Origin of the sequence: Paraburkholderia lycopersici (assembly GCF_900096975.1) — a bacterium.
In the GTDB taxonomy this organism is placed as follows: Bacteria; Pseudomonadota; Gammaproteobacteria; order Burkholderiales; family Burkholderiaceae; genus Paraburkholderia; species Paraburkholderia lycopersici.
In genome coordinates this window covers 1-57,671 of sequence record NZ_FMYQ01000020.1, presented here as the reverse complement: position 1 = coordinate 57,671, position 57,671 = coordinate 1, and the positions used below count along the sequence as shown (strand labels likewise).

43 protein-coding genes (1 of these 43 running past the window's edge) are annotated in these 57,671 nt (G+C 66.0%); 26 read left to right on the top strand and 17 right to left on the bottom strand.

Annotation, left to right across the window (positions count from 1 at the left end):
- The 4 genes in view from BLU17_RS20555 to BLU17_RS20540 are tightly spaced (at most 31 nt apart) and all read left to right on the top strand, a layout consistent with a single transcriptional unit that may run on beyond the window.
- On the top strand, positions 1-896 hold the 3' portion of the coding sequence (locus BLU17_RS20555) for a glycosyltransferase (RefSeq protein ID WP_092000484.1). It extends 250 nt beyond the left edge of the window; the window shows 896 of its 1,146 coding nt (coding positions 251-1,146); its start codon lies beyond the left edge, outside the window; it ends in the stop codon at positions 894-896.
- A 1-nt stretch (position 897) separates the two neighbouring features.
- Positions 898-2,391 carry an O-antigen ligase family protein gene (locus BLU17_RS20550; RefSeq protein WP_092000483.1) on the top strand — a complete coding sequence of 498 codons (1,494 nt, stop codon included), beginning with the start codon at positions 898-900 and terminating at the stop codon, positions 2,389-2,391.
- Complete coding sequence (locus BLU17_RS20545; RefSeq protein WP_092000480.1) at positions 2,388-3,608, top strand: glycosyltransferase family 4 protein; 1,221 nt, start codon at positions 2,388-2,390, stop codon at positions 3,606-3,608. Before BLU17_RS20550 ends, BLU17_RS20545 begins: the two co-directional genes overlap by 4 nt.
- Before the next feature lie 31 nt (positions 3,609-3,639).
- Positions 3,640-4,797, top strand: coding sequence for a glycosyltransferase family 4 protein (locus BLU17_RS20540; RefSeq protein WP_092000478.1), 1,158 nt, complete (start codon positions 3,640-3,642; stop codon positions 4,795-4,797).
- Between the two features lie 97 nt (positions 4,798-4,894).
- Here the strand turns inward: BLU17_RS20540 and BLU17_RS20535 are convergent, their stop codons facing one another.
- Genes BLU17_RS20535 through BLU17_RS20525 form a run of 3 tightly spaced genes read right to left on the bottom strand, consistent with a single transcriptional unit; the run spans position 4,895 to position 8,016 of the window.
- Positions 4,895-5,851: a GDP-mannose 4,6-dehydratase gene (locus BLU17_RS20535; protein WP_092000475.1), complete on the bottom strand. Its 957-nt coding sequence runs from the start codon at positions 5,849-5,851 to the stop codon at positions 4,895-4,897.
- Positions 5,838-6,881 carry a GDP-mannose 4,6-dehydratase gene (gene gmd / locus BLU17_RS20530; protein ID WP_092000473.1) on the bottom strand — a complete coding sequence of 348 codons (1,044 nt, stop codon included), beginning with the start codon at positions 6,879-6,881 and terminating at the stop codon, positions 5,838-5,840. Before gmd ends, BLU17_RS20535 begins: the two co-directional genes overlap by 14 nt.
- A 37-nt stretch (positions 6,882-6,918) precedes the next feature.
- Entirely contained in the window at positions 6,919-8,016 is a 1,098-nt protein-coding gene (locus BLU17_RS20525) for an acyltransferase family protein (protein ID WP_092000470.1), read from the bottom strand.
- A gap of 405 nt (positions 8,017-8,421) precedes the next feature.
- On the opposite strand from BLU17_RS20525, the gene BLU17_RS20520 reads away from it, so the two are divergent.
- Genes BLU17_RS20520 through BLU17_RS20510 form a run of 3 tightly spaced genes read left to right on the top strand, consistent with a single transcriptional unit; the run spans position 8,422 to position 14,564 of the window.
- Entirely contained in the window at positions 8,422-10,593 is a 2,172-nt protein-coding gene (locus BLU17_RS20520) for an NHL repeat-containing protein (protein ID WP_092000677.1), read from the top strand.
- 30 nt (positions 10,594-10,623) lie between these two features.
- Positions 10,624-12,090 carry a flippase gene (locus tag BLU17_RS20515; RefSeq protein WP_092000467.1) on the top strand — a complete coding sequence of 489 codons (1,467 nt, stop codon included), beginning with the start codon at positions 10,624-10,626 and terminating at the stop codon, positions 12,088-12,090.
- Positions 12,087-14,564, top strand: coding sequence for a glycosyltransferase family 4 protein (locus BLU17_RS20510; protein WP_092000465.1), 2,478 nt, complete (start codon positions 12,087-12,089; stop codon positions 14,562-14,564). Before BLU17_RS20515 ends, BLU17_RS20510 begins: the two co-directional genes overlap by 4 nt.
- Before the next feature lie 57 nt (positions 14,565-14,621).
- On the opposite strand, the gene BLU17_RS20505 is transcribed toward BLU17_RS20510, so the two are convergent.
- The gene (locus BLU17_RS20505; RefSeq protein ID WP_092000462.1) at positions 14,622-15,794 is read right to left on the bottom strand and encodes an acyltransferase family protein; all 1,173 of its coding nucleotides are present in this window, start codon (positions 15,792-15,794) and stop codon (positions 14,622-14,624) included.
- Between the two features lie 199 nt (positions 15,795-15,993).
- On the opposite strand from BLU17_RS20505, the gene BLU17_RS33250 reads away from it, so the two are divergent.
- From BLU17_RS33250 to BLU17_RS20490, 4 genes are all read left to right on the top strand, one after another.
- Complete coding sequence (locus BLU17_RS33250) at positions 15,994-16,137, top strand: hypothetical protein (protein WP_176929154.1); 144 nt, start codon at positions 15,994-15,996, stop codon at positions 16,135-16,137.
- A 274-nt stretch (positions 16,138-16,411) separates the two neighbouring features.
- Positions 16,412-17,302: a UTP--glucose-1-phosphate uridylyltransferase GalU gene (galU, locus tag BLU17_RS20500; protein WP_092000675.1), complete on the top strand. Its 891-nt coding sequence runs from the start codon at positions 16,412-16,414 to the stop codon at positions 17,300-17,302.
- A 437-nt stretch (positions 17,303-17,739) separates the two neighbouring features.
- Positions 17,740-19,374, top strand: coding sequence for a S53 family peptidase (locus BLU17_RS20495; RefSeq protein WP_092000459.1), 1,635 nt, complete (start codon positions 17,740-17,742; stop codon positions 19,372-19,374).
- Positions 19,375-19,482: 108 nt separating this feature from the next.
- Positions 19,483-21,156 carry a S10 family peptidase gene (locus tag BLU17_RS20490; protein WP_092000456.1) on the top strand — a complete coding sequence of 558 codons (1,674 nt, stop codon included), beginning with the start codon at positions 19,483-19,485 and terminating at the stop codon, positions 21,154-21,156.
- Here BLU17_RS20490 and BLU17_RS20485 read toward each other — a convergent pair.
- Positions 21,150-21,704, bottom strand: a complete 555-nt coding sequence (locus tag BLU17_RS20485; RefSeq protein ID WP_092000453.1) for a nucleoside 2-deoxyribosyltransferase — start codon at positions 21,702-21,704, stop codon at positions 21,150-21,152. The genes BLU17_RS20490 and BLU17_RS20485 overlap by 7 nt on opposite strands.
- A 232-nt stretch (positions 21,705-21,936) precedes the next feature.
- Here BLU17_RS20485 and BLU17_RS20480 point away from each other — a divergent pair, with 232 nt between their 5' ends.
- From BLU17_RS20480 to recD, 8 genes are all read left to right on the top strand, one after another.
- Positions 21,937-22,845, top strand: a complete 909-nt coding sequence (locus tag BLU17_RS20480) for a glutamate/aspartate ABC transporter substrate-binding protein (RefSeq protein WP_092000450.1) — start codon at positions 21,937-21,939, stop codon at positions 22,843-22,845.
- A 154-nt stretch (positions 22,846-22,999) separates the two neighbouring features.
- Entirely contained in the window at positions 23,000-24,241 is a 1,242-nt protein-coding gene (locus tag BLU17_RS20475) for an NAD(P)/FAD-dependent oxidoreductase (RefSeq protein ID WP_092000447.1), read from the top strand.
- A 295-nt stretch (positions 24,242-24,536) separates the two neighbouring features.
- The gene (gene ugpA / locus BLU17_RS20470) at positions 24,537-25,418 is read left to right on the top strand and encodes a sn-glycerol-3-phosphate ABC transporter permease UgpA (RefSeq protein ID WP_092000444.1); all 882 of its coding nucleotides are present in this window, start codon (positions 24,537-24,539) and stop codon (positions 25,416-25,418) included.
- A gap of 12 nt (positions 25,419-25,430) precedes the next feature.
- Entirely contained in the window at positions 25,431-26,276 is an 846-nt protein-coding gene (gene ugpE / locus BLU17_RS20465; protein ID WP_092000441.1) for a sn-glycerol-3-phosphate ABC transporter permease UgpE, read from the top strand.
- 25 nt (positions 26,277-26,301) lie between these two features.
- Positions 26,302-27,393, top strand: coding sequence for a sn-glycerol-3-phosphate import ATP-binding protein UgpC (locus tag BLU17_RS20460; RefSeq protein WP_092000438.1), 1,092 nt, complete (start codon positions 26,302-26,304; stop codon positions 27,391-27,393).
- 233 nt (positions 27,394-27,626) lie between these two features.
- Positions 27,627-31,223: an exodeoxyribonuclease V subunit gamma gene (gene recC, locus BLU17_RS20455; protein ID WP_245746946.1), complete on the top strand. Its 3,597-nt coding sequence runs from the start codon at positions 27,627-27,629 to the stop codon at positions 31,221-31,223.
- A complete protein-coding gene (gene recB / locus BLU17_RS20450) occupies positions 31,220-35,044 on the top strand; it encodes an exodeoxyribonuclease V subunit beta (protein ID WP_092000436.1) in 3,825 nt (1,274 codons plus the stop codon). The genes recC and recB overlap by 4 nt, the downstream gene beginning before the upstream one ends.
- The gene (gene recD, locus BLU17_RS20445) at positions 35,041-37,257 is read left to right on the top strand and encodes an exodeoxyribonuclease V subunit alpha (protein WP_245746945.1); all 2,217 of its coding nucleotides are present in this window, start codon (positions 35,041-35,043) and stop codon (positions 37,255-37,257) included. Before recB ends, recD begins: the two co-directional genes overlap by 4 nt.
- A 67-nt stretch (positions 37,258-37,324) precedes the next feature.
- Here the strand turns inward: recD and BLU17_RS20440 are convergent, their stop codons facing one another.
- The 4 genes from BLU17_RS20440 to BLU17_RS20425 all read right to left on the bottom strand — a co-directional run bounded on the left by BLU17_RS20440 (position 37,325) and on the right by BLU17_RS20425 (position 40,148).
- Positions 37,325-37,750: an organic hydroperoxide resistance protein gene (locus BLU17_RS20440; RefSeq protein ID WP_092000433.1), complete on the bottom strand. Its 426-nt coding sequence runs from the start codon at positions 37,748-37,750 to the stop codon at positions 37,325-37,327.
- A 283-nt stretch (positions 37,751-38,033) separates the two neighbouring features.
- The gene (locus tag BLU17_RS20435; protein WP_092000430.1) at positions 38,034-38,600 is read right to left on the bottom strand and encodes a TetR/AcrR family transcriptional regulator; all 567 of its coding nucleotides are present in this window, start codon (positions 38,598-38,600) and stop codon (positions 38,034-38,036) included.
- Positions 38,601-38,702: 102 nt separating this feature from the next.
- Positions 38,703-39,338: a LysE family translocator gene (locus tag BLU17_RS20430; RefSeq protein ID WP_092000427.1), complete on the bottom strand. Its 636-nt coding sequence runs from the start codon at positions 39,336-39,338 to the stop codon at positions 38,703-38,705.
- Positions 39,339-39,425: 87 nt separating this feature from the next.
- Entirely contained in the window at positions 39,426-40,148 is a 723-nt protein-coding gene (locus BLU17_RS20425) for a CerR family C-terminal domain-containing protein (RefSeq protein WP_092000424.1), read from the bottom strand.
- 96 nt (positions 40,149-40,244) lie between these two features.
- Here BLU17_RS20425 and BLU17_RS20420 point away from each other — a divergent pair, with 96 nt between their 5' ends.
- The 3 genes from BLU17_RS20420 to BLU17_RS20410 are packed head-to-tail and all read left to right on the top strand — an operon-like array spanning position 40,245 to position 44,468.
- Positions 40,245-41,381, top strand: a complete 1,137-nt coding sequence (locus BLU17_RS20420) for an HlyD family secretion protein (protein ID WP_092000421.1) — start codon at positions 40,245-40,247, stop codon at positions 41,379-41,381.
- On the top strand, positions 41,374-42,954 hold the full coding sequence (locus BLU17_RS20415; RefSeq protein ID WP_245746944.1) for an MDR family MFS transporter: 1,581 nt from the start codon (positions 41,374-41,376) through the stop codon (positions 42,952-42,954). Before BLU17_RS20420 ends, BLU17_RS20415 begins: the two co-directional genes overlap by 8 nt.
- 14 nt (positions 42,955-42,968) lie before the next feature.
- Positions 42,969-44,468: an efflux transporter outer membrane subunit gene (locus BLU17_RS20410; RefSeq protein WP_092000667.1), complete on the top strand. Its 1,500-nt coding sequence runs from the start codon at positions 42,969-42,971 to the stop codon at positions 44,466-44,468.
- Here BLU17_RS20410 and BLU17_RS32530 read toward each other — a convergent pair.
- The 3 genes from BLU17_RS32530 to BLU17_RS20400 all read right to left on the bottom strand — a co-directional run bounded on the left by BLU17_RS32530 (position 44,465) and on the right by BLU17_RS20400 (position 46,301).
- A complete protein-coding gene (locus BLU17_RS32530) occupies positions 44,465-44,638 on the bottom strand; it encodes a hypothetical protein (protein ID WP_176929153.1) in 174 nt (57 codons plus the stop codon). The genes BLU17_RS20410 and BLU17_RS32530 overlap by 4 nt on opposite strands.
- A 62-nt stretch (positions 44,639-44,700) precedes the next feature.
- Positions 44,701-45,246 carry a cytochrome b gene (locus BLU17_RS20405; protein ID WP_092000415.1) on the bottom strand — a complete coding sequence of 182 codons (546 nt, stop codon included), beginning with the start codon at positions 45,244-45,246 and terminating at the stop codon, positions 44,701-44,703.
- On the bottom strand, positions 45,243-46,301 hold the full coding sequence (locus BLU17_RS20400) for a catalase family peroxidase (protein ID WP_092000412.1): 1,059 nt from the start codon (positions 46,299-46,301) through the stop codon (positions 45,243-45,245). The genes BLU17_RS20405 and BLU17_RS20400 overlap by 4 nt, the downstream gene beginning before the upstream one ends.
- A 231-nt stretch (positions 46,302-46,532) precedes the next feature.
- Between BLU17_RS20400 and BLU17_RS20395 the strand changes: the two genes are divergently transcribed.
- Entirely contained in the window at positions 46,533-46,931 is a 399-nt protein-coding gene (locus BLU17_RS20395) for a GFA family protein (protein WP_092000410.1), read from the top strand.
- Between the two features lie 25 nt (positions 46,932-46,956).
- Here the strand turns inward: BLU17_RS20395 and BLU17_RS20390 are convergent, their stop codons facing one another.
- From BLU17_RS20390 to BLU17_RS20380, 3 genes are all read right to left on the bottom strand, one after another.
- Positions 46,957-48,399, bottom strand: coding sequence for an NAD-dependent succinate-semialdehyde dehydrogenase (locus tag BLU17_RS20390; protein ID WP_092000407.1), 1,443 nt, complete (start codon positions 48,397-48,399; stop codon positions 46,957-46,959).
- Positions 48,400-48,596: 197 nt separating this feature from the next.
- Positions 48,597-50,735, bottom strand: a complete 2,139-nt coding sequence (locus tag BLU17_RS20385; protein WP_425434117.1) for a TonB-dependent siderophore receptor — start codon at positions 50,733-50,735, stop codon at positions 48,597-48,599.
- 459 nt (positions 50,736-51,194) lie between these two features.
- Positions 51,195-53,336, bottom strand: coding sequence for a phosphocholine-specific phospholipase C (locus BLU17_RS20380; RefSeq protein ID WP_092000401.1), 2,142 nt, complete (start codon positions 53,334-53,336; stop codon positions 51,195-51,197).
- Positions 53,337-53,483: 147 nt separating this feature from the next.
- Here BLU17_RS20380 and BLU17_RS20375 point away from each other — a divergent pair, with 147 nt between their 5' ends.
- Positions 53,484-53,750 carry a hypothetical protein gene (locus tag BLU17_RS20375; protein ID WP_092000398.1) on the top strand — a complete coding sequence of 89 codons (267 nt, stop codon included), beginning with the start codon at positions 53,484-53,486 and terminating at the stop codon, positions 53,748-53,750.
- A gap of 264 nt (positions 53,751-54,014) precedes the next feature.
- On the opposite strand, the gene BLU17_RS20370 is transcribed toward BLU17_RS20375, so the two are convergent.
- On the bottom strand, positions 54,015-54,365 hold the full coding sequence (locus BLU17_RS20370; RefSeq protein WP_092000395.1) for a DUF1330 domain-containing protein: 351 nt from the start codon (positions 54,363-54,365) through the stop codon (positions 54,015-54,017).
- 170 nt (positions 54,366-54,535) lie between these two features.
- Between BLU17_RS20370 and BLU17_RS20365 the strand changes: the two genes are divergently transcribed.
- Together BLU17_RS20365 and BLU17_RS20360 are read left to right on the top strand one after the other, a co-directional pair.
- A complete protein-coding gene (locus tag BLU17_RS20365; protein ID WP_092000392.1) occupies positions 54,536-54,754 on the top strand; it encodes a hypothetical protein in 219 nt (72 codons plus the stop codon).
- 185 nt (positions 54,755-54,939) lie between these two features.
- Entirely contained in the window at positions 54,940-56,316 is a 1,377-nt protein-coding gene (locus tag BLU17_RS20360; protein ID WP_092000664.1) for an LLM class flavin-dependent oxidoreductase, read from the top strand.
- A gap of 74 nt (positions 56,317-56,390) precedes the next feature.
- Here BLU17_RS20360 and BLU17_RS20355 read toward each other — a convergent pair whose 3' ends face one another.
- On the bottom strand, positions 56,391-57,455 hold the full coding sequence (locus tag BLU17_RS20355) for an alcohol dehydrogenase (RefSeq protein ID WP_092000661.1): 1,065 nt from the start codon (positions 57,453-57,455) through the stop codon (positions 56,391-56,393).
- Positions 57,456-57,671: the final 216 nt, after the last annotated feature.

The window sequence follows — 57,671 nt, the reverse complement described above, 5'->3', positions numbered from 1 at the left end:
TCTGGACGCATACCGAGCAGGAGCATCTCGCCGTGGCGCTGGTGCTGCTGATGAACGCGAAGAAGGGCGGCGCGCGTCCGCTGCTGCTCGCGCAAAGCGTGTGGCTGCTCGATCGCTGGCCGGGCTACGGTGCGCTGCGCCGTGCCGTCTATCGCCGGTTGCTCGGGCGCGCTGACCTGCTTACCACGCTCGCGAGCGAGAATGCCGCGCTTTGTCGCGACTATTTCGGGCGTGACGCGCGTCACGTGCTCTACGGTCTGAACACCAGCGACTTTCCGTTGCAGCCGCCTTCGCACTGGAAGCCGCACACGCCGGTACGCGTGGCCGCGATCGGCAACGACCGCGACCGCGACTGGACTACGCTCGTCGGCGCGCTCGGCAACGATTCGCGCTATCAGGTGCGCATTGCCACGCGGCGGCGCATGCCCGCTTCGGCGCGCGCGTCGAATGTGGAGATCGTCCGCGTTTCGGGCATCCAGCAACAGCATGCGCTCTATGACTGGGCCGATCTGATCGCGGTGCCGCTGCGTCCCAACACGCACGCTTCGGGCATCACGGTGATGCTCGAAGCGGCTGCGCTAGGCAAACCGATGATCGCGACGAAGGTAGGCGCGCTCGAAGACTACTTCGACGAAAAGGCTGTCTCCTATGTCGAGCCGTTCGACGCGCAGCAGTTGCGCGACGCGGCGAACAGGCTCGCGGCCGACCCGGCGCGCGCGCTCGAACAGGCGCGCGAGGCTTGCGAGCAGTTGCGCACACGCGATCTCACGACGCAGAATTTCGCGCGCCAGCACGCGCAGCTCACGCGCGAAATGCTGCACGAACGCGATGTGCTCAACGGCGGGGCACTGGCTGGCGACACTCGATCCGCTAGCGTGGCCGCGGGCGGGACGTGATATGCGCGCAACGACCGCTATTCACGTACCGGTGCCGCCGCCACCGGCGGGCGAGCGAAGCGGCGGCCGCAGCGGTTTGCGCCGCGCATTCGGCCGCGATACGCTGCCGCCGCTCGCCTTATGGCTGCTCACGGCGCTCCTGATCGGCGCGCACCAGGGCACCGTGCTCACGCTCGCGTTTCCCGTGCTCTCGATCGCGACAGGCCTGTGGCTCTACTTCGTGAACCCGGTACGCTACATCGGCTTCATGTGGTGGCTGTGGTTCCTGAGCCCCGAAGTGCGGCGGCTTGCCGACTATGGCAAGGGTGCGTTCACGCCCACGAGCCTTATTCAGGTCGCGCCGCTCGCCGTCACGATGATCAGCGGCATTTCGCTGATTCGCTATTACCCGATTCTCGCGCAACGGCGCGGCCTGCCGCTGCTGCTGGCACTCCTCGGTATCGGGTATGCGTTCGTGGTGGGCGTGGTGGGGAGCGGCCCGGCCGCAGCCGTCTACGATTTGGCGAACTGGATCTATCCGTTCCTGATCGGTTTTCACATCATGGTGCTTACGCGTCAGTATCCCGAGTGTCGCGAGACCATCGTCAACACCTTCATCTACGGCATGCTCGTAATGGGCGCATACGGTCTCGTGCAGTTCTTCATCATGCCGCCGTGGGACGCGATGTGGATGATCGGCTCGGACATGAACTCGCAGGGCGACCCCGTTCCGCTCGGCGTGCGCGTGTTCAGCACGATGAATTCTTCGGGCCCGTTCGCGTTCGCGATGATGGGCGCGATGGTGTTCGTGATGGCCGCGAAGCACCGCGTGCGCTGGGTCGCGGCGGCGTTCGGCTTCTTTTCGTTCGCGCTCTCGCTGGTGCGCTCCACGTGGGGCGGCTGGGCCATCGCCATGCTGATCCAGCTGATGAAGTCGAGCAACAAGGTGCGCATTCGCATCATCGTCAGCGCGGTCGTGCTCGCGGGCGTGTGCGTGCCGCTGCTCACTTTCGGTCCCGTCGCGGACCGCATGCAGCAGCGTCTGAACACGCTCGTCAATCTGGGCGATGACCAGAGCTACGAGGCGCGCAACCAGTTCTACGCAGACTTCGCGAAAACGGCCTTTACCGACGTGACCGGCGAGGGCCTCGGCGCAACCGGCGCTTCGACGAAGCTGTCTAGCAACAACGGCGAACTGGGCAAGTACGGCAGCTTCGACAGCGGTGTGATGAACATTCCGTTCGTGCTCGGCTGGCCCGGCACGCTGCTCTACATGTCGGGCGTGCTGTGGCTGCTCGCGCGCGCCGTGCGTGTGTCGCTGCGCATGCCCGAAGACCGCTACGTCTGCGCGTGCCTGAGCCTCGCCATGTCGATTTTCGCGATGCTCGTGTTCACCAACTCGCTCGTCGGCACGGGCGGCCTGCTGCTTTTTTCGAGTGTGTTTTCCATTCTCAGCGCGGGGCACTGGCGCAAGCTCGACCGCCGCCAGGCCCTTACCACGGAGGTCTCCGATTGAGAGTCGCAATCGTCACGCATGTCGTGCGCCACAACGACGGCCAGGGCCGCGTCAATCATGAAATCGCGCGCGCCGCGCTCGACGAAGGGTTCGAGGTGACGCTGGTCGCCTCGCATGTCGCGCCCGAGCTGCTCGCGCGCCCGAACGTAAAATGGGTGCGCGTGCAACCGTCGCGCGCGTGGCCCACGAATTTGCTGCGTCAGCAGGTATTCGCGCTGAAAAGCGCGCTGTGGCTGCGCCGCCACCGGCGCGACTACGACGTGCTCCATGTGAACGGTTTCATCACGTGGGCGCACGCCGACGTCAATACCGCCCACTTCGTGCACGGCGGCTGGGCGCGCAGCAAGTATTATCCGTTCGGACTCACGCGTGGCGTGTGGTCGGCTTATCAGTTCGTCTACACGCGCGCGAACGCGTTGCTCGAGCGCTGGGCGTACCGGCGCTCACGCGTGATCGCCGCCGTTTCCCGCAAGGTCGCCGACGAAATCCGCGCTTCGGGCGGCCATCCCGTGGAGCGCCTCGACGTGATCTACAACGGCGTGGACACGCGCGGCTTTTCCGCTGCGATCGCTGATCGTGCGAGGTTTTCGCTGCCCGCCGAAGCGTTTCTGCTGCTCTTCGTGGGCGATCTGCGCACGCCGCGCAAGAACCTTGGCACCGTACTGCACGCGCTCAAGCAGATGCCCGGCAACGTGCATCTGGCGGTTGCCGGCTATCTGCCGGGCAGCCCGTATCCCGATCTCGCGCGCGAGCTTGGCATCGAGTCACGCGTGCATTTTCTCGATCTTGTCCGCGAGATGCCGACGCTGATGCGCTCGGTCGATACCTACGTTTTTCCTTCGCGCTACGAAGCAATGAGCCTTTCGCTGCTCGAAGCGATGGCGGCGGGCTTGCCCGTGGTCACGGCGCGCACCGCGGGCGGCGCGGAAATCATCACGCCCGAGTGCGGCATCGTGCTCGAGGACCCCGACGATGTGCCGGCGCTCGCCAACGCCGTGAAGGCGCTCGCGGCCGATACGCCGCGCCGCCTCGCCATGGGCGAAGCCGCGGCGGAACTGGCCGGGCAGTTCGGCTGGGCCCGCATGGCGGCGCAATACATCGCGCTCTACCGGCAGCTCGCGGGCGACGAGAGTGCGGCGGTGCTCCGCGAAAAACCCGCGTTCGCCGCCGCGACGCTGCCGGGCGGGCAACCGCTGCGGCGCGCGGAAACCCCCTGATAACCGCATACGTGCAGAACAAGGACACGCGATGACGACACAATCCATCCATTCTCTCCAGATCGGCATGCACTGGTTTCCCGAGCGCGCAGGCGGCCTCGATCGCATGTACCACTCACTGGTTGGCGCGCTGCCCGGCGCGGGCGTGCGCGTGCGCGGCGTCGTGGCCGGTTCGCCGAAGGTAGCCGAAGACAGCGGCGGCGCGATTCACGGCTTCGGTTCCGCTTCGCGCTCGCTCCCATTTCGTCTGATGGACGCGCGCCGCGCGTTGCGCCGCGAGATCCGGCGCCATCGGCCCGACGTGATTTCCTCGCATTTCGCGCTTTACACGTTCCCCGGTCTCGACGTCACGCGTGGTATTCCGCAGGTCTCGCATTTCCAGGGACCGTGGGCCGACGAGAGCCTCGTGGAGGGCGCGGCCACGCTGAGCCAGCGCATCAAACATTCGCTGGAGCAATCGGTGTACGAGCGCTCGTCGCGCCTCATCGTGCTTTCGAAAGCGTTTGGCGACATTCTCACGCGGCGCTACGGCATCTCGCCGGAGCGCGTGCGCATTGTGCCCGGCTGCGTGGACACCGCGCATTTCGATCCGGCCTGCACGGCCGCGGAGGCGCGTCTGAAGCTCCAGCTGCCGCAAGGCCGTCCGATCATTCTGGCCGTTCGCCGTCTCGTGCGTCGCATGGGACTCGAGGACCTCATCGACGCGATCGGGACGGTGAAGCGACGCCACCCGGACGTGCTCCTGCTGATCGCGGGGCGCGGCCGTCTGGAGTCCGAACTTCAGCAGCGCATCGACGAAGCGGGCCTCGCCGACAACGTGAAGCTGCTCGGCTTCGTCCCCGACGCGCACCTGCCTTCGCTCTATCGGGCCGCTACGCTGAGCGCGGTTCCCACCGTCGCGCTGGAGGGCTTCGGCCTGATCACGGTGGAGTCGCTTTCGGCTGGCACGCCCGTGCTCGTCACGCCTGTGGGGGGCTTGCCGGAAGCGGTGGCCAGTCTGTCGCAGGATCTCGTGCTGCCGGCCACGGGCGCGAACGCGATCGCCGAAGGCATCGACGGCGCGCTCTCGGGTCGCATCAAGCTGCCGGACGAAAACGCATGCAAACGCTATGCGCGCGAGCATTTCGACAACGCCGTGATCGCGAAGCGCGTGGCGGGCGTCTATGCGGAAGCGATTGCGGCGCATTGAAGCGTCCGCATCGAAGCGTCGATTGAACAAAGTAAGACCGCCGCCCGGGAGAGCGGCGGTTTATTCGTAGAACGGAGGAACGTGGATATGCGTCGCGTCATTGCGTTTCGAGCAGACGCTCGCGGGCTTCCTCGTACATCCAGCGCAACGTGTCCTCGAGATGCTTGCGGGAGGTGTCGCCGACGATCGAGCGAAGCTTCGCGTTCGATCCGACCAGCTGACGCACCTCGTTGGCCCGCACGAAGCGCGGATCGACGTGCACGTCGATCTCGTAGCCTGCAATGCGCGCCAGCATGTCGAGCAGCGCGCCGAGCGTATGACCGCTGCCCGAGCAGACGTTGACCGTCGCGCCGCGCGGCGCGGCTTCGATGAGCCGCGCATAGGCATGCACGATGTCGCGCACATCGGAGAAGTCGCGGGCCACGTGGACGTTGCCGAGTGAAATGCGCTTTTCGCCGCGTGCATAGTGCTCGATGATCTTCGGGATCAGAAAATCGGGCGACTGGCCCACACCCGTATAGTTGAACGGGCGCGCGACGATGAGCGGCAATTGCGCTTCCCAGCGCTTCGCGACGTACTCCATCGCGAGCTTGCTCACCGCGTAGTCGTTGGCGGGCTGCGGCGCGACCTGTTCGTCGATGATGCCGTTCGTGGCGTTGCCGTAAATGTTGGCGCTGCTCGCCAGCAACACGGCGCGCGGCACGTGCCGTACGTGCGCGAGCGCTTCGAGCAGGTTGCGCGTACCGACCACGTTTACGACGTAGGTGCGTGCAACGTCGCTGTCGGCCACGTGGGCCACTGCGGCGAGATGCACGACCACGTCGGGCTGCACGGCTTCCACCGCGTGCGCGATGGCGCCGCGATCGAGCAGGTCCGCTTCGATCGCGGTGGCGCCGAACGGAAAGGCTTCCTCGCTCAGCGACTCGCCGGACCGCACGGTCCCCGATACGTGGTATCCGTCCGCCGCGAGGCGGGCGGCCATGTAGCGGCCCGTAAAGCCGCCAATGCCCGTGATGAGCGCGCGCGGACGGCTTGCGGGATCAGAATGTGTCATGGCGTTCGTTGCGCGCGAGGTCGGCAGTTACCATCATCTGGCAGAGCTGTTCGAGCGAAGTCTGCGGCTGCCAGCCGAGTTTTTTCCGGGCCTTGGCCGCGTCGCCAATGAGCAGATCGACTTCCGCGGGGCGATAGTAGCGCGGGCTCACGCGCACGAGCGTGCGGCCCGTGGCGACGCAAATGCCGGTTTCGCGTTCGCCCCGGCCCGACCATTCGAGCTGGAATCCGGCTGCGGTGAAGGCCATTTTCACGAAGTCGCGCACGGTTTCGGTGCGGCCCGTGGCAAGTACGTAGGTATCCGGATCATCGGCCTGCAGCATGCGCCACATGCCTTCGACATATTCGGAGGCATATCCCCAGTCGCGTTTCGCGTCTAGGTTGCCGAGTTCGAGCATGTTCTGCTTGCCGAGCTTGATTTTCGCGACCGTGTCGGTGATCTTGCGCGTGACGAACTCGCGTCCGCGCAGCGGTGACTCGTGGTTGAAGAGAATGCCGCTCGTCGCGAAGATGTCGTAAGACTCGCGATAGTTGACGGTGGACCAGTGCGCGAACAGCTTGGCGATGCCATAGGGGCTGCGCGGATAGAACGCGGTGTTCTCGCATTGAGGAATGGCCTGGACCTTGCCGAACATTTCGGAGGTCGAAGCTTGATAGAAGCGCGTTTTGGGATTCACCACGCGAATGGCTTCGAGCAGGTTCAGCGCGCCGATGCCGGTGACTTCGGCGGTGGTGACGGGCTGGTCGAACGACACGCCCACGAAGCTCTGCGCGGCCAGGTTGTAGATCTCGCCGGCTTCCGAGCGCTCGACGAGACGCATGGTCGAGCCCGCGTCGGTGAGATCGTGCTCGACGAGTTCGAGCGAGGGATGGTCGAGGATCGCCAGCTCGTTCATGCGCCAGAAGTTGACGGAGCTGGTGCGGCGATAGGTGCCGGTGACCTTGTAGCCTTTATCGAGCAGGAGGCGCGTGAGGTAGGCGCCGTCCTGGCCGGAAACACCGGTGATGATCGCATTGCGACGTTCGTTCATGTGATGTGCCTTTGAAGTATCGAACGGGATTCGGGAACTACGATTGCGGACTCGACTGGCTCACGCGCGCGGCCAGATGCGCCGGCCCGGTTATCGGGCGGCGGCGCGCGCCGCGCGTGAGGCGGCGCTCGAAAAGGAACCAGCTCGCGCTTGCATAGGCGAGCGTGAGGACGAGCGCAATCGCGGCGCTCGTAATACGGCCGTAGTGCAGAGGCCACACGGCGTACAGAATCGTGAGATGGATCAGATAGACCGTGTAGCTGATGGTGCCGACATAAACGAGCACCGGGTTGCTCAGCACGCGCCGCACGAAGCCTTTGGACTGCAGCGCATACACGACGATGGAGGTGCAGAGCACGAGCGAAACGCTGTAGAGCAGCGCATTGGAAAGCGGCGTATTCATGCCTCTAAAGTGCGGGTAGTGCAGATGCAGCCATGCCAGCACGCCAAGCGCCGCGAAGAACAGCACTGCGGCGGGCACCTTGAACGGCTCGAGCGCGTCGCGGTCGCGGCGCACGAGCACTGCGAGCAATGCGCCCGAGGCGAGCAGGTCCATGCGGAACGGCGTGAGGTAGTAGATCGGCCAGTACGAGTCGAACCACGGCGTCGCGACGGCGCGCAGCACGGGCACGAGGAAGATGAGCGCTGCGGCCACGACGGCCATTAGCCTCTGCGGCAGGAGCAGCACCACGAAGGGCCACACGATGTAGAACTGCTCCTCCACGGCGAGCGACCAGAGAATGTTGAGGCTGTCGTGCCCGCTTTGTCCGAGCGCGTCGCCGATATTGGTGGCGAAGAACGCATACCAGGGCCAGTAATGTGCCCAGCCAAAGCCGAACAACAGCGACGACACCGCGAGCAACAGCACGTAAGGCGGCAGGATGCGGCGCACCCGGCGCGCATAGAAGTAGCTGAAATACGACTGCCCGCGCGCCTTGCGCTCGAGCAGGATGCCGGTGATGAGAAAGCCGCTCAAAACGAAGAACAGGTCGACGCCCATCCACAGCGGCGCGTGCAATGCGTGCTGCGCGAATACGGCGAGCACGGCGAACGCGCGCAAACCGTCCAGCTGGACGATGCGGTGAGCATGATCGGCAGGGCTGCCAGGGTAGCTGACTGGGCGGCTAACGGTCATCGGTTCTCCGGTGGGTTCATGCATGCGCAGTCGCGTGCACGGTGCGATTCATTCTAGGAAGAATTAATTGCGCAAAAACCGGAAATATATCGACGCCGGTTTTTAAAAGTAAACGCGTGAATTTGCGCGATATGAAATGGGCGTTGTCGTGCGGAAATCGGGTCAATATTCCGTTGCATAAGGCTTCCCGTTTGCGTGTCCGTCTCGCCTGATTTATTTTTTAGTTGTGCGGAAATGGCTCGTAAATGACGAATTTTTTTGAATTATTTTCCGCTTTTTAGGGGTAATTTTTCACGCGGTTTGTGCGGCATGATCCTGGCAGATCGCCGTCTTCAGACCGGAGGAATTGCCTTGCCGTTATCGAATCCCGATCGCCGCTTGCGCAGGACGCTGGTGCTGGCCGCGATGTGCGCGTTCATCTGCACGTCGTCGGTCCAGACCATCGCCGCGCCGCAACTCAATGTGACGACCTCGTGGATCGGCAATACCTACGGTTACGGCCAGGGCACGTGGATGCAAATCAACGTCACGGCCATTGCGGTCACGCCCGAAGGCAAGGTGTTCACCAATGCGCCGTGGGATGAGAGTGGCGCCGAGATCAGCGCATACCAGGACGGCAAGGCGCTCGGCTTCGCGGGCGGCACGCATGGCTGGGGTGGCGCGGGCGGCAACGCAGTAGCCGTCAATCATCGCTACCTGTACGCGGCGGTGGGCGTGGGCAACGAGAAGGGACACCTGGTCGGCAACGGCATCTGGCCGGGAAAGGGCAGTCAGTGGTTCGGCGTCACGCGCAGGCCGCTCGACGAACCGAAGCGTGCCGCTGCGTTTCAGGCGTCGCCCGATCCGCTCAATCCGCATGCGCAGCTCGCAGGCGCGTTCCTGAAGATCAACGATGTGCCCATGGGCACGCAAGCGGACGTTGGGGGACTCGCGGCGACGGATTCGACGCTCTACGTGAGCAATACGCCGATGAACCGCATCGAGGTCTACGATGCGAACTCAATGCAGCGCAGGACGCAATGGGACGTGCAGGCGCCGGGCCGCATCGCGCTCGCGGGCGATGGCTCGCTGTGGGTGCTGACGGGCACGGACACGGGCAAAGGCAGCGCCCACGCGGCGCGCGTCGAGCACTATTCGGCGGACGGCAAGCAGCTCGACGACACGCTCACGCTGCCGGACGATTCGGTCGCGGTGGATGTGGCGGTCGATCCGCAGCAACGCGTGCTGATCGCCGACAACGGGCCACGCCAGCAGGTTCTTATCTATACGCGCAACGGCAAGACATGGGCGCAGAGCACTCCGCTCGGTGAAAGCGGCGGCATTTTCGCGGGCATTGCGGGGCGGCCGGGTCCGGCCCGTTTCAATGGCCTCACCGGCGTCGGAACCGACGCGCGCGGCAATATTTACGTTTCGACCAACGGGCTCGGCCCACAGCACGACGAGCGCGTCGGCGCGGGTCTCGGCGCGACGCTGGAAGCCTATACGCCCGCGGGCAAGCGCCTCTGGAACCTGGAAGGCCTGCTTTTCGTCGATGGCGCCTGGGTCGACCCGCAGCGGCCCAACAGCGTCTATACGGGCAACAAGCGTTTCGAGCTCGATCTGTCGAAGCCGCCGGGGCAGGACTGGAAATATGTCGGATTCCTTTCTAATCGTTTTCGCTATCCGGACGATCCGGTCTTCCACACCGACCAGTGGCCAGGGTTGCCTGCTGCGCGGGCATTGAACGGTCGTACGTTCCTGTTCCTCACCGACATGTACGCGGACCACCTGAAGATCTACCGCTTCGACGCACAGCGCGACGGCGAGACCGCGATTCCGTCCGGATTCATCGCGGGCCGTGGTCGCCCCGTGGAGCACGTGCCGAACGCGCCGCCCGGCGGCGACTGGATCTGGCGCGACACGAACGGCAACGGCGCTTTCGACTCCACCGAATTCACGCGCAATCCGGGCCGCGAGAAGCTGGGCGGAGGGTGGGGCTGGTGGATCGACACGCGCGGCGACATCTGGCGCGCGCGCGACGACAAGGGCATCTGGCGCTTTCGCTTCGGCGGCCTCGACGCGAAGGGCAATCCCGTTTACTCGTACGACAAGCTCGACAAATACGCGATACCGGCGCCGTTCACCGAAGTCCATCGCGCGATCTACGAGCCGCAGACCGACACGCTCTACGTGACGGGTTACACGGCCGATGCGCCGCATGATCCGGGCTTCTGGAAGGAAGCCGGGCGCGTGCTGGTGCGCTACGACAAGTGGTCGAGCGGCCATCCGGAGCAGCGCTACATGCTGCGCCTGCCGTGGGACCCGAAGGCCAGGCCGCCCGTCACGCCCGCGGGCCTCGCCGTGGAGGGACAGTACGTATTCGTGGTCGAGCCCGCGGGCAACGTGCATGTCTACGACAAGGACAGCGCGAAGGATATCGGCACCTTCGGCCCCGGACCCGAAGTGGGCCGCGCCTCGGGCTGGGTCGACGTGCCGTTCGGCATTACCGCGCATCGCCAGCCCGACGGCGAATACCTCGTGTTCGTAGAAGAAGACGCGCGCGGCAAGGTGCTCATGTACCGCTGGAAACCGGCCTGACCCTGCACGGGCCACGCAACTGGATACCCAATGGATAAAGGAATACTGCGCAACGTCGCGATCAATCTGTTCGGCCTCGTGCTTCCGACCTTCGTGTCGCTCGTCACGGTGCCTTCGTATATCCGCCTGCTCGGCGTCGAGCGCTATGGCGTGATCGCGCTCGTGTGGACCTTGATCGGCTACTTCAGCGTGCTCGATCTCGGTATGAGCATGGCCGCGCAAAACCAGATTTCGAAGGCATATGCCTCGAAGGACGCGGACGCCTGCGAGCGTGTGTTCTGGAGCGCGTTCTGGCTCAACTTCACGACGGGCGCCATTGGCGGATTGCTCATTTATTCGGGCGGCGCGCTCTATACCGCCTGGTTTACGCATGTGACGCCCGAACTGCGTCATGAGGTCTATCTCGCGCTGCCCTGGCTCGCCGTGGCGATTCCGGTGGCGAATGTCTCGTGGGTATTCGCGGGCGCGATCAACGGCGCGGAGCGTTTTGGCATCTACAACACGAACCAGACGCTCGGCACCTTTCTGTTTCAGCTTCTGCCGCTCGGCGCGGCGTGGGCGTATGCGCCGAATCTGCAGACGGTGCTGGCCGCCGCCGTGTTCGCGCGCCTCGCTGCGGCGCTGCTGCTCGGGCGTTCCGCGCTGCGTGTGCTCGGCATTCGCAAAGTGTGCGGGCCGCGTCTCGATACGTCGAAGGCGCTCTTCAATTTCGGCGGCTGGATGCTGGTTGCGAGCATCACCACGATGATCGCGGATTCGCTCGACCGCATGATGCTGGGCGCCGGCCTCGGCGCGCGTTTCGTCACCTACTACACGGTGCCGCAGAATCTCGTCACGCGGCTCAACATGGTGCCCAACGCGCTCGTGCGCACATTGTTTCCGCGCCTCTCCGCGCTGGGCCGCGAGCATGCGGACGAAATCGCGGCCCAGTCGCTGCAGTTTCTCAATGCCGTATTCACGCCCGTCGCCATCGGCGCGATCGTCGTGCTCCAGCCCTTCCTGCATGCGTGGGTCGGGCCGGTCATCGCCGGGCATGGCGCGCCGGTGGGGCGCGTGCTGATCGTCGCCGTGTGGCTCATCGGGCAGGCCGGCGTGACGCGCATTCTCATCCAGTCGCAGAACAACCCCGCCGCCGCCGCCCGCGTGGGGCTCGTGGAGCTGCCGCTGTTCGCGGGGCTGCTGTGGCTCGGCATTTCCCGCTTTGGTCTGCCCGGCGCAGCCGCCGCCGTTCTGTTGCGCTCGCTGTTCGACTACGTCGTGCTGCTCTGGCTCGCGCGCATTCACAGCCGCACGATCCTCATCGATATGTTTGCACACCTGAGCTTCCTCGCCGCCGCGCTCGCTCTCGCCTGGTGGCTGCCGGACGCGCTGTACGCAATCGGCGCCGGCGTCGTGCTCGCGCTCGCCAACGCTGTGTGGTCGGTTGCGACCACCCCCTTGCTGCGCGGCTACGCCCGTTCACTTCTCTTTCGCATCAATTCACGGAAAAGCGCATGAGTCACGAACTGATCGACGAAGCGACGCCGTCCGAAAGCGCCGCCGCGCCCATTCAACGGCGCGACGCCACCAGACCGCGACGCCCCGAAACGGGGGCCGTGACGCCATTGCGACCCGCGCTCGCGGCAGGCCGCACGCCGCGCGTGGCCATCGTGCACGACTGGCTCGTCACGTATGCGGGAGCGGAGCGCGTACTCGAGCAGATTCTCGCCTGCTTTCCCGACGCGGACCTGTTCTCGGTGGTCGATTTCGTGGAGTCGAAAGACCGCGCGTTCCTGCGCGGCAAGCGCGCCACGACCTCGTTCATCCAGAAGTTGCCTGGCGCGCGCAAGCGCTATCGCGCGTATCTGCCGTTCATGCCGCTCGCCATCGAGCAACTCGACGTTTCGGGTTACGACGTGGTGATATCGAGCAGCCACGCGGTGGCCAAGGGCGTGCTGACCGGACCGGACCAGTTTCATATCAGCTACGTGCATTCGCCGATCCGCTATGCGTGGGATCTCCAGCATCAGTATCTGCAGGAGTCGAGCCTCACTCGCGGACCGAAGTCGATGCTTGCGCGGCTCATCCTGCACTACATCCGCAACTGGGACGTGCGCACCGCCAACTCGGTGGACCAGTTCGTCGCGAACTCCGGGTTCATTGCGCGGCGTATCCACAAGGTCTATCAGCGCGAAGCCGAGGTGGTCTATCCGCCCGTGGATATCGACGCGTTCGAGCTGGAAACGAAGAAAGAAGACTTCTACGTGACCGCCTCGCGGCTCGTGCCGTACAAGAAGATCGACTTGATCGTCGAGGCGTTCGCGCGCATGCCTGAGCGCCGCCTGGTCGTGATCGGCGACGGCCCCGACATGCAGAAAGTGCGCGCGAAAGCGACGCCCAACGTCGAGGTGCTGGGCTATCAGCCGTTCGCGGTGCTGCACGACCGCATGCGCCGCGCGAAAGCCTTCGTGTTCGCGGCCGAGGAGGACTTCGGTATTTCCGTGGTCGAAGCGCAGGCTTGCGGCACGCCCGTAATCGCTTTCGGCAAGGGCGGCGCGCTCGAAACGGTACGCGATACGGGCTCGCGCCCCACGGGTCTTTTCTTCGAAGCGCAAAGCGCGGACGCGATCATCGCGGCCGTCGATTCGTTCGAAAGCGATCCGGGGCGTTTTCGCGCCGGGGATTGCCGTGCAAACGCCGAGCAGTTTTCGGCGGCGCATTTTCGCGAGCAGTTCTTCGCACGCGTGGCGCGCGCCGTTCCCGCGATCTCGCAGGCGGGCTCCGCTCGCGGCGCGCCGCCCGTCGAGCTCGAGGCGGGCGCAACGGATGCGCCGCGCGTGCTCGCCATCGATCAGAGCGGCGTGCTGGGCGGCGCCGAGCTTTCCCTGCTCGAAGTGGTAAAAGGCCTGCGTTCGCGCATCGACGTGCTGCTATTCAACGACGGGCCCTTCAGAGAGGCGCTCGACAAGGCCGGCGCGCGCGTGGAAGTGCTCGATTCGGGCGCGTTGCGCAACGTGCGTCGCGATGGCGGCGCGGCTCCGCGCCTGGGCGTGCTCGCGGGCGTCGCCGCGCTCGTGCGCGAGACGCGCCGCCGCGCGCGCGATGCCGACGTCCTCTATGCCAACACGCAGCGCGCGATGGTGATCGGCGTGCTTGCCGGCAAGCTCGCGCGCAAGCCAGTGGTCTGGCATTTGCGCGACATCGTGAGCGACGAACATTTCGGACGTGTGCAGCGCGCCGTCATCAAGGGCTGCGCGAAGCTGGGCCTCGCGCACGTGATCGCGAACTCGCACGCGTCGGCGAAGGTGTTTGCGCGGCTCACGCGGTTCGACGCGCGGCGCATCGACGTCGTGCACAACGGTGTGGACGAAACGCCGTTCCGCGCTCTCGCTCGCGTGCCGCAAGCGCAGTTGCGCGCGCAGATCGGCTTGCCCGAAGACGCGTTCCTGGTCGGCGCGTTCAGCCGCCTTGCGCGCTGGAAGGGCCAGCATGTGCTGCTGCAGGCGCTGCTCGACGAGCCGCGCGCGCATGCCGTGTTCGTCGGCGCGCCGCTGTTCGGCGAAGATGCCTACGCGGCGGAACTGAGTGCGTTTGTCGAAGCGAACGGGCTGCGGGACCGCGTGCATTTCCTCGGCTTTCGCCATGACATCGCGGCGTGCATGCGCGCCGTCGACGTGATCGCGCATACGTCCATCACGCCTGAACCGTTTGGCCGCGTGGTGGTGGAGGGCATGCTCGCGCAGCGTCCGGTCGTGGCCTCGCGCGATGGCGGCGTCGTGGAAATCGTCGAACACGGCGAGAGTGGTCTGCTTTGCACGCCTGGCGACGCGAAGGAACTCGCGGCGACGATCGCGAAACTGCGCGACGACGCGGCGCTGCGCGAGCGGCTCGCGACGCGGGGGCTGGAAACCGCGCGCGAGCGCTTCGGCAAGCAGCAATACGTGCAAGCGGTGGAGCGCGTGCTCGACGGCGTCGTGGCGCGCGCCAAATGAAGCGGTGAAAAAAAGCGGCGGCGCAGTGCGCCGCCGCTTTTTTTTGTGTTCAGCCGCTCACGCGGCCACGCGCTTCCTCATACGCGCGGCGGCGTTGAGCGCCGGGCGCTCGAAGAGACGATAGAACGCCCACGCCACGGGCAGCACGGCGATCGTGAAGCCGAAAGAGGCCCAGATCGACGTTTGCAGCGCGGAGCGGAACAGCAGCGAGCCGAGCAGCACGAAAAGCGGCAGGTGGATCAGATAGAGCGAGTAGCTGAAGTCGCCGAGCTTCGCGAAGAGCGGCAGCAGCACGCCGGGGGAGGTGGGCGCGGGACGCCCGAGCGCCTTGACGAGGTAGCAGGCGAATGCGGCGGCCCAGAGCTGGAAGGCGCCGAACTGGCCGAAGTGAAACGCGGCGCAACCGGCCACGGCGAAGAGCGCCGCCGCGGGCCAGGCAAAACGGAAGCCGGACGAGCCGCGCAGGCGTACTTCGGCGATCCAGGCGCCGAGCATCCACGAGAACCAGTACGACGTGAAGACGACGACGTCATGCCGCTCGAGCGTCAACGCCGAAGCGATGTTGACGAGTGCCACGGCCGCTAGCACGACGTTCAGGCCGAAACGGCGGCGCGCGGCGAACAGAAGCGGATAGAGCAGGTAGAACTGCACTTCGAGCGAGAGGGTCCACAGCGCGCCATTGGAGCCATACGTCTTGCCGGCAGCGCCTTGCAGCGAGAACAGGTTGACGAGGAACGGATGCACGCCGATGTCGTTGATTTTGTGGCTCGCCGGCAGCAGCGTGAGGCTGATCGAGTCGGCGGCCAGCGTGAGCAGCAATGCGGCGAACAGCACCGGATAGATGCGCACGAAGCGGCGCAGCCAGAACTGCTTCGCATCGAGCCGGAACTCGGGGTTGGCAACGAGGCGCGCGGCGCCGCTGCGATGAATGCAATAGCCGCTGATGACGAAAAAAACCGGCACGCCCGCCGATCCCCACGCAACGGGCAGCGTGAGCCACGCCGCGATCGTGCCGGGACTTGCGAGGCTCGCGTGCAACTGGTGGAACGCGCCCATGCCGATCCATGTGACCTGGCGGCAATGGAAATAGGCCACCAGCAGGGCTGCAAAGCCGCGCAGGGCCTCGATCAGATGCTCGCCCGCGAGCTCACGCGCTGCGGCGGCGGGGCGCGCGGCGGCGGGCAGGGCCGATGCAGGCGTCATGGCGGTTTGAAGTACGGGATCGCTCATCGTGTCAGCCGGTCCTTGGGGGAGGGTACTCGTCGATCTTAGGGCCGCGCGCACGAGGGAAATATGCAAAAGATTTTCTAAATGTATTCGAAGGATGGCGAGAAATAGAGAAATAAATGACTTAAAAAACGACGAGGTTTATTTGTTGAATTTGTAATGCTAGCGTGAGTGTGATCGACCATGGTCGCTGGAGAATTCGATGAACCTGCACTTGCTGGCCGGCGTGGCCGTGCTACTGATACTCGTGGGCGTGTCAGCGTATCGCGAAGCCTTGCGCAACGAGCCTATCCGGCGTTCGCGTACGCGTTCGAGCGCCTTGCCGCCCGCCGATGAAGTCGAGTAAACTGCGCCCGGACGAGAGCGCCGTCGGCACGCGATACGCATATCGAAATGCCAATCCAGATCAGGAAATTCATGCCGGTTATCCGAAATGAATGGCAATAATTTCCGGTGCTTCGTCCAGAGCGCTCGAACTGGATTTACTGGCTTTTTTTATTGCATTAAAGGCGGTAAACGAACGCTTCCAATATAAGAACTGCTCACGCAGAACCCTCGGGGAAGTCGGCTTGCCTCGCTGCGAGACCGAGATTCAAACGAACGATCTGGGAATGGACATCATGCTGAAAGTTACCAAAGCGGTATTTCCTGTTGCGGGCCTTGGTACGCGCTTTTTGCCCGCCACCAAGGCGAGCCCCAAGGAGATGCTGCCGATCGTCGACAAGCCGCTCATCCAGTACGCGGTGGAAGAGGCGATCGCTGCGGGGATTACCGAAATGATCTTCGTGACCGGCCGCAGCAAGCGCGCGATCGAAGACCATTTCGACAAGTCGTACGAGATCGAAAGCGAACTCGAAGCCCGCAACAAGCAAAAGCTGCTCGACCTCGTTCGCAGCATCAAGCCGGCCAACGTGGACTGCTTCTACGTGCGCCAGGCCGAGGCGCTCGGTCTGGGCCATGCGGTGCTGTGCGCGGAAAAGCTCGTCGGCGGCGGACCGTTTGCCGTGATACTCGCGGACGACCTGCTCTACAGCCCCACGCCGGTCATGAAGCAACTGGTGAACACGTTCAATCACTATCACAGCTCGGTGGTGGGCGTCGAATCGATCGCGCGCGAAAACAGCGCGTCGTATGGCGTCGTGGACGGCCGCGAGTGGGAAGAGGATGTTTTCAAGCTATCGGGCATCGTCGAAAAGCCGGCGCCGGAAGTCGCGCCGTCGAATCTCGGCGTGGTGGGCCGCTATGTGCTGATGCCGACGATCTTCGATCATCTGCGCGCACTGAAGCCTGGCGCGGGCGGCGAATTGCAGCTCACCGACGCGTTGCAGTCCCTGCTCACCGAAGAGCAGGTGCTCGCCTATCGCTACATGGGTACGCGTTTCGATTGCGGCAGCAAGCTCGGCTACCTCAAGGCGACCGTGGAGTTCGCGCTGCGCCATCCCGAGGTGAAGGACGAGTTCGAGGCCTATCTGCAAACCCATCTGCCGGCTGCGCTGCCCGCGGCGGCTTAAAGCCTCGCCGCATATTTTCTCCGGCGCAACGCACGCGGCGCAAGCGCGGGGGGCGTCGCAATTCGAGGCGCTCTGGCGCTTTGGCGCGCGGGCTCAGCGCTCGCGTGCCTGCGAAAACACACGCCGAACGCCGATGTTCGCACCCATGGCGTGCGCTCCAATTCTCATCGCGTTGCCTTCAAATCGCACCGCGTATCTCGCGGCCATTTTCCGGTGTATAACGGATCGCAACCGCCGGGCACGCCATATGCGCACGACGCTGCGCTTGCGTCCGTGCCACGCCGCCGACCGGTCGTCCGGTGGTTCGACGCCGTCAATCGCACACGTTTTTGCATGGCATGCCGGACCGGTATATCGCACGGAACTCCGGTCATGCGCCGCGTGTCCGAGCGCCAGTATCCAGGCACAGGCACGCGTTTCATCGAGGAGAACCGGCCATGACGAGGCACCAACCCGTGACAGGCAGTGAGTATCCGGCGCCCGCTGGCGCGCGGTGCGTCGGCGCTTGCGATCCGGTGGAGCATTTCAGTGTCGTGCTGATCCTGCGGCGTCAGGCGGCGGACGAATTTCGCGCGCTGGTGGACAAGCTCACCGCGAACGACCCCGCCGCGCATCCGCTTTCCCGAGAGGACTACGAGCGGCGCTTCGGCGCTTCCGCCGAGGACATCAAGCGCGTCGAGCAGTTTGCGCACGCGCACGGCCTCACCGTGGACCATGCCGACGCCGTGGCGCGCCGTGTCGTGCTCTCGGGCACAGTGCAGCAATACAACGCCGCGTTCGGCGTCGACCTGCAGCGCTTCGAGCATCAGATCGGCAAGGCCACGTACCATTTTCGCCAGCCGAGCGGGCCCGTGCACCTGCCGGAAGACATGCACGACGTCGTCACGGCCGTGGTGGGGCTCGACAATCGTGCGAAGGCGAAGCCGCATTTTCGCATCGTGCCCACGACGGCGGCCACGGCATCAGAAGCCCCGGCGGCAAGCGGCGCTCCCATCCGTCCGCCCATTCGCGCGGCGCGCGCCGTGAACCGGTCGTTCACGCCTTTGCAGCTTGCGGATCTCTACGACTTTCCGGCGGGCGACGGCAGCGGCCAGTGCATCGCGCTCGTCGAGATGGGCGGCGGCTACGATACCGCGGACCTCGCCGCCTATTTCAAGGCTCTCGGCGTGGGCTCGCCGCGCGTGGAGGCGGTGTCCGTCGATCAGGCGACGAACGCGCCCACCGGCGACGCCAATGGCCCGGACGGCGAAGTCACGCTCGACGTGGAGATCGCGGGGGCGCTCGCCCCGGCGGCCCTCATCGCCGTCTATTTCGCGCCGAACAGCGAGGCCGGTTTCGTGGATGCCGTGAGCGCCGCGCTGCACGACAGCCAGCGCAAACCCTCGGTCATTTCGATCAGTTGGGGCGCGCCCGAGTCCGCGTGGTCGCAGCAAACGCTCGGCGCGCTCAACGACGCCATGCAGACCGCCGTCGCGCTCGGCGTGACGGTGTGCGCGGCCTCGGGCGACAGCGGTTCGTCGGACGGCGTGGACGACGGCGCCGATCACGTCGACTTCCCTGCGTCGAGCCCGTATGCGCTGGGTTGCGGCGGCACGCACATCGCGGCTTCGAACGGGCGGGTCACGAGCGAAACGGTCTGGGGCAACGGCGAAGACGGCGCGACGGGCGGCGGCGTGAGCGGGACTTTTGCGCTGCCGGACTGGCAAAAGGGATTGCGCGTCGTGCGCGGAACGGGCGGGGCCGGCTCGCTGGTGCGGCGCGGCGTGCCCGACGTCGCCGCCGACGCCGACCCGTCCACGGGGTATGCGGTGCGCGTGGCCGGCACGGAAACGGTGGTGGGCGGCACGAGCGCCGTCGCGCCGCTCTGGGCCGCGCTGATCGCGCGCATCAACGCGACCCGCAGCAAGCCCGTGGGGTTCGCGAACGCGAAGCTCTACGCGCAGCCCGACGCGTTCAACGACGTGACGAGCGGCAGCAACGGCGACTTTTCGGCGGCGCCCGGCTGGGATGCCTGCACGGGCCTCGGCACGCCGGTGGGCAGCAAGGTGGCGGCGGTGCTTGGCTCGGCGTAGGATGAGCGCGGCGCCTGAAGTCGCAAGGCGCGATGCAGGCTGCATGAGCGCCTGCATTCGAAGTCGTATTTTCGGTCTCAATCGCGAACATACAGAAGTGGAGACGATATGAACGACGAAGCGCAGTCCACCAACGGCAACGGCGGGGCTCGAGCGGCCGGCCCCGCGAGCGGCAACGGCAAGCACCGCACCCAGACCGACCAGCCGTGCTTCGATCCCACCGCTTACGGCAACGGTCCCGACGACTTCGTCACCGACATGACCGAGAATGCCGCGATCACGCATCACGCCATCCAGATCGGCAACGAAGCCATTGCCTATACGGCGACGGCCGGCCATCTCGTCACCGTCGACCCGAGCAGCTCGCAGCCCAACGCGAAGATTTTCTACGTGGCGTTCACCAAGGACGGCGTGCAGGCGCAGGACCGGCCCGTCACGTTCTTCTACAACGGCGGGCCGGGTTCGTCGTCGGTGTTCGTGCTGCTCGGCTCGTTCGCGCCCAGGCGCATCAAGACGTCTATGCCGGGCTTCACGCCGCCCGCGCCCTATGCGCTCGAGGACAACCCGGACAGCCTGCTCGACAGGAGCGATCTCGTGTTCGTCAATCCGGTCGGCACCGGCTATTCGGCCGCGATCGCGCCGCATCACAACCGCGATTTCTGGGGCGTCGATCAGGACGCCGACTCGCTCAAGCAGTTCATCAAGCGCTACCTCACGGCGAACGATCGCTGGAATTCGCCGAAGTTTCTTTACGGCGAGTCGTACGGCACGGCGCGCAGCTGCGTGCTTGCCTACCGGCTGCACGAAGACGGCGTGGACCTGAACGGCATCACGCTGCAGTCGTCGATACTCGATTACACGCAAAGCGGCAATCCGGTCGGCGCGCTGCCCACGGCGGCCGCCGACGCGTGGTTTCACAAGCGCCTTGGAGTGAAGCCCGCGCCGAAGGATTTACAGGCGTTCGCGGAGCAGGTTGCCCAGTTCGCGCGCACCGACTATTTGCAGGCGCTTGCAAAGTTTCCCGACGCGAAAGACAAGTCGATTCCCGCCACGCTCGAAACGCTTTCGCAATACACGGGCATCGACACGCAAACGCTCGAGTCGTGGAATCTCGACATTGCCTCCTACGACAGCCGCGGCAACGCTCTCTTTCTCACCACGCTCCTGAAGGACAAGGGCGTTGCGCTGGGTTCGTACGATGGCCGCGTGACCGCCATCGACACGGGCATTGCCGGCAACATCGATCCGAACTCGGGCGGCAACGACCCCACCATGACGGCGGTGAGCGGCGTGTATACGGCGATGTGGAACAGCTACCTGAACGAGCAGCTCAAGTTCCGTTCGAACTCGTCGTTCACGGACCTCAACGACGAGGCGTTCAAGAACTGGAACTTCGGCCACATCGACCCGACAGGCGCACAAAAGGGCCTCGACGCGCAGGGCAATATCGTGCTCTACACGGCGGGCGATCTCGCGGCGGTGATGGCGCTGAACCCCGATTTGCGCGTGCTTTCCGCGAACGGCTACTACGATTTCGTCACGCCGTTCTACCAGACCGTGATCGACCTGCAGAAAATGCCGCTCGCCGACCAGAAGGTGCGCAACAACCTGAGCGCGCGCTTTTATCCCTCGGGGCACATGGTGTATCTCGACGCCGGCTCACGCACGGCGCTCAAGGCCGACCTCGCAAAGCTCTATCAACGCGCGGTGACGGACCGGCCGGCAGTGGCGCGCATTCGCGCGCTCCAGCGCATGAACACGATGAGCACCATGCATCACTGATTCGTCTGTGTTCGGGCGCGCGCTTGTGGCGTGCGCCCCTGCGCCATCGCTTCGAGGCATGCGCGCGCGTCGCCCTGCACGAGATGCGCCGCGCACGCGATCATCAGGTTCTTGCCGAGGCCGAAATCTTCCACGAGGTAGCCACGTTCGCATACGCGCCCTTGCGCGTCGGGCACGGAAGGCACGCGTTCGACGAGCGTACCCAGGTCGGATGTATAGGCCCAGATTTCCTTGCCGAGCGCGGCCGCGTAGCCGATCTCGAACGCGGTGCCGGAGTCGGGCTCGCCGGGGCCGCGAAAATCGCTCACGTTGGCCATGACGATGTCGGCGGCGCGGATTGCATCGACGTTCGCGCGATAGATCCATGCGGCCTTGCGCGGGCTCTCGAGGTTCGCGGGCGCCTGCGCGTCGAGCGGATACACGCCTTCGAAGCCGTATTCCTCGCACCAGGCGACGAGGCGCGCGCCGTGCTCGCGCGCGTCGCGCCGGAAAACGTCGAAGCCGGCGAGATAGATGCGCGGACGGCGGGGCAGCGGGGCAGAATTCATGGCGCGCGGTTCTCCATGCGGGGGTTCGATACGGAATGCGTCGTGTGCCGGTTCGCCAATTCTAGCGCGACTTTATTTCGTTCGAACTGCCAGGTAAATGGCGTGGAATTTTCGGCAGAGGCTTAAAACGTTCGAAGCGACTGGTATTTCGCGCGTAGTGTGCGATGATCGACGCAAATCCCGAATTCGGCCGCCCGAGGCGGCCACACAAGACGATGACGAGGCCCCGTTCATGAACCGACTGAAATGGCTGGCGCTGGCCTGCTGGGCCGTCGCGCCGTGCGTTTCGCTGCTGGCGCCGGCGGCCGCGCAGGTCGCGCAGCCCACGCTCGAGAAAATCCGCGCGGCGAATATCATCGCCATCGGCTATCGCGAGACTTCGGTGCCGTTCTCGTACGTTATCGGCGAGAATCAGGTGACCGGGTTTTCGCAGGACATCTGCGACAAGATTATCGATGCGGTGAAAGCAAAGACGATGCGCCCGAACCTCCAGGTGCGCTTCATTCCCGTCACGTCGCAAAACCGCATTCCGCTCGTGCAGAACGGCACCGTGGATCTCGAGTGCGGCGTCACGACCAATCTGAAGGCGCGCCAGGCGCAGGTCACGTTCTCCGATACGTTCTTCGTCGCGACCACGCGCCTGCTGACGCGCAAGGACTCGGGCATTCACGACTTCCCCGATCTCGCGGGCAAGACGGTGCTCACGAATCAGGGCACCACGTCCGAACGCATCTTGCGCCGCATGAATGTCGAGAAGCAGATGAATATGCGCATCGTCAGCGCGCGCGACTACGGCGAGGGGCGCGCAGTGCTCGAATCGGGCCGCGCGGTGGCCTACATGATGGACGACGTGCTGCTGGCCGGTACGCGCTCGCTCACGGCTAAGCCTGACGACTGGGTGATCGTCGGCACGCCGCAGTCTTCGGAGGCGTATGGCTTCATGATGCGCAACGGCGATCCCGAATTCCGGCAGCTCGTGGACGATACGATGGCGTCGCTCATGAAGAGCGGCGAAATCGACGCGATGTACGCGAAGTGGTTCGAAAAGCCGGTGCCGCCGAAGGGCGCGAACTTCCAGTTCCCGATGAGCGAGCAATTGCGCGCGCGCTACGCGGCGCCGAACGACGGGCCCTTCGACTAGCGCGCCGGGCGCGCGCGCGAACCATGAGATGATCTCGTTCCTGATGCGCCGGGCGGCGCAGCGGGCTCATCGGCGCTAACGTCGCGAAGCGCGCATGGGTCCGCGCCGCTCATGCGCGCGACGAATCGACGAACGGAAGAATGCGGGAGCGGACATGCAAGAAGATGGCGGCACGGTGGTGATCGTCGGGGCAGGGCACGCAGGCGGCAACGCTGCGGCGCTGCTGCGTCAATATGGGTTTGGCGGCCGCGTCGTGCTGGTCGGCGAAGAGCCTGTGCCGCCTTATCACCGGCCGCCGCTCAGCAAGGCCTATTTGAAGGGCGAGGCCGAAGTCGATCGCCTCTGGCTGAAGCCGCGCGCGTTCTACGACGAGCAGCGCATCGAATTGAAGCTCGGCGTGAGCGCGCGCTCGATCGATCGCGCGAACCGCACGCTCACGCTTGCCGACGGCAGCCGGATTCAATACGACAAGCTGATTCTCGCGACCGGCTCGACGCCGCGTGCTTTGACGGTGCCGGGCCATGATCTCGCGGGCGTGATCGCGCTGCGCTCGCTCGCCGACGCGGACGTGCTGCGCGCGCGCGTGAAGCCGGGCGAGAAGCTCGTGGTGATCGGCGCGGGTTACATCGGCCTCGAAGCGGCGGCAGCAGCGCGTCAGCTCGGCCACGCGGTGACGGTGCTCGAAGCCGCTCCGCGCGTGCTTGGCCGCGTGACGGGCGAGACCGTGTCGGCGTTCTACGCGAACGAGCATCGCGCGCAGGGCGTCGACCTGCGCCTGAACGCGAAGATCGAGGCGCTCGTAGGCGAGGGCGGCAAGCTCACGGGTGTGAAGCTCGCAGGCGGCGAGACCGTGCCGGCCACGCTCGCGCTGGTGGGCATCGGCATTCTGCCTGACGAGGCGCTCGCGAAGGCGGCGGGCATTACGTGCGCCAACGGCATCCAGGTGGACGACGACGCGCGCACGAGCGACCCCGACGTGTTCGCCATCGGCGATTGCGCGCACCGGCCGCTTGCGCACTATGGCTGCGCCGGGCGTCTGGAAAGCGTGCACAACGCGGTGGAGCAGGCGAAGCTGGCGGCCGCGGCGATTGTCGGCAAGCCGCGGCCCGCGTGCGACGCGCCGTGGTTCTGGTCCGATCAGTACGACCTCAAGCTGCAGACCGTGGGCCTCATCGAAGGCTACGACGAGGCGATCGTGCGCGGCGATCCGGCCGCGCGCCGCTTCGCGGTGTATTACCTCAAGGACCGTGCGCTGCTAGCCGTGGACGCGATCAACTCGATGCCCGATTTCCTCTGCGGCAAGAAGCTCGTGGGCAAGGGCGTGAAGCTCGATGTGGAAGCGTTGCGCGATCCGGGCACGGACATGGGTAAATTTGCCGCCGCGGCGCTCGCATGAGCCGTTGCGGCGGGAACGGTTGCGACCCGCCAGTCTGCGATCGCGACGATCTTCGCGCGCCAGCCTGGCGCGCGGGGATTCGGGCCGGAGTCTGTGTCGTGGCTCATTGAAGAGCTAACCGATACGAATCGATACGCATCGATACGAATTGCGTCTCGAACCGCGGCGTCTCGGCTAGAATGCGAACGCGGCGCGGCCGGCCAGGCGGCATATCCAGACCATCACGCAGACCGGCAAGCCGCGCCACACGGCGTTCGCGTCATGACGAACGCCGCGATTCGAGGAGAGTCACGCAATGGAACAACGCTCCCGCTTCGGGGCGAGCCTGCTGCCTTATCTGCTCGTCGGCCCGCAGCTTGCGGTGACCGTGATCTTTTTCCTCTGGCCGGCCGGCGTCGCGCTGGTGCAGTCCACCCAGGCCGAGGATGCCTTCGGCACGTCGTCCGTCTTCGTCGGGCTCGCCAACTTCGCACGGCTCCTGCGCGATCCGCTCTATCTGGGCTCGATCAGGACCACGCTCGTCTTCACCGCGTTCGTCACGTTCGGCGGCCTCGCCATCTCGCTGCTGCTCGCAGCCATGGCGCACCACGTGACGCGCGGCAAACGCTTCTATCAGACGCTCCTGATCTGGCCGTATGCGGTCGCGCCCGTCATCGCCGCCGTGTTGTGGGGCTTCCTGTTCAACCCGAGCATCGGCCTCCTGACCTTCGGGCTCGCGCGCTTGGGCCTGGTATGGAATCACGCGCTCAACCCCGGCCAGGCCATGGCGCTCGTTGTGATCGCATCGGTCTGGCAGCAGATCAGCTACAACTTCCTGTTCTTCTATGCGGGCCTGCAGTCGATTCCCCAATCGCTCTTCGAGGCGGCCGCCATCGACGGCGCGGGGCCCGTGCGGCGCTTTTTCGGTGTCGCGTTTCCGCTGCTCTCGCCCACGAGCTTCTTTCTGCTCGTCGTGAACGTGGTCTATGCGCTGTTCGATACTTTCCCTGTGATCGACGCGGCAACGGGCGGCGGACCCGGCCAGGCCACGCGCACGCTCGTCTACAAGATCTTCGACGAAGGGTTTCGCGGTCTCGACATCGGCAGTTCGGGTGCGCAGTCGGTCGTGCTGATGCTGATCGTCACGGCGCTCACGATCTTCCAGTTCCGCTTCATCGAACGACGGGTCCAGTACTAGGGCCTGCTGCTCATGGTCGAGAACCGCAAATACTTCAACCTGTTCTGCCACGTCATGCTGCTGCTCGGCGTGGCGGTGGTGGCGTTCCCCGTGTACGTGGCGTTTTGCGCGGCCACGATGAACGAAAAGCAAGTCTTCACGGTGCCGCTCCCGCTCGTGCCCGGCACGCACCTGCTTGCGAACATCGACACGGTGTGGAACGTGGGCACGGGCAGCGCGGCGAGTCCGTTCGGCGCGATGCTGATGAACAGCGTCATCACGGCGCTCGTGATTTCGGCGGGCAAGATCGCCATTTCGATCATCTCGGCCTACGCGATCGTGTTTTTCCGCTTTCCGTTCCGGCGTCTCGCGTTCTGGCTCATCTTCGTGACGCTCATGCTGCCCGTGGAAGTGCGCATCTTCCCCACGGTGCAGGTCGCGGCGACGCTGCATCTCACGAACACCTACGCGGGCCTCACGCTGCCGCTCATCGCCTCGGCCACGGCTACGTTCCTGTTCCGCCAGTTCTTCCTCACGCTGCCCAACGAGTTGATCGAGGCGGCGCGCATCGACGGCGCGGGACCGCTGCGTTTTTTCTGGGACGTCGTGCTGCCGCTTTCGAAAACGAACATCGCTTCGCTTTTCGTCATCACGTTCATTTACGGCTGGAACCAGTATCTATGGCCGATTCTCATGTCGAGCACGGCCTCGATGACGACCGCCGTGGTCGGCATCAAGAGCATGATTTCGAGCGGCGACGCGGCCACGCAATGGCATCTCGTGATGTGCGCGACGATGATCGCCATGTTGCCGCCGCTCGTGGTCGTGCTGGCCATGCAGCGCTGGTTCGTGCGCGGCCTCGTGGACGTGGAGAAGTGAGAATGGACGCAATTCGGGAGACGGCATGGCGGCACTGAGCATCCGCGGCGTGACGAAGTCGTACGACGGCGCGCAGCAGGTTCTGCACGGCATCGACGTGCAGGTGGCGGACGGCGAGTTCATGGTGCTCGTGGGGCCGTCGGGCTGCGGGAAATCGACGTTGCTGCGCATGGTGGCGGGTCTGGAGGCCGTCACGTCGGGCGAGATTTCGATCGGCGAAAAGGTGGTCAATCGCGTGGAGCCCAAGGATCGCGACATCGCCATGGTGTTCCAGAACTACGCGCTTTATCCGCACATGACGGTCGCGCGCAACATGGGCTACAGCCTGAAGCTGCAAGGATTCGACCGCAAGACGATCGACGCGCGCGTCGCGGCGGCCGCCGAAATCCTCGAACTGGGCACCCTGCTTGAGCGCAAGCCGCGCGAGCTTTCGGGCGGGCAGCGCCAGCGCGTGGCCATGGGGCGGGCGATCGTGCGCGAGCCTTCGGTGTTCCTGTTCGACGAGCCGCTTTCGAACCTCGATGCGAAGCTGCGCGTGCAGATGCGCCTCGAAATCCAGCGTTTGCATGCGCGCCTTCGTACGACGAGCCTCTACGTCACACACGATCAGATCGAGGCGATGACACTCGCGCAGCGCGTGATGGTGCTCAACGGCGGTCGTGCGGAGCAGATCGGCACGCCGGGCGAGGTCTACGACCGGCCCGCCTCGATGTTCGTGGCGAGCTTCATCGGCTCGCCGGCGATGAACCTGTTGCACGGGCGCGTGAGCGACGACGGGCGCCGCTTCGAAATTGCGGGCAATGGTCCGCATCTGCCGCTTGCGGAGCCGCCCGCGTGGCTGCCGAAGGGCGCGCAATGCGTGCTCGGCGTGCGGCCCGAGCATATGCCTGCGCGCGCTGCGTCGGCGCGGGCGGCGGCCGAGGCCGTCACGCTCGAAGTCGAGACCTGCGAGCTGCTCGGCGCCGACAACCTCGCGCACGGGCGCTGGGGCAGCGCCGATGTGGTGGTGCGTCTGCCGCACGAGACGCGGCCCGCGCGCGGCGAGAGGCTCGCGCTGCACCTGCCGCCCGCGCGGCTGCATTTCTTCGATCCGGCGACGGGCGCGCGTCTCGGCTGAAACACCAAAAAAAGCCGTGGCCTGTGCGAGAATGCGCCGCTCGCTGCGGCCTCGATTGTCTTAAACTGTCGCATCGTGCAGGCCACCCGCCGCCTGCGCAATCCGAATCGGCAACGCAAGCAACACGCGCAACACACACGAACTGGCGACATGGCCGCAATCCCTCATCTTCGCTTCCTCGCCCCGACCGCGCCGAGCGCACGTCGCGCACGCGCCGCGCACCGGAGCCTCGCTTGAGCGCGCGCGAACTGCCCACGGGGCTGATGCTCGTTCACGGCAATCAGCCCGAGCGCATGCGCGACCTGATCGTGCAGTGGATCGGCCAGAATCCGCTCGCGCCGCTCGAGAAGGAAATGTTTCTCGTGCAGAGCAACGGGATCGCGCAATGGCTCAAGCTCGCGTTCGCCGCCGATCCCGAGGCGGGCGGCTGCGGTATTGCGGCGGCGCTCGAAATGTCGCTGCCGTCGCGATTTTTATGGCAGGCATATCGCGCCGTGCTCGGCAACGACGCGGTGCCCGCGGTTTCGCCGTTCGACAAGTCGCGTCTCGTCTGGCGCCTCATGCGCATGCTGCCCGCGCTGCTGGACGAACCGGGCTACGCGCCGCTCAAGCGCTTCATGGCGAACGACGAGGACCAGCGCAAGTGTTTCCAGCTCGCGCAGCGCGTGGCCGACCTGCTCGACCAATACCAGGTCTATCGCTCCGACTGGCTCGCCGCGTGGGCGGCGCACGAGGACGTGTTGATCGATGCGCGCAACGCGCGCGTCGCGTTGCCTGAAGAAGCGCGCTGGCAGGCGGCGCTCTGGCGCGCCTTGCTCGCGGACGTGAGCGCGCAGGCAGCGGACGGCATCGGCTTGCGCGATACGGGCCGCGCGGCCGTGCACGAGGCGTTCATGGCGCGCGCGCAGGCGTGGCGGGACGGCGATGCCCGGCCCAGGGAATTGCCGCGCCGGCTCGTCGTGTTCGGCATTTCGAGCCTGCCGCGCCAGTCGGTCGAAGTGCTCGCCGCGCTCGCGCGCTGGAGCCAGGTGCTCATGTGCGTGCACAACCCGTGCATGCACTATTGGGCCGACATCGTCGCCGATCAGGATCTGCTGCGCGCGCGCCACGCGCGCCAGCGCCGCCGCGCGGGCGCGCCAGCGCAACTCGACGAGGCGCACCTGCATCTGCATGCGCAGCCGCTGCTCGCCGCATGGGGCAAGCAGGGGCGCGACTTCATCGGCCTTCTCGACGAATACGATAGCGACGAGGCACGCGAAACCTATACGCCGCACTTCACGCGCATTGGCCAGCGTATCGATCTGTTCGACGGCGAAGACGCGCTCACGCTGCTCCAGCAGTTGCAGGACGACATTCGCGACCTGCGTCCGCTCGACGAGACGCGCGAGCACTGGGAACCCGTCGATGTGCAGGATGACGAATCAATTCGCTTTCACGTCGCGCACAGTGCGCAGCGCGAGGTGGAGATCCTGCACGACCGGCTGCTCGCCGCGTTCGCGGCCGACCCCACGCTGCGTCCGCGCGACGTGATCGTGATGGTGCCCGACATCGAGGTCTATGCGCCGCATATCCAGGCCGTGTTCGGCCTGCTCGACGCCAGCGACCCGCGCAGCATGCCGTTCAGCGTGGCGGACCGCGCGCAGCGCGCATTCGATCCGCTCATCGGCGCGCTCGAGATGCTGCTTGCGTTGCCGTACTCGCGCGTGACGGTGAGCGACGTGCTCGATCTGCTCGAAGTGCCCGCGGTGCGCACGCGCTTCGGCATCGACGCGGAGGACGTGCCCAAGTTGCGCAACTGGATCGACGGCGCAAATATCCGCTGGGGCCTGCACGCGGCGCAGCGCGCGAGCCTCGGGCTGCCCCAGGCCGACGAGCTGAGCGCGCCCAATAGCTGGGCGTTCGGTCTGAGGCGCATGCTTCTGGGCTACGCGGCGGGCGAGCGTGCCGGCGCATGGCGCGGCATCGAGCCGTACAGCGAGATCGGCGGGCTCGACGCGGCGTTGCTCGGCCCGCTCACGCGGCTCGTCGACGCGCTCGACCACGCATGGCGCACGCTGAGCGAGCCGGCCACGGTCGAGGTGTGGTGCGAACGTCTGCGCGCGTTGAAGACGGCCTTCTTTTCGGCCGGCGACGGCGAAGACGCCTACACGCTCGACCGTCTGGACGGCGCGCTCGAAACGTGGCGCGAAGCCTGCGACGAGGCAGCGCTCACGCAGCCGTTGCCGCTCGCCATCGTGTCGGAGAACTGGCTCGCGGCGCTCGAAGGCGGCGGCCTGTCGCAGCGCTTCTTCGCGGGCGCCGTGACCTTCGCCACGCTCATGCCCATGCGGGCCATTCCGTTTCGCCGCGTGTGCCTGCTCGGCATGAACGACGGCGATTATCCGCGCAGCCGCACGCCGCTCGATTTCGACCTCATGCGCCGCGACTATCGCCCCGGTGACCGCTCGCGCCGCGAGGACGACCGCTACCTGTTCCTCGAAGCGCTGCTCTCGGCGCGCGACCATCTGCATGTTTCGTGGATCGGGCGCAGCGTGACCGACAACACGCCACGCCCGCCCTCCGTGCTGGTCGGACAGCTACGCGATCATCTCAAGGCGGGCTGGCGGCTCGCGGGCAATGAAGCGGGCAATGAAGCGGGCGGCGGCGAAGCGCTGCTCGACGCGTTGACGATCGAGCATCGTTTGCAGCCGTTCAGCCCGGACTATTTTCCGGCGCAGCCTGAAGCAGCGACGCTCTACACGTATGCGCACGAGTGGGGCACGCCTGTGCCGCAGCCTCGGGACAGCGCGCGCGCAGCGGCACTGTCCGCGCCCGAGCGCGATGAGCCGCTGTCGATAAGCGAACTCGGCGAATTCCTGCGCGATCCGGTGCGCAGCTTTTTCCGGCAGCGCTTGCGCGTCGCCTTCGAAAGCGAGGACGCGGCGAGCGAGAATCACGAGCCCTTCGAAGTGGACGCGTTGCAGGCGTGGCAGTTGCAAGGCGAACTGATTCGCGCCCAGCTCGCGGCAATGGAGCGCGGCGAAGCCGATCTCGAACCGGCCGCGCTCGCGCGCCTCGAACGCATGCATCGCAGCGGCGACCTCGCAACCGGCGGTTTCGGCGAGGTGATCGGCGAAGAACTGCTCGCGCCCATGCCGGAGCTTTTCGCCGAATATCGCAAGGCGCTCGCGCGCTGGCCCGATCCGCTCGAGCATCAATACGAAATTCGTCTTGATGCGACGCTGGACGGACGCATATTGTCGCTCGACGACTGGCTCAGCGATCTGCGCGCGGGCCCGGAAGGCGCGCTCGGCCGCGTGATTCTCGAACCGGGCACGCTCGTGAAGGACAACCGCTACCGTGGCGATCGTCTCGTGCCGTATTGGGTCGCGCACGTGGCCGCGCAGATCGCTGCCGGGCCGGTGACGACGGTGATCGTGAGCAAGGTGGGCGTGGCGGAGTTCGCACCCCTCGAGCCGGCGGTTGCGCGCGACTATCTGCTCGCGTTACTGGCCGCATGGGACGACGGTGCGCGCCGGCCCTTGCCGCTAGCCGTGAAAACCGCGTTCGCGTGGCTGCGCAAACTGCCCGATTCTTTCGACGGCGCGCGCGCTTCGGTGCCCGCCGAAGCGTGGGAAGCCGCGCGCGGGGCCTATGAGGGCAACGGCCGGACGCCGGGAGAGCGGGACACGAACGCCTACTTGCGCCGCGCGTTTGCCGACTTCGAAGCGCTCGCCGCGCACGACGATTTCGTCGTGCTCGCCACGCGGCTGCTGCTGCCGGTATCGCGCGCGCCGCTCGCGTCGTCGCGTGCGAAGCGCGCCTCGAGCGACGCTGGAGAAACTGCATGAATCCGCTCGGCAACAACGACGCCAAAGTGCTGGACCCGCTGCGCTTTCCGCTTTATGGCAGCCGCCTGATCGAAGCGAGCGCGGGCACGGGCAAGACCTTCACCATCGCGATGCTATACGTGCGCCTCGTGCTCGGCCACGGCGCGCTCCATGCGGCAGGCAACGATGCCGATGACGAGGCGCGCACGGCAGGTCGTCCGCTCACGCCGCCCGAGATTCTTGTCGTGACGTTTACCGACGCGGCCACGAAGGAGTTGCGCGAGCGCATTCGCGCACGCCTCATCGAAGCGGCCGGGTGTTTTCGCGCCGATCCCGATGACGTGCCCGATCATGAGCCCGGCGAAGACTTGCTGCACGACTTGCGCGCGGACTATGCGCCGGAGCAGTGGCCCGCCTGCGCGCGCCGCCTGCAACTCGCGGCCGAGTGGATGGACGAGGCCGCGGTCTCGACGATTCACGGCTGGTGCAATCGCATGCTGAGCGAGCACGCGTTCGACAGCGACAGCCTGTTTTCGCAGACGCTGGAGACGGACCAGAGCGAATTGCGCGCCGAGGTGGTGCGCGACTACTGGCGCACCTTCATGGCGCCGCTCGATGCACAGAGCGCCGCCGAAGTGAGGGCATGGTTCGCGAGCCCCGACGACTTGCACAAGGCGATGCGCGGACTGCTCGCCCACACCGACCTGCTGCCCGATGCGTGCGACCCCGAGACGGCGCTTCGGGACGCACGACAGCGCGCGCGCGACGAACTCGAAACGCTGAAGGCGCCGTGGCGCGTCTGGATCGACGAGGTCGAGGCGCTCCTGAACGCGGCGCGCGCGGCAAAGCAGTTCGACGCCAGAAAACTCAATTCCAGGCATTGCGAAACATGGATCGGCAAGCTGCGCGACTGGGCCGGCGACCCCGACTCTGCGCATCCGGGCTTCGATGACAAGGCCGCCGTCTGGACGCGCCTCACGCCGGCCGGACTCGCGGAAATCTGGACGAAGGGCGAGCCGCCCGCGCATGACGCCTTCGTGGCGATGGAAACGCTGCGCGAGTCGCTGGCCTCGCCGCCCGAGGCCAGGCAGGACCTGCTGTGCCACGCGGCGCGCTGGGTGGCGCGCCGCTTCGAGGAAGAAGAGGCGCGCCGCTCGCAAATGGGCTTCGACGATCTGCTCACGCGCTTGCGTGCCGCGTTGCAGCGCGAGAACGGCGCGCGCCTCGCCCAGATCATCCGCAAGCAGTACCCCGTTGCGCTGATCGACGAATTCCAGGACACGGACCCGGTCCAGTATCAGATCTTCGATGCGATTTATCGTATCGCCGAGCATGACACCGAGACAGCAATCGTCTTGATCGGCGACCCGAAGCAGGCCATCTATGCGTTTCGCGGCGCGGACATTTACACGTATCTGCGCGCGCGCCGCGCCTGCGAGGGGCGGCTCTATACGCTCAAGAAGAACTTCCGCTCCACGCGCACGATGGTCGCCGCCGTGAACCGCTGCTTCGAGGCCGCGGAGTCGCGTCCCGAGGGTAGCGGGGCATTTTTGTTTCGCAGTCCCGATGGCGGCGAGAACGCCTTGCCGTTCGTCCCCGCCGATGCGCACGGGCGACCGGAGACGCTGGTCGCCGCCGGCGCGTCGCTGCCGGCGCTCAACGTCTGGTGGCTGCCTCCGGCAGCGGACGGCAAGCCGCTGAGCAAGAGCGCGTATCTTGCGGACATGGCCGCGAGTTGCGCGACCGGGATGGTGCGCCTGCTCAACCTCGGCCAGGAGGGCGCCGCGGGGTTCGATGGCGAGCGTGGCTTGCGGCCATTGCAGCCCGCCGACATGGCCGTGCTCGTCAACAACCGCGACGAGGCGCGCGCGATACGCGAGGCGCTGGCCGCGCGCGGCGTGCGCAGCGTCTATCTCTCCGACCGCGATTCGGTGTACCAGACGCCGCAGGCAGAAGAGCTGCGCTACTGGCTCGCGGCCTGCGCCGAGCCCGACGACGGCCGTCTCGTGCGCACGGCGCTCGCCGCGCCCACGCTCGGGCTCGAATGGGCGGAACTCGATCTGCTCGGCCGCGACGAGATCGCATGGGAAGCGCGCGTGATGCAGTTTCGCGAGTACCGCGAGTGCTGGCGCAAGAAGGGCGTGTTGCCCATGCTGCGGCGTCTTTTCAACGACTTTCACGTGCCGCAGCGCTTGCTGGGCGAGGTCAGCGCCGCCGGCCTGAACGGCGAGCGCGCGCTCACCAATCTGCTGCATCTGGCCGAACTGCTGCAGCAGGCGAGCACGCAGCTCGACGGCGAGCATGCGCTGATTCGCTACCTGGACGAGCAGCGCGTGGACGAAACCGCGGGCGGAGGGGGCGACGCGCGTCAGTTGCGTCTGGAGAGCGACGCGGGCCTCGTGCAAGTCGTCACGATTCACAAGTCGAAAGGCCTGGAATATCCGCTCGTGTTCCTGCCGTTCGCATGTGCGCATCGCGCGGTGAAGCCCGATGACGTGCCGTTCAAATGGCACGACGACAAGGGCGAGTTGCGCGTGACGCTCGAAGCCGACGCGCGCGTGCTGCGTCAAGCCGATCACGAGCGCCTCGGCGAAGATCTGCGCAAGCTCTACGTCGCGCTGACGCGCGCGCGTTACGCGACGTGGATCGGCTATGGACCGGTGCAGGGCGTCGAAGCGAGCGCGTTCGGTTATCTCATCAATGGCGGCGCTGCCGTGCCTGCTGAGGAGATCGAAGCATGCCTGGACGCCCTGCGCGGTCCGTGCGCGGATATCGACGTGGCGTCGGCGCCCGAACCGCGTCGGGACGTGCTTGCGTTGCGCGACGCGGGCGTCGTGCGTGGACGCGCGCGCTCGCTCGCGTATCGCGAGCGCGAGCGCTGGTGGATCGCGAGCTATTCGAGCCTGAAGACGATCGATGCGTCGATCGGTTCGGGTATTCCCGTCGAAGCAGATGAAGCGCGCAGTGTGCCCGATACGCGCAGCGAGGACGTCTTCCTCGAACTGCTCGAAGCGAGCGTGCCGCCCGACGAGGACGAAGCTTTCGAAAGCAGCCGGCAAGCGCTCGTCACGCCCGCGCTTGCGCCCATGCACGGGTTCGAGCGCGGCGCGGACGCCGGCAGTTTCCTGCACGAGCTGATGGAATGGGCGGCAAACGAAGGCTTCGCCGAAATCGCGCAGGACGAAGCCCGCGTGCGCGACATGGTCGCGCGCCGCTGCAACGTGCGTGGCTGGTCGCACTGGATCGAGCCGCTTGGGGCGTGGATGCTGGAGCTCGTGCGCACGCCGCTGCGCTTGCCGGACGTCGACGGCGAAAGCGTCGCGCCGGTTGCGTTCGCGGCGCTCGGTTCGTACATGCCAGAGCTGGAGTTCTGGGTGACGGCGCATGCAGTCGACGCGCACGAACTCGACATGCTCGTCACGGCGTTCACCCTCGACGGCGAGGCGCGTCCCGCGCTCGACGCCGCCACGCTCAACGGTATGCTCAAGGGCTTCATCGATCTCGTGTTCGAGCACGAAGGCCGCTATTACGTGGCCGACTACAAGTCGAACTGGCTCGGCCCCGACGACGCTTCCTATACGGCCGCGAAAATGCGCGCGCAGATCCTGCATTCGCGCTACGAGCTGCAATACGCGCTCTATCTGTTCGCGCTGCATCGGCTGCTCAAGGCGCGGCTGCCCGACTACGACTACGACCGCCACGTGGGCGGCGCCGTATATCTGTTCCTGCGCGGCGGCCATGCGCCGGGGCAGGGGCTGCATTGCGAGCGTCCGCCACGCGAGCTGATCGAACGAATCGACGCGCTCTTCGCGCGTCGCGATGCGCTGGAGGATGTGGCATGACGAGGCGCCGCTTAAAAGTGCCGGACGGCGTTACCGGCGATCTGTTCGCGAACCTGGATATGCCCGAGCCCGCGCCGGAACCCACGCGAAGCGGCGCGCGTAATTCGGCGGCGCAGATGCTGGGCGTGCTCGACAACTGGGTGGAGCGCGGCTGGCTGCGCACGCTCGATGCCGCGTTCGCCCGCTTTTTGTGGACCGAGGCGCCGCACGGGCCGCCGCTCCTGCTGCTGGCGGCCGCGCTTGCGAGCCACCAGCTCGGGCGCGGTCACGTCTGTCTCGACCTGAAGGCCACGCTCGACGACCCGGCGTTCGCGCTTTCTTTGCCGCCTGACGGGCCACAATGGCTCGCCGCCGAACCTGCCCAGCCGCCTGCCGAGGTGCTGGCGGGCGTCACGCTCGCGCAGTGGCGCGGCGCGCTCGCGGTGCCGGACCTGGTGAGCGAGGAGACGGCGGACGGCGAGGGCAACACGCCCCTCGTGCTTGCGGGCACGAGGCTTTATCTGCGGCGTTACTGGCAATACGAGCAGGACGTGCGCGAAGGAATCGAGCGCCGGCTCGCACGCGCCGCGCAGCTCGAAGCAGCGTTGCCGCTGGACGTCGCGCGCGCGGCGCTCGACGCGCTGTTCGCGCCGCGTGGCGGCAAGCCGCCAGAACGGCAGGATTCGCGAGCCGCCGACTGGCAAAAGCTCGCGTGCGCGCTGGCTGCGCGCAGCGCGTTCAGCATCGTCACAGGCGGGCCGGGGACGGGTAAGACGACGACGGTCGTCCGATTGTTGGCACTCCTGCAGACGCTGGCGCTCGGCCGCGCGGGGCGGCGTGCGCCCGCTGCGCGACCGTTGCGCATCCGGCTCGCGGCGCCCACCGGCAAGGCGGCGGCGCGCCTGAACGAGTCGATCGCTGGCGCGGTGGAACGGCTGCCGTTCGGTGCGCTGCAGGCACACGTGGACGCCGCGGCGCTGCGCAACGCGATTCCGACCGTCGTGACCACGCTGCATCGCGTGCTGGGCACACGGCCCGGCAGCCGGCGCTTTCGGCATGACGCCGCGAATCCGCTGCCTGTGGACGTGCTCGTGATCGACGAGGCCTCGATGGTCGACCTCGAAATGATGGCCGCCGTGCTCGACGCGCTGCCGCCCACGGCACGCCTGATCCTGCTCGGCGACAAGGACCAGCTTGCGTCGGTCGAGGCGGGGGCCGTGCTGGGCGAGCTTTGCGACCGCGCGCGCGAGGGGCACTACACGCAAGCGACGCGCGCCTGGCTCGAAACGGCCACGGGCGAGCGCATCGATCCCGCCATGCTCGATGCGCATGGCCTGCCGCTCGACCAGGCCATCGCGATGCTGCGCGAGAGTCATCGCTTCGCGTCGGAAAGCGGTATCGGCGCGCTGGCCGAACTCGTCAATGCGGGGGACGCGGTGGGCGTAGCGAAGATCTGGGCGCGCGGTCACGAAGACCTTGCGCGGCTCGTGTGCCCCGCAACCGACGACGGCCCGCTGCGCGCGCTCATCGTCGACGGCCGCGTGGGCGAGGACGGCGCGGTCCACGCGCGGCGCCACGGCTACCGTCACTACCTGGAGACGATGCGAGCAACACGGCCGGCGCCGGGCGCGACCCCCGAAGCGCTGGCCGCCTGGGCCGCCGCCGTGCTCGAGGCGCACGGCGCATTTCAACTGCTGTGCGCGCTGCGGCGCGGCCCGTGGGGCGTCGAAGGCCTGAACCGGCGCGTCGTGCGCCTGCTGCACGAAGAAGGGCTGATCGAGCCGCGCGGCGACTGGTACGCGGGCCGGCCCGTGCTCGTCACGCACAACGACTACGAGCTCGGGCTCATGAACGGCGATATCGGCATCGCGCTCGATCTGCCCGTCGCGGCGGACGAGCCGTCCATGTTGCGCGTGGCGTTTCCCGCGGGCGACGGCTCGGGCGGCGTGAAGTGGGTGTCGCCTGGCCGCCTGCAGGGCGTCGAAACCGTGTTTGCGCTCACCGTCCACAAGTCGCAGGGCTCCGAGTTCACGCACGCGGCGCTCGCGCTGCCCGACACTTACAGCCCGATTCTCACGCGCGAACTCGTCTACACCGGCATCACGCGCGCGCGCTCGTTTCTCACGCTCGCCGTGCCCGAGGGACGCACCGTGCTCGATCGCGCGGTGCTCGCCAAGGTTCAGCGGGCCAGCGGCCTCATGGCGGGACTCGCGCGGGACGCACAATCGGCGTGACGCGTCGGCGAAACGGCAAGGGCCGCTCATTGGCGGCCCTTGAACCGTCTTGCGCGGCGCTCGCGGCTTATACGATCGTGAGCGTCACGTCGATGTTGCCGCGCGTGGCGTTCGAGTACGGACACACGATGTGCGCCTTGTCGACGAGCGCCTGGGCGGCCGCGCGATCCATGCCGGGCAGCGAAATCTTCAGTTCGACTTCAATGCCGAAGCCATTCGGAATCTGGCCGATGCCCACATTGCCGGTGATCGAGAGATCGGCGGGCAGCGCGATCTTGTCGCGCGCCGAGACGAACTTCATGGCACCGATGAAGCACGCGCTGTAGCCGGCCGCGAAGAGCTGCTCCGGGTTCGTGCCGTCGCCGCCTGCCCCGCCGAGTTCGCGCGGCGTGGTGAGTTTGAGATCCAGATGGCTGGCCGGAATGACGGCGCGGCCGTCGCGGCCTCCGGTGACGTTGGCTTCGGCGCGGTAGAGGACTTTTTCGATCGACATGACAGACTCCTTGTTGAGCAATGACGTTGGGTTGAGGGTGCGGCTGATACAGCTTTCAAACTAATGGCGCCAGGCGACAGCCATGTGCGCCACGGTCCAGCAGAAGGAGGGCAACGCGTACGGGTTCACGATCGTCAATCTACGGATCTATCTATTAAAAGATAGATTTCGGGTCGCGGAAACACGTTCATGATGCGCCTCTTTCAAGCTATCTATCAGAAGATAGATTTGGAGGTTCAAAAAAAGGAGGCGGCAGGCCGCCCCGCGTTATGAGTCCGGTGTTTCATTGAGCCACGCGCCACATGGCTTCCACATCTTCGAGGCGCGACTTCGTGTGAAACAGGCGGCTTGCCAGCACGCTACCCTGCAACGCCGCGAACAGCGTGCGAGCGGCGCTTTCCGGTTTGCCCCTTACGACCAGGGTGCCTTCCTTCGCGCCCTGCGCCAGCACAGTGGCGAGCCAGCTTTCGTTGGCGCGGAAGAATGCCTGCACGGCATGGCGCACGCTTTCGGGCAGCGACTCGATGTCGGCCGCCAGCATGCCGCACAGGCAGATCTGGTCGCCGTCGCCCAGCGTCTTGCCGAACAAGCGCGTGTATACAGTGAGCTTTTCGCCCGCCGGCAGCGCCGCATCGACGGATTGCAGTCCCGTCATCACCTCGTCGCTGTACTGGTTCACGGCTTCGAGCACCAGGTCGTCTTTCGAGGGAAAGTAATAGTGGATGCTCGACGTTTTCACGCCCACCAGTTCGGACAGGTCGCGGTAGCTGAAGCCGTTGTAGCCGCGCAGCATCATGAGCGTGATGGCGTGGTCGAGAATCTGCTCCCGCACGGTCAGTTTCGTTTCCATGGACTTCAATTTATCTACTGGAAGATAGATTGTCAAGCGGGCCTGCAAAAAAATTTCCGCTGCGTGGGGCGCGGCCGTTGCAAAGCCGCCCCCATGGCGACCTCAGATTCCGCGCTGACCGGCGCTGAAAATGAGGCGCAGGCCGAGCGCCGCGATGGCGCCGGCCGCAATGCGGTCGATCCAGTGCTTGGCGCGCAGGTAAAGATCGCGCGGGCGCTGGCTCGAGAAGCACAGTGCCACGACCGTGTACCAGCCCGTTTCGATCGCGAACACGAGCGGCGGCAACGCGAAATAGCACCAGAGCGGCGGGTCGTGCGGCAGCAGCGCGACGAAGATGCTGCCATACGCGATGGCCGTTTTCGGATTGCTCAACTGGGTGGTGAGGCCGCTCCAGTACGACTTGCCGGGGCGCTCGCCCGGCGCGGCGGTCTTGCTCACCGCGACCGGCGTGCCGGCGCCGCGCCAGATGCGCGAAGCGATGTAGAGCAGATAGGCGCCACCCGCGATTTTCAGCGCGGCGTACAGCCAGGCAACGGTGGCGAGCACTGTATAGAGCCCGGCGAGCGCGACGCCCGCAAAACAGATCGCGCCGGTGCCCATGCCGAGCGCGGTAGCCACGCCGTCGCGGCGTGACAGGCCAATCGAATTGCGGGCAACGAGGACGAAGCTCGGCCCGGGACTCATGGCCCCAAGCAGTACGGCGAGGAGAATGCTGGCAACGGCGGCGAGGGGAGACATGTGGGCGACTCCAGGCTGGAACGGGAACCCAGAACACTATCACGCCAGTAGTCTGCCGCGAGCGCGTGCCCCGTCTGAACGAGCCGGTTATCCCGAGCGATTGCCGGCGCCGCGCTCGCGGTTCCAGTGGCGCAACAGCACGCGCGTTTGCTCCGCGATACTCGACTTCAGGAATTCGGCCTTCGCGGCGTCGATGTCGTCCCAACCGAGCATCGAGAGCGTCGAGCGGCGCGCGATGAAGAAAAGCAGAAATTGCCCGTACAGGCTGAACATGCGCACGACGGTAAGCGGATCGCGCGCCGGCATGCCGGTGATGCGCTCGAGCAGTTCCACGTTGATGTCGTTGAGCGGCGTGCGCACGCGCTTGCGGAGGATTTCCGAGCCGATCTCGGGCTCGCCGCCGCCCTGTTCGCGCGCGAAAAAGAGCCGCTGGTCCGGCTCGTGGCGCTTGACGAACGTGCGATCGGCGACGGCGGCCTGGATGTCGATGAAGGCATCGATCAGCGCTTCGGTGCCGGCATTGTCCGCGAGTGCCTTGCGTGCGCGCAGTACCGCGGGTTCGAAGGCATGCCACGACTCGTCGGCGATGGACTCGGCACAAGCGCGATAGAGGCCTTCCTTGTTCTCGAAGTAGTACTGCAGCGCCGGCGCGTTCACGCCCGCGCGGGCCGCGATGTCGCGCGTGGAGGCGCCGTCGAAGCCGTGCTGCCCGAACAGGCCGATGGCCGCCTCGACGATCTTGCGCCGCGTTTCGTCGCCGCGCGCATAGCCTCCTTCGGGCGGGCGCCGCAGTTTCTTGCCTTCGCTCATGGGTTTCCTTTCGTATCCCCGCGAAATATAACACTTGACACAATTTTTCCGGATGGAATAATTTTGCCGACTGGAATAAATTGAGATCCCAACGACATGTCTACGACTGCAGGCGCGCCCGGACGCGACGTGCCGGACGCCGCCGCTGCGCCCGCGCGGCGCGGCGCGAAACGAACCCTCCTGATGCTGCTGGGCCTTGCCGCGCTCGTCGCCGCAGCGGTGTGGCTCGGGCACTGGTGGGTGGTCGGCCGCTTCATCGAATCCACCGACGACGCCTATCTCCAGGCCGACAGCGTGACGATCGCCCCGAAGGTGAGCGGCTACGTGACCGACGTCTACGTGGCCGACAACCAGGCCGTGAAGGCGGGCGATCCGTTGGTCAAGCTCGACGCGCGCCAGTATCAGGTGGCGCTCGACCAGGCGCGCGCGACTGTCGACGCCCGCATCGCGGACATCGAGCATGCGCAGGCGCAAATCGAGCAGCAGCGCGCGAACGTTGCTCAGGCGCAGGCTCAGCAGCAGGTCGCGCAGGTGAGTCTGCGTCACGCGAACGACGAAGTGGCGCGCTACACGCCGCTCGCGGCCACGGGTGCGGAAACGACCGAGCGGCTCGCCGAACTCAAGAGCAACCGCGACCAGGCGCAGGCCACGCTCGCCGCCGACGCAGCCGCCGTCACGTCCGCGCGCTCGCAGATCGCCGCGCTCGAGGCGCAGCTTTCGCAGGCGCGCGCGCAGCTCGAGGCGGCCCGCGCGAATGCCGCTCAGTCGCAGCTCGACCTCGACAACACCGTGGTGAAGAGCGCGCTCGCGGGCCGCGTGGGCGACCGCACCGTGCGCGTGGGCCAGTATGTGCAGCCCGGCACGCGCATGCTGGCGGTCGTGCCGGTACAGAGCACCTACCTCACGGCGAACTTCAAGGAAACGCAGATCGGCCGCATGCGGGCGGGTCAGCCCGTGGAATTGCACGTCGACGCGTTGCCCGCCCACACGCTGCACGGCGTGGTGGACAGCTTCTCTCCCGGCACCGGCGCGCAGTTCGCGCTGCTGCCCCCCGAGAACGCCACCGGCAACTTCACGAAGATCGTGCAGCGCGTGCCGGTGCGCATCCGCCTCGAAACGGGGCCCGAGACGCGCGGCGTGCTGCTGCCGGGCATGTCCGTGACCGTCGATGTCGACACGCGCTCGGCGCGCGACGACGATCGTCGCATCGATCAGGAAAATCATCGTGGCTGACGCAGCGGCGCCGCATCCGCACGGCGAGCGCGCGAGCGCGGCCGACTGGATCGCCGTCGCGGCGGGCGCGCTCGGCGCGCTGATGGCGACGCTCGACATCTCCATCACCAACTCGGCCCTTCCGCAGATCCAGGGCGCGATCGGCGCAACGGGCACCGAGGGCACGTGGATCTCCACGGGTTACCTCATGTCCGAGATCGTGATGATTCCGCTTGCCGCATGGCTTACGCGCGTGTTCGGACTGCGAAATTTCCTGCTCGCGAACTCGGCGCTCTTCATCGGCTTCTCGATGATGTGCGGCTGGTCGAACACGCTCGGGGTGATGATCGCGGGCCGTATCGGCCAGGGCTTCACGGGCGGCGCGATGATTCCCACCGGCCAGACCATCATCCGCACGCGTCTGCCGCTTTCGCAACTGCCCGTGGGCATGACCGTATTCGGCCTGATCGTGCTGCTGGGCCCGTTGCTCGGCCCCGTGGTCGGCGGCTGGCTCGCCGAGAACATCAGCTGGAGCTGGTGCTTCTTCATCAACCTGCCGGTGTGTCTTGCGCTCATCACGCTGCTCGTGGTCGGGCTCGAACCCGACCGGCCGCACTGGGAGGCGTTTCTCAAGGCGGACTGGCTCGGCATCGTCGGGCTGGCGGTGGGCCTGAGCTCGCTGACCGTCGTGCTCGAGGAGGGCCAGCGCGAGCGCTGGTTCGAGTCGCACTTCATCGTCGCGCTCACGTGGGTCTCGCTAGCAGGCATGGCCCTCATCGCGCTTTCGCAGTTCACGGCGAAAAAGCCCATCCTGCGCCTTTCGCTCATGCGCAATCCGCGCTATGCGAGCGTGATCGTCATCGTGTTCGCGGTGGGGGCGGGCCTTTACGGCATCTCTTACTTGCTGCCGCAATTTCTGAGCCTCGTCGCCGGCTACAACGCGGAGCAGGCGGGCGCCATCATGCTGCTTTCGGGGCTACCCGCATTCCTCGTGATGCCGATACTGCCGCGCCTGCTCGGCAAGGTGGATTTTCGCGTGCTGGTGGTGTCCGGGCTGCTGCTCTTCACGCTGAGCTGCATGCTCGACATTTCGCTCACGGCGCAAAGCGTGGGTCACGACTTCGTATGGTCGCAACTCGTTCGCGGCGTGGCGCAGATGCTGGCGATGATGCCGCTCAACCAGGCGTCGATGGCGGCCGTCTCGCGCGAGGATTCCGGCGATGCGGCCGGGCTCTACAACATGGCGCGCAATCTGGGCGGCTCGGTTGGGCTTGCGATCATCGGCACGCTCATCGACAGACGCGAGGCCTTCCACACGGCCGTGCTGCGCGAATCGGTCAGCGCCAATTCGCTGATCGGGCAGGAGCGCGTGGCCGCGGGCGCGGCCAACTGGTTCGCGCAGACCGGCGACATGGCGTACTCGCAGATGCGCTCGCTCGGCCAGATCGCTGCGCAAATCCAGCAGCAATCGATGGTCATTACGTATTCCGAAACATTCTGGCTGCTCGGCATTGCGCTGGCGGCGTGCGTGCCGCTCGCGCTTCTGCTCAAGAAGCCGCAGCCGCGCGCGCAGGCGTCGTCTGCCGGCCACTGAAGATGATCCAACCCATGACGGCAACCCGTTACTCCCGATTTCCATTCGCGGCGCTGAGCGTGCTTGCGGCGGCGTGCGCGTTGGGCGCCTGCACCGTGGGGCCCGACTATCGCGGCGCACCTGCCGTCGCTCCGGACGCGGCGCGCGCGGCCTCGTTCGTGCGCACGCCGGCGCAAGGCGTGACGCCCGCGCGCGCGCCGAGCCAATGGTGGCTCGCGCTGAACGACGCGCAACTGAATGCGCTGATCGATGCGGCGCTCGCACACAATCCCGATCTGCGCGCCGCGCAAGCGCGGCTGCGCGAATCGCGCGCGCAACTGCAACAGCAACGCGCCGCCGAGCTGCCGAAGGTCGGTGCGAGCGCTGCGGCGATCCGCATGCGCCAGCCCGACCTGAGCGCTTTGTCGTCGTCGAGCGGCGACTCGGGGCAGAGCGCCTCTTCGGGGCGCGGGCCCATCACGTTCTATACGGCGGGGTTCGACGCCTCGTGGGAAATCGACCTCTTCGGCGGTACGCGCCGCGCCGTGGAAGCGGCGAGCGAAGAGGCGCAAGCCGTAGACGCCGATCTTGCGGACACCCAGGTATCGCTCGCGGCCGAAGTGGCGCAGGCATACATCGACCTGCGCGACGAGCAGCAGCGCCTTGCTCTCGCGCAGCGCACGGCGCAACTGCAGGAGGAAATGCTCACGCTCACCGAGCAGCGCCGCGCGGGCGGCACCGCGGCCGAGGTGGACGTGGAGCGGCTCACCACGCAGGTGGAAAACACGCGCTCCACGATCACGCCGCTCGCGGCGCAAGTGGAGATATCGCTGGATCAACTGGCGGTGCTCACAGGCAAGGCGCCCGGCGCGCTCGACGCCGAGCTCGCGACGGCGCAGCCGCTGCCCGTGCTGCCCGTAAGTGTGGCCGTGAGCGATCCCAACACGATGCTCGCCCAACGTCCCGACATACGCGCGGCCGAGCGGCGTCTTGCGTCGAGCAATGCGCAGATCGGCGAGCACGTTGCCGACTTCCTGCCCAAGCTCACGTTGTTCGGCGATCTCGGCTTTTCGGCCGCGGAGCCAGGACACCTGTTCCGCAAGAGCAACTTTAGCTGGGTGGGCGTGCCGTATCTGCAGTGGAACGTGCTCGACTTCGGCCGCACGCTCGGCGCGGTGCGCGGCGCCGAGGCCTCGCGCGACGAAGCCGAAGCGCGCTACGAAAAGGCCGTGCTCGCGGCGCTGCAGGACGCGAACGCGGCGCTCTCGCGCTATGGCTATCAGCGCGAGCATCTGGTGACGTTGCAGAAGGTGCAGACGTCGGCCGAGCGTTCCGCGACGCTCATGCGGCAACGCTATCGCGCCGGCGCGTCGAGCCTCGTCGATCTGCTCGATACGCAGCGTGCGGAATTTCTCGCGCAGCAGAATGTCGTGTCGGGCCAGGCCGATTTGCTCAAGGACTTCGTATCGCTGCAGAAGAGCTTGGGTCTCGGCTGGCAAACCTCGCAAACGGCCGGGACGGCGACGCCGGGCTAAGCGGGTTCGGCCGGCCCGTGTTCGCGCGCGGCGAGCGTGCGATAACCGGGCCGCGCCGAGATCGCCGCGCCGGCCCGCTTTAGCGGGGCCGCGTAGTGCGCCTTGGCGTCGGCGCCGCGTTGCCGCTTTTCGTCGGCTTCGCGTCGGGCTACCTCGATCACGATCTGCACCTGGCAACGGTCTCGATCTCCACGTGATCGTCGCGCTTCCTGCGCGCAGGAAGCGCGAGTCATCAACCGCGTGCCCGGCCTCGCGCCATGCTGGCGAGCACGCCGTCGCGGCGTATGAGCGCATGAAAGAGCGCGGCGCCCAGATGCAGCAGCACGGTCGCGTAGAGCACCATGGCGAGCCATGTATGGGCCGCGCGCAGCCACGCGTAAAGCGTGACGTCATGGGGCGCGACAGGCGGCAAATGCACGCCGTCGAACAGCACGATGGGATAGCCGCCTGCGGAAAGCATCGACCAGCCGATCAACGGCATCGCGATCATCAACGCATAGAGCGCAACGTGCGAGGCATGTGCGCTTACGCGCTGCCATACGGGCAGATCGGCGGGCAAGGGCGGCGCGCCGCGCTTGAACCGCACGGCGAGGCGCACGATCACGAGCGCAAGCAGCGCGATGCCAAGCGGCCGGTGGAGCGCGAGCAGGCTCTCGTGCAGCCTGGAGACCGTCGAGACCATGCCCACGCCGACGAACAGCATCGCAACGATCAGGACTGCCATCGACCAGTGAAGCAGGCGCTGTAGCACGCTGAAGTGTTGGTCCGGATGCTTCATGGTTGAGCGCCTCCATGGGATTGCGCGAACCCGGCTTCTTCGCGCGTACGGCGATTGAACGAAACGGAATAGGCCGCCGAGCGCGCGGCGAGCAAGGGGTCGTCCGAAGGCTTCAGCCCGTTGGGCAGGATGGTCGGGTCGTAGTTCACGTCGCGGCACATGCCGTCGCTTTGCGGCTCGGCGCGTGTCAATACGAGCGTGCCGGCGTCGATCTGCTCGCGGTCCGCGGGCCATTGCCGCGTGGCGTCGTTCGTCGGATCGCCCGGCGCGGCGACCGTGAGCACGAGGCGCCAGCGCAACGGGCCTGCGGCGAGGCGCGCGTCGAAGTCGTCTGCGAGAAAGTTAGGGTCGGCTTTTTGCGCGGGTGTTTCGGGCGCATAGGCCGTTTCGGGCACCGTCTGCCAGCGGATGGCACGCTTGTTTCCCGCGGCATCGGTGGCGATGAACGCGTTGATGCCATAGAACGCCGTGTTCGCGAAGCTCGACGAAGGCGCATGCGCCTTCACCCAGTCGCGGAACGGCTGCGTTTCCGGGTTCGCCTGAAAGAAGGCGTCGAGCTTCGCGGGGTCGGGCTTGCCCGTCGCCGGGTCCGGCTTCGAGGCCGTGAGCTGGCTGAAAAACTGATTCGGGGTGCGAACGATGAAGACCGGCGTGGAATTCATGCCGGTACGCCATTGCTCGCCGTCCTGCAACTGGAAGAGCAGCGCCATGCTGCGCACCGGCGTGCTCGCATCCGGCGCGGAGGGGTTGCTGCCGGGAATGGCAAAGCGTCCGATCACGGGCGTCGTGCCCGGCGCGAAAACGGCCGCGCGCGAGACGCGTGCGCCGTTGCCGTTGCTCTCGAACGTGCCTTCCACGCAGAGGCCTTTCGCATGATTGCGCCGATAGCCCGTGTGCACCCCATAGTTCGACTCGAAGGTGTCGATGATATGGGGCGCGCTCAGGCGTTTGGGCGTGAGCCATCCCGCGGTCCAGGCGAACGCCGCGGTCGCGCAGCCCATCACGGCCGCGATGGCCGCTAGCCGGCACGGCACGCAGATCGATGGGCGGTTCATGACCGCGCTCCCGCACGCGGGCGTGCGCGATGCAATGCAATCGAAAGCAGGAAATGTGACGGGGTGTGCATGATCGGTCCAGTGGATGGCCCGGGGGCCGTTACTGGCGTCAACAATGGCAACCGGCGTTCTATTCCATGCACGAATGCGATCGGGTTCGAGGGCTCGTGTTTACAACGCTGGAAGCGTCAAATACGATGGACGCGCGGTAACTGCGCCATGGAGGGAGCGATGCTGACTGGCGGCTGTTTATGCGGAAGAATCCGCTACCGGATTTCGGGTGCGCCGATTGGCAGCACCGTATGTCATTGCGTGGATTGCCGGCGCGCTTCGGGCGCGCCGTTCGTCGGCTGGGTCAGCGTGCCGCGCAATGCGTTCCAGCTCGTTGCGGGTGCAACGAAAACGCACATGTCGAGCCCCGGTGTCGAGCGGGCCTTTTGTGCCGACTGCGGTACGCCGCTCACGTATCGGCATGCGGCGTTCGCGGGGGAGATCGACGTGGCCACGGGCACCCTCGATCGTCCCGACGATGCGCCGCCCGACAATCACACCTGGACTTCGCAGAAGCTGGCCTGGGTGCAACTGGCGGACGGCCTGCCGCAATATCCGCGCGCACTTCCCGAACCCTGAAGCACGCGCGTTCGGCAAGAGGCGATCAGCGATGCTCCGAAACGAACTTCGTGACGAGATAGGCTTCCATCGCTTCGCTGCCGCCTTCCGAACCGTAGCCCGAATCCTTCACGCCGCCGAACGGCGTTTCCGACAAGGCGAGGCCGTGATGGTTGATCGACAGCATGCCGGTCTCGACGTCGTCGGCGAGCGCCGCCGAGGTTGCGCTCGAACGCGTGTAAGCATAGGCGGCGAGGCCGTATGGCAGTCGGTTCGCTTCGACGATGGCGTCGCCGTAGCTCGCGAAGCGCGAGATCGGCGCGATCGGACCGAACGGCTCTTCGTTCATGATGCGCGCCGAAAGCGGCACGTCGGTGAGCACGGTCGGCGCGAAGAAGTAGCCTTCGCGGCCCATGCGCTCGCCGCCCGTCAGCACCTTCGCGCCCTGGTCGCGCGCGTCGGCCACGAGACGCTCCATTGCCGCGAGACGGCGGTCGTTCGCGAGCGGGCCCATCTGCACGCCTTCTTCGAGGCCGTTGCCGACCTTGATCGCACGCGTGGTCGCGACGAAGTGCTCGACGAACTCGTCGTATGCGGCGTCTTCCACCATGAAGCGCGTGGGCGAAATGCAGACCTGGCCTGCGTTGCGGAACTTCGCGCCCGCGAGCAGTTTCGCGGCGCGCGGCACGTCGGCGTCGGCGAACACGATGGCGGGAGCATGGCCGCCCAGTTCCATCGTTGCGCGCTTCATGTGCTCGCCGGCCTTCGATGCGAGCAGCTTGCCCACCGGCGTCGAGCCCGTGAACGAGATCTTGCGGATGGCCGGATGCGCGATCAGGTACGACGAAACTTCAGAAGGCACGCCGAACACGAGGTTCAGCGCGCCTGCGGGCAGGCCTGCGTCGATGAATACCTTCACGAGTTCGGCGCAACTGGCCGGCGTTTCCTCCGGTCCCTTGAGCACGACGGTGCAGCCCGAGGCGAGCGCGGCCGACACCTTGCGCACGGCCTGATTGAGCGGGAAGTTCCAGGGTGTGAACGCCGCGATCGGGCCCACCGGTTCGCGCGTGACGATCTGCCGAACGGCGTCCGAGCGCGAGGGAATCACGCGGCCGTAAGTGCGACGACCTTCTTCGGCGAACCAGTCGATCGTGTCGCCGCCCGCGAGCGTTTCGAGTTTCGCTTCGCCAAACGGCTTGCCCTGCTCGCGCGTCATGATCGCGGCGATGTCGTCGGCGCGCTCGCGCAGCAACTGCGCCGCGCGGCGCATGAGCTTGCTGCGCTCGAGCGGCGAAACCTTGCGCCATTCGCGGAACGCGCGCCCGGCCGCGGTGGCCGCGTTGGAAAGGTCCTGCTCGCTCGCGAGGCTCAGGCGGCCGATTTCCGCTTCGGTCGCGGGGTCGATCACGGGAATCGTCTTCGCACCGGCGCGCCATGCGCCGTCGATATAGATCTGGGTGTCGGGATAGGGCTTCACGCTGGAACTCATGATGGGACGATCCTTTTCAACGGTTCAACGACGGATTCTTGCGGCGCGCACGGTAATGCGCGCAGCCACAGCCGGAAAATGCGGAGCGCCCATTGTGCCACCGGATCGTCGATGCTGCAGGACGTGCAGGGGCAAAACGGCGGCGACCGGGGCGCTGGCCTTTTTGAGCCCACACGATGGGCCAACGCATCGACTCATCAAAACTCGAGCGTTGCGTTGGCGACGAAGGTGCGCGTGGCCGATGGCATCACGTAGTAGCCCCAGGCGGCGGTCCAGTAGCGGCGGTTGAACAGATTGTTCACGCCCGCGCGCAGCGTGACGTCCTTGCCGGCCACCTGGGTTTCGTATTTCGCGCTCAGGTCCCACGTCGTATAGGCGGAAACGAACTGCGTGTTCGCGGCATCGACGGCCATGTCGCCGACATATTTGCCTCCGAACGCGACGGTGAGCGCTTGCAGGTACGACGGGTTGTACTCGACGTGGCCCGTGAGCGTGAAGCGCGGCGTGGCATAGACGCGCTTGCCTTCCACGCTGGGGTCATCCACGTCCACGGCTTTTGCGTTCAGCCACATCACGCCGCCCATCAGGCGCCAGTCGCTGGCGACCTGGAGCCAGCCGCTCGCATCCACGCCGTCGTAACGCTTCGTGCCGCTCTGCACGAAAACGTTCGCCGTATTGGTGTACTCGTAACCCTGGTCGATGCGGAACAGCGCGAGGTTGGCACCCCAGCCGCGATGGTCGGCCTTGAAGCCCACTTCATACTGCTTGCTCCTGAGCGGTCCGAAGGTCTGCGGATAGTTGACGTTCGTGTTGCTCGCCGAGCCGCCCTGCTGCAAGCCTTCGACGTAGCTTGCGTACAGCGTCGAGTTCGGGTCGAGCCTGAACATGAGCGCGGCGGTCGGCGTGACCGGGTTCGCGCGGTAGCTCGACATCTGCGACTGGTCGGGGTTGTAGACGGTGTCGCGGAACTGCGTGTAGCGCAGGCCGAGCAGCGCGGACAGGCGCGAGGTGAACTGCACGGTGTCGCTCGCGTAGAGCGCGGTTTGCGTGGTGCGCTCGTGGCGGTACAGGTTTTCGCCGATGTGCACGGCGTCGTTCGTGAGCAGCGTGCTCCCGTAGAGGTTGCCGATACCGAGGGAATAGCCGTCGTTCCAGCCTTCGCTGTCGTCGTATTCGCTTTGCTGCGACTGGTAGCTCGCACCCGCCACGACGTCGTGCTTGAACGGGCCCGTGTCGAACTTGCCCTGGACGTTCGCGTCGACGTTCTGATAGAAGTAGCGCGTCAACGCCGCGTAAAGGGTGTTGTAGTAGTCGCCCCCTGTGTTGAAGACGGAGAGCAGGCTGTCCGAGTTGTAGCGGTTTTCCTTGGCGAAGCGATACTTCACGTTCGCGTGCCAGTTCTGCGAGAAGCGGTAGTCGAGGCCCGTGCCGAACGACGCGATCGCGGTTTCGTACCCGTTCTGCGGCTGCGTGAGCTGGCGTGTAACCTTGCTTGCGTCGGGAATGCCGAGCGGGTTGCCGTTCTCGTCCGAGCCGAAATAGAGGCCGAACAGCGTGCCGTTGGTCTTGCGCCTCTGATAGAACGCGTCGGCCGTCCATGTGAGGTCCGGCGTGATGCGATAGTCGAGCGCGAGCGAAGCGACCTGGCGGCGCACGTGACCGTTCGCTTCCGCGGTGTTGCCGTCTTCGTTCACGAGATTGAGGCGATAGCCAAACTGCTTGTCGCGGCCGAAGCGGCCGCCGAGGTCGATCTTCTGGCTGAACACGCCAGCCGACTGATAGCCGATCGAGAAGCTGCGGTACGGGTCGTCGGTCGGGCGCTTGAGCACGTAGTTGACGATGCCGCCGGGGTTGCTGAACCCGTACATGAAGCCCGAGAGCCCCTTGAGCAATTCGACCTGCTCGAACGGTTCGAGCGACAGCTCGGTGTCCCACGAAGGGAAGTTCTGGCCGTCCACCTTCACGCCGTTGAGCATGTCGACCTGCAGGCCGCGAATACTGAACACCGAGTTCTCGCCGGTCATGTTGTTGCCGACATCGGTCACGGCGGGGTCGTATTTGAAGAGGTCGTTGGCCGTGGCGGCGAGACGATCCTTGCCTTCCTCCGTCGTCACCACGTTGGTCGAGAACGGCGTGTCCACCTGCCTGCGGTTGCCGAGCGCGCCCGCGCTCACGCGCTCGGGCGAGGCGGCCGCGCTATCGCGCGCGGCGCTGACCTTCACGATCGGCAGCGCTTGGGCGTCGCCGGTTTGCGCGTCGGTCTGGGTGTCGGTTTGTGCGCCTTCCTGCGCCCAGCCGGACGTTGAAAGCGTGGCGAGCGTGAGGCCCGCGCTCATCAGCAACGCGGCGCTTGACAGTGCCCGGCGCGCCGGATGGCGGAGGAAATGACCGGAAAGCGGTTCGCGCGAGCGGAAATAGATGGTGTCGAGGCCGGAACAACGGGCGGCGGCAGGATTGTGCATGTTCTTCTGATGAATTGAGCGCGAGATGCCTGGGCGGAGAGTGGGTCTTGACGCGTAATCGCGTTGAAAGCGTTACAAATGTTAATGCAAATGATTCGCATCTACAACAGTAAGGATCGACCTGTCGGTAAGTTGCGAAATCGCTGCACGCGGAAGGGCTCTGGCTTGCGCGAACTGCGCTTTTATGCGTTCCGATGAGGCGGACAGGTGGGCGAATGGCGGACGAGCACGAATCGCGTGCCTGTGGCCGCGAAAAAAAAACGGCGCCCGAAGGCGCCGCAAAAAGGGAAACAGAACAGGCCAAGCCAGGTAAGGACGTGTCTTGTCTCTCGCTTAGCGCAACTGCGTGACGGGTGCAACCGCCGCCGGATCGCTGATGCTCGGCTTGCCGTTCTCGATGTGGCCGGCGAAGCGCCAGGCGAAGCTGGCGTCGTCGCGGCTCGTGACCGAGAGGTCGTACCAGTGATGGCTCGAGGCGAGGACCCACGCTTCCTCGATTTGCCCGCTGGCTGGCACGACCACGTTGCGCTCGCGCGCGCCGTAGGCGTTGTCGTTCACATTCAGATGCGCCACGCCGCTGCCCGCATTCGAGAACCTGAGGAAGAGGTTGCCGTTGGCCACGTCGTAGTGTGCGGTCACGGACGGTAGCGGCGCGCGGCCGGAATTGCCCGGCAGACCCGATTGCGGCGATTGCGTGGCCGTGCCCGCAAACCGCCGCACGAAGCCATTCGGGCCTTGCACCTCGAATGCATAGACGCCGCTGGTCGCGCTCAGGTCCCACGTCTCGTCGAGGGACTTGCCGGCTTCCACGGTATAGCGCCAAGGGCCGTCGCTGCGGTTCGTGCCGTAGATGTAGAAGTGCGCGCCCTGGCGCCCCGTGTTCGCGAACGTGATCCGCAGCGCGTCGTTCTTCGCATCGGGTTTCGCGTTGACGTGGAGTTCGTAGGGCAGCGCACGCGCGTAACGCACGCCGGGTTCCTGCGCGTCGATCGGCTGCGGAGTGGCGGGCACCGTGGGCGCCGAGTTGGCCGAGCACTGGTTGTCGGCCAGCGCCATGTAGTTGCTGGTATCGGGCAGCCTGGGCATGGAGGCGTCCGGCGTGCGGAAGTCGAAGCACGTGGTGAGGTCGCCGCACACCGCGCGGCGCCACGCCGTGATGTTCGGCTCGTGCACGCCGAAACGCGCTTCGATGAAGCGGATCACCGAAGTGTGATCGAACACCTGCGAGCAGACGAAGCCGCCCTTGGTCCACGGCGAGACGACGGTCATCGGCACGCGCGGGCCGAGGCCGTAGGGCAGTCCGTCGGCGGTGTACTTGCCGCCGCGGCCCGCCGGGTTGATGACGTTGTGAATCTCGCCGTCCACGCTCACCGTCGACTTGCCCTGCGCGGAGGTCGTGGGCGGCTGCGGCGGCACGATGTGATCGAAAAAGCCGTCGTTCTCGTCATACATGATGAGGAGCACGGTCTTGCTCCATACTTCGGGGTTCGAAGTCAATGCGTCGAGAATCTGCGAGGTGTATTCGGCGCCATAGGCCGGCGTGTACTTCGGATGCTCGGAAAATGCCGCGGGCGGCAGCAGCCACGAGACCTGCGGAAGATTGTTCTGGAGTACGTCGTTTTTCAGGTCGGCGATCGTGCGCACGGTCTGTGCGCGCTGGTAGAGCGCCGAGCCGGGTTGCGCGTTGATGAAGTTCGCGAAGTTCTGCAGGATGTTCGTGCCGTAGTTGCCGTTCAGCGGATCGTTGCCGTTCGTCCCCTGCTGGTAGATCTGCCAGGAGATCCCCGCGGCCTGCAGGCGCTCGGGATAGGTCATCCACGAAAGCACCTGATACGCGGGCGGCACGTCGCCGTCGACAAAGTCGTTGTTGTCGAGCAGCGGGCCGCCCATCGTGCCGGTCGGATCGACCATGCCGGTCATGAGATAGGCGCGGTTCGGGTGCGTCGGGCCGGGCAGCGAACAGAAGTAGTTGTCGCACACCGTGAACGCATCGGCCAGCGCATAGTGAAACGGAATGTCCGCACGCAGGTAATAGCCCATCGTCATGTCGGTCTTGTACTGCGGCCACTGGTTGTAAAGACCGTTGTTGATCGCGTACTGCGTGGCGTACCACGAATGGTCGAGATCGCCCACGCATTGCGCGCTCGTCTTGAACGTGTCGAGGTGGAACGGCGGCACGGGCTTCGCGGCGTCCTCCTGCGAGGGCTGGTACCACACGGGCAGACCGCCCGGCAGCGGAATCGGCAGGCGGTCGTTATAGCCGCGCACGCCGCGCAAATGGCCGAAGTAATGGTCGAACGAGCGGTTCTCCTGCATGAACACGACGATGTGCTCGACATCGCGGATCGTGCCCGTGCGCGACCAGGCCGGAATGGCCAGCGCATTGCGGATCGACTCGGGGAGAACGGTCATCGCGGCGGCGGCGCCCGATTGCGCGACGGTCTGCAGGAAACGGCGACGGCTGGTTGACGTCATTGTTGCTCACCTTTCTGCTTGAGGTTGGACGGCTCGACGGAGGACGGACACGCAAGCACAACGCTTCAATGGCTGGACGCTGCTGAAGTACTGGAATCGTGGCTGTTGCTGGCCTCGGTTTGCGCACCGTCTCCAGGTGCGTAGCTCATGACCGGCGCGACCTGGTCGCTATCGGCGGCGACGCTGGCCCGCGCGTTTTGCGCGGGATCGCTTGCGGGATTAGCGGCGTTCGCGCCGTATGCGGGCGTTGCGCCCGGATTTGCCGAGGCGTTTGGATCCGGCGATGGCGATGCCGTCGATGCTGCGCTACGCGCGGACGGCGGTTGCGTGGCGGCGCTCTGGCTTTCCGGCGCGGCCGACGTACCCGATGTGTTCGATGTATTCGACATATCGGATGCCGGCGGCGAGCCGTAGCCGGGACCGCATGCGTCTAGCATGATCGTTGCAAGTGCAACCATTGCCACAGTCGACACGATCGTCGACACGCGGCCGAGCCGGCGTATTCTCATGTGCGCATCCGTTCTGTGGGGATGGGTCGCGCACAGTTTCTTCGCCGTTGAAGAAAGAATTGTGAAATGCGCGAAAACGTTTGCGGGCAGCGAAATCTGCTTTGCAAACGTGCCGCACGAAAGGCAATTGCCGGCGACGGCCAGCCGACGAAATGCTTTCGATTTGCGATCACGCGGCGGGCGCGCCGTCGTCGTGAGCGCGATGCAACACGTCGGTCGCGCGATGCGGCATGTCCACCTTGTCGATCAAAAACACTTCGCCGCGCGAGTGCAGCGTACGCAAAGGCAAGATCGCCTGATAGGCGCTGGAGCGATACCACTCTCGCGCAAGTTCGCGGCTCGCGAATTCGATCACGACGAGGTCGCCGGAAAACTTGCCTTCGAGCCGTTCCACGCGGCCGCCGTGAATGATGAATCGGCCGCCGTAAGGCGCGAGCGTGTCGTCGATCTTCTCGAGATACTCGACGATAGCGGGGCAAGGTTCGACGTCGTGCAGATGGGCGATGGCATAGGTGGTCATGGCAGTCCTCGTGAACAAGGGAAGTGGGACGATCACGAGAATACGACGCGGGGGGCCGCGAATCGATTACCCGCGAGGTAAAGCGGCCGCTGCGCGGCGCGCGGGGGCGCGGAGTAAAATATGAAGCCTCCGAAGCCCGGATCGACACGTTTGCGCTTTTCACTACGGCCATGAACCCGACACCCCAGAAGGACCTCGCGCGAAAGCAGCCGCCCAAGTGGCTGCTGAACACCCTCACGGCGCTCGTGGGCGTGCTTACGCTCGCACTCGGTATCGGCTGGATCGTCTACAAGTGGGTGGTCGATCTGGAGATTCCGTACTTCGCCATTCCGCTCGTCATGTGCGTGCCCGTGATCGTCGCCGTGGCGTTCCGCAACATGTGGGATTGAGGCGCGCCGGCGCCACGTGCTTCAGAGCGCAAATCGAGCCGCAAAGCGGGCTGGGCGTTGGCAACAAGCTCGCCGCGCCGTTCGCACCCGCGCGCATATCGATGTGCCGATTTCTTCGTGGCGGCGCAACGCGCGGCGCAAGAGAATGAGCCGCATCTTTTCTCTCTCGCGCAATGCTTTTCACCATGAGCCAACCTGCTGGAGCACGGCGCGGTCATCTGCGCCTCGGCGCTTTTCTCTATCCTACGGGTCACCATATCGCGGCTTGGCGGCATCCTCACGCGAACGCCAACGCGGGCAGCGATTTCGGCCACTACGTCGAACTCGCGCGCGCCGCCGAGGCCGCGAAGTTCGATCTCGTCTTTCTCGCGGACGGTTCGGGCACGCGCGGCGACAACGCCGACTTCCTGAGCCGTACCGCCCACAGCTACGTCGCGCAGTTCGAGCCGATCACGCTGCTCTCGGCGCTCGCGGCGGTGACGCAGCATATCGGGCTGGTCGGCACGGCGTCCACGAGCTTCAACGAGCCTTTTCACCTCGCGCGCAAGTTCGCGTCGCTCGATCACATCAGCGGCGGGCGCGCGGGCTGGAATCTCGTCACGTCGTCGAGCGAGCATGAGGCGCGCAACTTCGGCTTCGACGAGCATCTCGCGCATGCGACGCGTTACGAGCGCGCAGCCGAGTTCGCCGATGTCGTGGCCGGGCTGTGGGATAGCTGGGACGACGATGCTTTCTTGCATGACAAGGCGGCCGGGCGCTTCTTCGATCCGCAAAAGCGCCATGTGCTCGGGCATCGCGGCGAATTTTTCAAGGTGCGCGGGCCGCTCAACGTGGCGCGCGCACCGCAGGGCCGGCCCGTGATCGTGCAGGCGGGATCTTCAGAGGCGGGCAAAGCGCTGGCTGCGCGCACGGCCGAGGTGATCTTCACGGCGCAGCAGACGCTGGAGGACGCCGTGGCCTTCTACGCCGACGTGAAAGGCCGCATGGCGCAATACGGGCGCGAGCCGGGCGACCTGAAGATCATGCCGGGCGTGATGCCGGTCGTCGGACGCACCGAGGCCGAGGCGCGCGAGAAGTTCGAGGCGCTGCAGACATTGATCGATCCTGCGGTGGGGCTCGCAATGGTGTCCACGTTGACGGGCGGCTTCGATTTGTCGGGCTATCCGCTCGACGGACCGATCCCCGAGTTGCCGGAAACCAATGCGAGCAAGAGCCGCCAGGCGCTCACGCTGACACTGGCGCGGCGCGAGAATCTGACGATACGTGAGCTGTATCTGCGTGTTGCGGGCGCACGCGGACACTGGCAACTGGTTGGGACTCCGGAGCAGATTGCCGATGCGCTGGAAGAGCGTTTCGTCAACTACGGCGCGGATGGCTACAACGTCATGCCCGCGCTGCTTCCCGATTCGCTGACCGACTTCATCGAGCTGGTGTTGCCCGAATTGCGGCGGCGCGGACGCTTTCGCAGCGAATACGACGGGCGCACGCTGCGCGAGCATCTCGGGCTGAAGCGGCCGGCGTCGCGATATGCGCGAGAAGCCGTCGATCGGTCTGTCGTTTGATGCATTGATCGGAAGTCCGAACGATATGCCATCGTGCGCGACGGCATGCTTTCGCGCACGATGGCCGTGCGGGCTCAGGGCACGAGCACCTGCCGTCCGACCACCTTCCCCTGCGCGAGCGCTTCGAACGCCTCGTTGATTTCCGCGAGCGGGCGCTTCGATACCGGGGAGGGCTGCATCTTGCCCTCGCGCATCAGCGTCACGAGTTCGCGCAACTCGGGTAGTGTGCCCACGTAGCTGCCTTCGATCTTCAGCGGCCGCATCGGGATGATGGGCAGAGAGAGCGTGAGGTCGCCGCCCATCAGGCCGACGATCACCACATGGCCGCCGCGCGCGCAGGAGTCGAGCGCGAGATTCGCGGTGGGTGTGGCGCCCACGAGGTCGAGCACGGCGCGCGCGCCGCCGCCCGTTGCGTCGACGATCTGCCGCACGGCGTCGACCGCTCGCGCGTCGATGGCGGCGAGCGCGCCGGCCGCGAGCGCTGCCTCGCGCTTGGCGGCGTCCACGTCCACGACGATCGCGCCCTTGGCGCCCAGCGACTTGAGCACTTCGAGCGCCATCATGCCGAGGCCGCCCGCGCCGATCACGACCACAGGCCCCTCGTGGATGCGCGTGCCGAACTTCTTCACGGCCGAGTACGTGGTCACGCCCGCGCAAGCGAGCGGCGCGGCCTTCACGGGATCGAGCCCGGCGAGATCCACGAGATAGCGCGGATGCGGCACGATCACGTAGTCGGCGAAGCCGCCGTCGCGCAGCACGCCAAGCGACTGCGGCTTCGCGCAAATGTTCTCTTCGCCGCGCAGGCAGGCTGCGCATTCGCCGCAGCCTATCCACGGATGCACGACGGCGGACGTGCCGGGCGCGAGCGCTTCGGCCGCTGCGGCGGCGTCGGGGCCGAGCGCCACGACCTCGCCGCAGATCTCATGGCTCGGGGTGAGCGGCAGCTTGATGCCACGGTCGGCGAGCGAGAGCTTCTTGCCGCCGCCCAGATCGTAATAGCCTTCCCAGATGTGCAGATCGGAGTGGCACAGGCCAGCGGCCTTCACGCGCAGCAGCACCTCGGTGCCCCTGGGCTCCGGCACGTCGCGCTCGACGAGTTCGAGTGGCTTGCCGTGATGAGTAACGCAGTAACAGCGCATTTGCATCGATGTCTCCCTGAGTGGTATTAGCGACGGCCCGGCGATCACGATCTCTTCGCATCATAACGGATGCGGCCCGAATTCGGCCGGTCGTTCGATTTTCACGGCGGCGTGAAAAGTGCTAGAGCGTGTTAGGCACTTCCGGCCAGACCTGGTATCCTGGCTGGATGGCAAAACGCAAACCCTACCCGACGGATGTGTCGGACGAAGAATGGA

Bases quoted from the DNA above. Each gene is read 5' to 3' on its own strand.
- BLU17_RS20505 (WP_092000462.1), bottom strand. From the start codon at position 15,794: ATGAGCGATCCCGTACTTCAAACCGCCATGACGCCTGCATCGGCCCTG.
- recB (WP_092000436.1), top strand. From the start codon at position 31,220: ATGAATCCGCTCGGCAACAACGACGCCAAAGTGCTGGACCCGCTGCGC.
- ugpE (WP_092000441.1), top strand. From the start codon at position 25,431: ATGGTCGAGAACCGCAAATACTTCAACCTGTTCTGCCACGTCATGCTG.
- BLU17_RS20410 (WP_092000667.1), top strand. From the start codon at position 42,969: ATGACGGCAACCCGTTACTCCCGATTTCCATTCGCGGCGCTGAGCGTG.
- BLU17_RS20515 (WP_092000467.1), top strand. From the start codon at position 10,624: ATGGATAAAGGAATACTGCGCAACGTCGCGATCAATCTGTTCGGCCTC.
- BLU17_RS20525 (WP_092000470.1), bottom strand. From the start codon at position 8,016: ATGACCGTTAGCCGCCCAGTCAGCTACCCTGGCAGCCCTGCCGATCAT.
- BLU17_RS20435 (WP_092000430.1), bottom strand. From the start codon at position 38,600: ATGGAAACGAAACTGACCGTGCGGGAGCAGATTCTCGACCACGCCATC.
- BLU17_RS20550 (WP_092000483.1), top strand. From the start codon at position 898: ATGCGCGCAACGACCGCTATTCACGTACCGGTGCCGCCGCCACCGGCG.
- ugpA (WP_092000444.1), top strand. From the start codon at position 24,537: ATGGAACAACGCTCCCGCTTCGGGGCGAGCCTGCTGCCTTATCTGCTC.
- BLU17_RS20370 (WP_092000395.1), bottom strand. From the start codon at position 54,365: ATGACCACCTATGCCATCGCCCATCTGCACGACGTCGAACCTTGCCCC.
- BLU17_RS20490 (WP_092000456.1), top strand. From the start codon at position 19,483: ATGAACGACGAAGCGCAGTCCACCAACGGCAACGGCGGGGCTCGAGCG.
- BLU17_RS20460 (WP_092000438.1), top strand. From the start codon at position 26,302: ATGGCGGCACTGAGCATCCGCGGCGTGACGAAGTCGTACGACGGCGCG.
- BLU17_RS20520 (WP_092000677.1), top strand. From the start codon at position 8,422: ATGTGCGCGTTCATCTGCACGTCGTCGGTCCAGACCATCGCCGCGCCG.
- galU (WP_092000675.1), top strand. From the start codon at position 16,412: ATGCTGAAAGTTACCAAAGCGGTATTTCCTGTTGCGGGCCTTGGTACG.
- BLU17_RS20510 (WP_092000465.1), top strand. From the start codon at position 12,087: ATGAGTCACGAACTGATCGACGAAGCGACGCCGTCCGAAAGCGCCGCC.
- BLU17_RS33250 (WP_176929154.1), top strand. From the start codon at position 15,994: ATGAACCTGCACTTGCTGGCCGGCGTGGCCGTGCTACTGATACTCGTG.
- gmd (WP_092000473.1), bottom strand. From the start codon at position 6,881: ATGAACGAACGTCGCAATGCGATCATCACCGGTGTTTCCGGCCAGGAC.
- BLU17_RS20375 (WP_092000398.1), top strand. From the start codon at position 53,484: ATGACCGGCGCGACCTGGTCGCTATCGGCGGCGACGCTGGCCCGCGCG.
- BLU17_RS20360 (WP_092000664.1), top strand. From the start codon at position 54,940: ATGAGCCAACCTGCTGGAGCACGGCGCGGTCATCTGCGCCTCGGCGCT.
- BLU17_RS20395 (WP_092000410.1), top strand. From the start codon at position 46,533: ATGCTGACTGGCGGCTGTTTATGCGGAAGAATCCGCTACCGGATTTCG.
- BLU17_RS20385 (WP_425434117.1), bottom strand. From the start codon at position 50,735: ATGAGCGCGGGCCTCACGCTCGCCACGCTTTCAACGTCCGGCTGGGCG.
- BLU17_RS20540 (WP_092000478.1), top strand. From the start codon at position 3,640: ATGACGACACAATCCATCCATTCTCTCCAGATCGGCATGCACTGGTTT.
- BLU17_RS20440 (WP_092000433.1), bottom strand. From the start codon at position 37,750: ATGTCGATCGAAAAAGTCCTCTACCGCGCCGAAGCCAACGTCACCGGA.
- BLU17_RS20425 (WP_092000424.1), bottom strand. From the start codon at position 40,148: ATGAGCGAAGGCAAGAAACTGCGGCGCCCGCCCGAAGGAGGCTATGCG.
- BLU17_RS20420 (WP_092000421.1), top strand. From the start codon at position 40,245: ATGTCTACGACTGCAGGCGCGCCCGGACGCGACGTGCCGGACGCCGCC.
- recD (WP_245746945.1), top strand. From the start codon at position 35,041: ATGACGAGGCGCCGCTTAAAAGTGCCGGACGGCGTTACCGGCGATCTG.
- BLU17_RS20430 (WP_092000427.1), bottom strand. From the start codon at position 39,338: ATGTCTCCCCTCGCCGCCGTTGCCAGCATTCTCCTCGCCGTACTGCTT.
- BLU17_RS20485 (WP_092000453.1), bottom strand. From the start codon at position 21,704: ATGAATTCTGCCCCGCTGCCCCGCCGTCCGCGCATCTATCTCGCCGGC.
- BLU17_RS20475 (WP_092000447.1), top strand. From the start codon at position 23,000: ATGCAAGAAGATGGCGGCACGGTGGTGATCGTCGGGGCAGGGCACGCA.
- BLU17_RS20365 (WP_092000392.1), top strand. From the start codon at position 54,536: ATGAACCCGACACCCCAGAAGGACCTCGCGCGAAAGCAGCCGCCCAAG.
- BLU17_RS20495 (WP_092000459.1), top strand. From the start codon at position 17,740: ATGACGAGGCACCAACCCGTGACAGGCAGTGAGTATCCGGCGCCCGCT.
- BLU17_RS20400 (WP_092000412.1), bottom strand. From the start codon at position 46,301: ATGAACCGCCCATCGATCTGCGTGCCGTGCCGGCTAGCGGCCATCGCG.
- BLU17_RS20390 (WP_092000407.1), bottom strand. From the start codon at position 48,399: ATGAGTTCCAGCGTGAAGCCCTATCCCGACACCCAGATCTATATCGAC.
- BLU17_RS20405 (WP_092000415.1), bottom strand. From the start codon at position 45,246: ATGAAGCATCCGGACCAACACTTCAGCGTGCTACAGCGCCTGCTTCAC.
- BLU17_RS20535 (WP_092000475.1), bottom strand. From the start codon at position 5,851: ATGACACATTCTGATCCCGCAAGCCGTCCGCGCGCGCTCATCACGGGC.
- BLU17_RS20480 (WP_092000450.1), top strand. From the start codon at position 21,937: ATGAACCGACTGAAATGGCTGGCGCTGGCCTGCTGGGCCGTCGCGCCG.
- BLU17_RS20355 (WP_092000661.1), bottom strand. From the start codon at position 57,455: ATGCGCTGTTACTGCGTTACTCATCACGGCAAGCCACTCGAACTCGTC.
- BLU17_RS20380 (WP_092000401.1), bottom strand. From the start codon at position 53,336: ATGACGTCAACCAGCCGTCGCCGTTTCCTGCAGACCGTCGCGCAATCG.